This is a genomic window from Paenibacillus sp. JGP012 (genome assembly GCF_014203995.1).
In the GTDB taxonomy this organism is placed as follows: Bacteria; Bacillota; Bacilli; order Paenibacillales; family Paenibacillaceae; genus Paenibacillus; species Paenibacillus silvae.
On record NZ_JACHKG010000004.1, the window covers coordinates 255,151 to 312,821 of the forward strand.

The window sequence follows — 57,671 nt, forward strand, 5'->3', positions numbered from 1 at the left end:
TTATAAGCAGGCGAAACCACGTTTTTAAATCATTGAGGAGGCAAAACCACGTATGTTATGGCATGAACTAACAATACATACCACAGAAGAAGCTGTGGAGATGATCTCGAATTTTTTACATGAAGCGGGTGCTGGAGGAGTATCGATCGAAGAATCCGGTACTTTAAATAAAAAGCGGGATACAACGTATGGCGAGTTATATGATGTTCCGCTTAATGATATTCCCGAAGGGTTCGCGGTCATCAAAGGATACTTTTCCGAGGGTACGGATATGGATGCCTTGAAGGCCGAGGTAAACCCGAGAATAGAGGAATTATCCGATTTTGGTATTGATGCCGGAGAGATTCGTTACGAGACGCGTACAGTTGACGAAAATGACTGGGCTACAGCCTGGAAGCAGTATTTCAAGCCTGTCCGTATTTCGGACCGTCTGACGATCAAGCCGACTTGGGAGGATTATACACCCGAGAGTGCAGATGAGAAAATTATCGAGCTTGACCCGGGGATGGCCTTTGGTACGGGAACACATCCAACGACAACTCTCTGTCTGCGCACACTGGAGAACGTTATCCAAGGCGGCGAAGAGATCATTGACGTGGGCACGGGTTCCGGCATTCTCGCCATTGGTGCGGTGCATTTGGGAGCAAAACATGTGCTGGCCCTTGACCTCGATCCGGTTGCAGTTACAAGCGCCATGGAAAACGTGGAGCTGAACAACATGCAGCAGAAGATTACCGTCAAAGAAAGCGATCTGTTATCTGTTCTTGGAAGTCAGGACCCGGCTCTGGGCGTGAAGCTGCCTGTGAAAATTATCGTTGCCAACATTCTGGCCGAGATCATTCTGCTGTTTGTGGATGATGTATATAACGCGCTGGAGTCTGGCGGTATTTATATCGTCTCAGGCATATGGAAAAACAAAGAACAGGTCGTGCATGATGCACTTGTGGCTGCCGGATTTGAAGTTCGTGCCATCGAGCGTGAAGAGGACTGGCTGGCGTTTGAAGCCAGAAAGAGGTAATCTATGGAGTTCTTGGAGCGTTTTATCCGTCTTCCCCTTGATCAGCTGCCCTTCTTTCTTGTCACCATTCTAATTGCATTTACCGTTCACGAATTTGCACACGCCTACTTTGCCAACAAATTCGGTGATCCAACGGCGAAGCTGCTCGGAAGGGTTACGCTGAACCCGGTTGTGCATTTTGATCTGCTGGGTGTACTGCTGCTGGTAATTGCAGGTTTTGGATGGGCGCGTCCGGTTCCTGTGAACCGAGCCAACTTTGAGAAGCCCAGATTGATGGGAGCGATTGTATCTGTCGTAGGTCCGCTGAGCAACCTGCTGCTCGCGATTATTGGTGCGATTATCTACGGTATGCTGTTCGGATCAGGTGTATTGGGGAGCATTGAAAATGAGCGGGTGGCTACTGCGCTGATGATCTTCCTGCCGATGTTCAGTGTAACCAACTTTTTCCTGTTTATGTTTAACCTGATTCCACTTCCGCCGCTGGATGGTTATCGCATTCTTGAGGATGTGCTGCCCCCATCCATCAGTCGCAAGCTGCAGGGCGTAGAGCAATGGTCGATCTTTGTCTTTCTGTTAATCCTGGTCATTCCACCGCTGCAGGCCGTCACGATTCAGCCGCTGTATCTGTTCGCAACCGATATGTACAGAGATGTTGTCGGTCTGATTATTGAATTATACCTTAAATAAACGAGCTGTTATTTGGGCCAGAACGCTGGTCAGAAGCACATAAAAGTTGTATGATCATCTGTGGCGATTGGATTCTCGCCTGTCGTCCGGCGGGGAGAATGCCAGTCATAACAGGAAAGAATGGGTGGACAGACATATGCAGCGATATTTTGTATCTGCAGAGCAGTTCAGTGAACATGCAGTGATCATTACGGGCGATGATGCTCGTCATATCGGCAAAGTCATGCGCGGCAAGCCTGGTGACAAGCTGATTGTCAGCGACGGAAACTCCAGAGAAGCGTTAGTGGCTATAGAAAGCATTGATGCAGGTGAAGTGAAGGCTGCGATTATCGAGCCGCTTGTTATGGATCATGAAGCACGATTAAACGTAACCATTGCACAGAGTCTGCCCAAAGGCGACAAGATGGAAACGGTCATTCAGAGATGTACCGAGATCGGGGCCGTATCTTTTGTGCCTTTTTTATCGGAACGTACGATTGTGCAGTATGACGCCAAAAAAGAAGGCAAACGAATGGAGCGGTGGCGGAAGATTGCCAAGGAAGCTGCCGAGCAAAGTCATCGCAACCGTATTCCAACCGTTGAGCAGCCGCTTTCCTGGAAAGGGCTGTTATCTTCTTTTGGGGACTATGATCTGGTATGTTATTGTTATGAAAAGGAAAATGGCAAACAGCTGAGAGATGCACTCCAGCCGTTTATTGCTGATCTAGCTCCTGATGCAGAAGCAAAGGTGCTCGTAGTCGTTGGACCTGAGGGCGGCTTTTCCGAGAAGGAAACGGCTCAGGCTGATGAAGCAGGTGCGGTATCCGTTGGACTGGGCAAGCGTATTTTGCGAGCCGAGACGGCGGGTATGGCGGCATTAACTTGTATTTTATATGAATCCGGAGAAATGGGGGGAATGTAATTATGCCATCCGTGGCGTTTTACACCTTGGGCTGCAAAGTTAACTTTTATGATACAGAGGCCATCTGGCAGTTGTTCAAAAATGAAGGCTACGATCAGGTAGACTTCGATGAGCAGACAGCAGATGTCTATTTGATTAATACGTGTACCGTAACGAATACAGGTGACAAAAAGAGCCGTCAAATTATTCGTCGTGCCATCCGGCGCAATCCGGATGCGATTGTAGCGGTAACGGGATGCTATGCGCAAACGTCACCTGCGGAGATTCTGGATATTCCTGGGGTAGACCTGGTGATCGGAACGCAGGACCGGGATAAAATTTTGCCATATGTCAAAGAAATTCAGGAATCCCGTCAGCCTGTGAATGCGGTGCGTAACATTATGAAAACCCGTGTGTTTGAAGAGATGGATGTGCCGGATTTTGCGGATCGTACGCGCGCGTTTCTGAAAATTCAGGATGGCTGCAACAATTTCTGCACGTTCTGCATCATTCCGTGGTCCCGCGGTCTTTCCCGCAGCCGTGAAGCAAACAGCATCATTCAACAGGCGCATCAGCTTGTACAGGCGGGTTACAAAGAGATTGTTCTGACAGGCATTCACACAGGCGGGTACGGAGATGACATGGAAAATTATGATCTGACCGATCTGCTGTGGGATCTGGATAAAGTGGAAGGACTGGAGCGCATTCGGATCAGCTCGATTGAAGCGAGCCAGATTGATGACCGCATGCTGGATGTGATCAAACGCTCGGACAAGCTGGTTCGTCATTTCCACATTCCGCTGCAAGCGGGAGATGACACGGTATTGAAACGTATGCGCCGCAAATATACAACCGAAGAGTTCTATAACAAAATGTTGCGTATTCGTGAAGCGATGCCGGATGTAGCGATTACAACGGACGTTATTGTTGGTTTCCCGGGTGAAACGGATGAGATGTATCGGAACGGTTATGAGCTGATGCGTAAAATCGGCTTCTCCGAAATGCATGTGTTCCCTTATTCCAAACGGACAGGTACTCCAGCAGCACGCATGGAGGATCAGGTGGATGAGGATGTTAAAAATGCACGTGTGCATGAGCTGATTGAACTGTCCGAGCAAATGCAGCTGGAATATGCTCAGAAATTTGTTGGACAAGTGCTGGAGGTTATCCCTGAAGGCGAAGCGAAGGGCCGCGAAGGCAGCGGCAAGCTGCATGGTTACAGCGACAACTACATCCAGCTGGTGTTCGATGGAACGCCTGATATGGTGGGTAAAGTGTGCCGTGTGAAGCTGACCGAAGCCGGAGCGAATGAAAGCCAGGGTACACTGGTTCGTGTGCTTGAAGAAAATTTGAAGTCTGCCGCGATGTAATCACGGCGTTATGAACAAGGATTTCATTTCCTTGGGGAGAATACCCGGGGAGATGAGGTCCTTCTTTGCCAAGAACAGAAATGAAAGCGGACGGGGGAGAACAGCATGAACAAAAAAGAAATTTCAGCAGGCGGCGTTGTGTACAGAACAGGAGAAGACGGTCAGCTTCAAATTCAGCTCATCATGGATCGTTATGGCAAAATGACACTGGCCAAGGGCAAAATGGAAGCCGGAGAAACGATCGAGCAGACCGCACTTCGCGAAATTTTGGAAGAGACAGGCATGGTAGGCCGTATTGTGGAGCCGATCGATATTATCGCTTATATGTATCAGCACGCCGAGTTTGGACCGGTGGACAAGGAAGTACACTATTATCTTGTAGAGGCGGAAGGCGGCGACCTGCAGCCTCAGATTGAAGAGATCAAAGGTGTAGACTGGTATACTCCCGCAGAGGCGTGGTCCAGACAGCAGCAGGACGGATACGATAACAATGACGAAATTTTGCGTACGGGCTTGAACAAGCTGGGCATTCACGTATAAACGTTCGACTTGACGCTGCGTCACATGGAGCATACGAAGCTTCCTGTGGGTCATGGGGCAATGCTGGATGATTTAAACAACAGGTGTCTTGGTCGACGAGGTGTGGACAGGTGTTTTTTTGTGCCAGATGGGCAGGTAGCAGAACGGTAAAGCCAGCAATGAGCTGATGATGTTAAAAAGGGTCTGGGCATGCGCAATCTGTGCCCCGTTGTCCGCTGACAGCCACGCGGAAGCTGCGTGCAGCTGGCCGATCAGCGGCATAAACAGCAGCGCTCCCGCAATGTTGAGTACAACATGGGAGGCTGCTACAAATTTGCCTGCGGAAGCCCCGCCCGCGGCTGCAATAACAGCGGTGATGCAGGTCCCCACGTTGGACCCGATCACAATGGCGATGCCGATCTCCACAGGCAATACTCCTGTGGCTGCCAGCGTAATCGCCATGCTGATGACCGCGGCACTGCTGTGAATCAGCGCGGTCAGGCACGCACCGGCGAGGAAGCCCCACCACAGGCTGTCGGCCGAGCGATCCAGAAACCACTGGAATACCCCCATGCTGCGCAAAGGAACAGCTATGGATTGCATGACCTGAATGCCTGTCATAACAAGGGCAAAGCCTGCTGCTGCCAGAAAGCTGAACTGGATATTCGCCAACGTATGGCGAATACGTTCAGGAGCGAGCTGATTGCGTTCGGCAAGGATCACAAATAGGGCCCAGCCGGTAAGCGAGACAAGCAGCAACGGCAGGGCAGCCCGTCCAAGCTGGAGGCCGACAAGCTCCGTGGTCAGACACGTTCCGATGTTGGTTCCGAGGATAATGCCGAGTGTACGGCCATACGAGATTAAACGTGCGTTAGCCAGTCCAATGGTTAGCACGGTCACAGCCGTGCTGCTTTGCAGCAGCGCCGTTGCTCCGGCGCTGAAGGCCATGCCCTTCCACGGGGCAGAGGTGGCCCGATTCAACCAGCCTGCCAGCATAGGCCCGGCCATGCGCTGCAGCGCTGTCTCCATCAGCTTCATGCCGCCAAAAAAAAGAATAAGCCCATATAACAATGGCAGAATTATATCCCTGAACATGATTACATCATTCCTCCCGTCCCATGCCTTATCACTTATCCTATGAGAAAGTGGAGACAAGCATGACAGGTAGAGAGGGAACATGAAACAATCTGAGGACAATCGTGAGCACGGTGGATAAATTCGTCTCGAAAGTGGTCTTTTCAAATTACCAGCCCCTAATTCAAAAGATACGGTGATTCGGCAAACGTAGCGGAGGGGACGAAATCGAATCCAAAGAAGCGAAGCGTTCGCCTGAAAGATTTCTGAAAGAAAGCTACATCGGAAGCATAGGCTTGTCGCCGGATTTTCCCTTTGAAGAAAGGGTATCGAAAAAATCTGGAGACAACAGCGATCGGAGGATCGATTCGTTCCCGGAGCGTCTTGCCGCCCAAACCGATCTTTTCAACTAACTTACGAAAGAAGTGGATCAATCTTGCCATCGGTAACACTGGAACGCAGCCGCAAAAAACGGCTGGAACATGCACATCCCTGGGTTTTTAAAAATGAAATTGCATCCGTTGACGGCAGTCCGGAGCCGGGGGACATTGTAAATATTCTCAACCATCAAGGCCGCTACTTGGCGACGGGATACTATAACCCGACTTCCCAAATTACTGTCCGTGTCGTTTCTTATCAGCCTTTGGAATTCGAACAGATGGACACGGCTTTTTTTGCAGCTCGTTTCCGCGATTGTCTGCGTCACCGGGAACGCTTCATTCAAGATGGTGAAGCTTACCGGCTCGTTTATGGCGAAGCCGATTTTCTGCCCGGCTTGATCGTGGATCGCTTTGGCAGTATTCTCGTTGTGCAGATCCTTACACTGGGTATGGACCGTTGCCGTGAAGCCATCGTGCAAGCACTCATTGAAGTCATGCAGCCGGAAGGTATTTACGAACGCAGCGATGTATCGATTCGTGAACTTGAAGGATTAGAACAGGTCAAAGGCCCTCTCTACGGAGATTGTCCGCGCCATGTAACCGTGACTGAAAATGGGCTGCTTATCAAGGTAGACATCGTGGAAGGACAGAAAACAGGTTATTTCTTCGACCAGCGTGAGAATCGTGCGGCAATTGAACCGTTGATGAAAGGCTGGGGATACAAAAGCGGCATTACCATGCAGCAGATTGAGCACGAAGGAACCGAGCAGATGCTGCCTGTAAACAAGAGCGGCAAAGTGGTTACGTTCCCGTATTGGGATGGTGCGACTGTGCTGGAATGTTTCTCGCATACCGGCAGCTTTACGCTGAACGCCTGCAAATATGGAGCGAAGAAAGTAACCTGTCTCGATATTTCCGAGCATGCCATTGAAAGTGCACGAACCAATGTGGAGCTGAATGGTTTTACCGATCGGGTTGAGTTTGTCGTAGCGGATGCCTTCCAGTATTTGCGTGAGCAGGTCAAAGGGCTGGATGAGCGCAATGCACGGGCACGGGCCGCAGAACAAAAGGTGGACACGTCCAAGGCGTTATCCAGTGCAGGTAAAACGTTCGATGTGGTCATCCTTGATCCTCCTGCGTTTGCCAAAACAAAATCAGCAGTCAAAGGAGCATGCCGCGGCTACAAGGACATTAACCTGCAGGGCATGAAACTTGTCAACGAGGGTGGATATTTGGTAACCGCAAGTTGTTCTTACCATATGCGTCCTGACCTGTTCCTTGAAACGATTGCGGATGCGGCTGAAGATGCTGGCAAAGTGCTGCGTCTGATCGACTGGAAAGCTGCCGGCAAGGATCACCCGCAAATTCTGGGGGTAGATGAAGGACATTACCTGAAATTCGCTATTTTTGAGGTGCGCAGCAAAAAGAATTAACAGACTTCCTTTTTTAAATCAAGCTTGTAAACAACAGGGGCAATTAAAGTAACATCCAGAAGTCCACAGTGGATATCGCTGAGGGCTTTTTGCCATTCTCGGAGATGATCGCCGTTTATGGTGGATCGTGGCAAACGTATGTTCCGAACCAAGCAAGGTATGATATACTGGAAATTAAAATCTTGAACGTGCAGTTTGGAGGATGACACATGTCCGTACGTTTTGTTATTGGCCGGGCAGGCAGTGGCAAGAGCACACTGATCACCCGGGAAATTACAACACTGCTTCAACAGGAGCCGCAAGGCAAACCGCTGATTTTGCTCGTTCCGGAGCAGAGCTCATTTCGGACAGAGCAGGCGTTGGTGTCCTCAGGAGCCATTAAAGGCACGATGCGAGCTGAAGTGTTGGGCTTCCGGCGTCTTGCTTATCGCGTTATGCAGGAGGCTGGCGGCTCTGCCCGTATTCCCATTGGAGCCGAAGGCAAAAAGATGCTTTTATATAAAGTCATACAACGTCGAAAAGAAGAGCTCAGGCTGTTTGCTGCCTCGGGCAGCCAGCTCGGGTTTATTGGAGAACTGACGAATCTATATAGCGAATTCAAGCGTTACGAGGTTCGTGCATCAGCATTGGAAGAAGGGCTTACGGAGTGGGGGATTGTGTCTGCATCACCTATTCTGGAGGACAAGCTGCATGATCTGAGTCTGATCTATCATGACTACGAGAAGGAATTAACGGATTTATATATTGATGATGAGGACACATTGAATGAACTGACAGGTCGGTTGCCGGAAAGCAGCTGGCTGCAAGGAGCCGAGGTGTGGATCGATGGCTTTCATGGATTTACGCCACAGGAGCTGAGTGTGATTGGTCAGCTCATGCTTCAGGCCTCGTCTGTTACGATCTCCTTAACACTGGATCGGGCTTACGAGCATGGTGTGTTACCTGGTGAGCTGGAGCTTTTTTATCCTACGGCAAGCGCTTATGTACGCCTTAAAGGCATGGCTGAACATCTGGGTGTGGCGAGTGAAACGACCGTACTCCATGCTGAAGTATTGCCGAGGTTTAAGGATCGGCCGGGACTGGCACATCTGGAGGCCGGCTTTGACCGGCGTGTTCGCTGGCGGAGTCATGGTGAGGATGCAGGCATACGATTGATCGCTGCTGAGAATCGGCGTGCCGAGCTGGAGGGGGCGCTGCGTGAAATGCGGCGTCTGGCGCAGGAGCATGGAGCAAGGTACCGGGATATGGCGGTGCTGGTTCGCGGTCTGGAGACGTATGCCGATATTGCCGAGCCTTTATTCAGGGATTACGATGTCCCTGTCTTTCTTGACCGGAGACGAAGTGAGCTTCATCACCCTTTAGCTGAATTTATTCGTGCAGCACTGGATGTGGTTCGCCGCAACTGGCGGTACGAGGACGTTTTTCGCTGTATCAAAACCGATCTGCTGCTTCCGCTGGATGGTTCTGTTACCCGTGAAGATATGGACCAGCTCGAAAACTATGTGCTCGCCTGCGGCATCCATGGATATCGCTGGACGGACGGCAAGCCATGGAAGTACGTGCCGAGCTTGTCCCTGGAGGATAATGCTCAGGAAGCGCGAAGCCGGGGGCGTGATGCTGTATTGTCACTGATGGAGAGATGTCGGACCGTCATTATATCGTCTCTCGGCATGTTTGAGAAACGAATGAGAAAAGCCAAAACGGCTGCCGCTCAATGTGAGGCGTTATTCCAGCTGCTGGAGGATGCTGACATTGCATACAAGCTGGATCAGATGTCTGCTCAGGCCAAAGCGCAGGGGGATCCGGAGCGTTCCAGAGAGCATCGCCAGATGTGGGGGGCTGTACTGGATCTGCTGGATCAAATGGTAGATATGATGGGTGATGAACGTCTGGACGTGCATTTATTCGCGGGCATGATGGAAACCGGATTGACCGAGCTCAAGCTGGGGCTGGTTCCGCCTGCACTGGATCAAGTGTTGTTTGGTTCGATGGACCGTACACGTCTGCGGGATATCAAATACGTATTTATTCTTGGAGCAGTAGATGGCGAGCTGCCCGCGATCCCTCAGGATAGCGGGGTGTTAACGGAGCACGAGAGATTGCTGCTGACAGAAAGAGGCGTGAGTCTTGGACCTGGTGCAACGAGACTTATGCTGGATGAGCGCTTTCTGATCTATACGGCGCTGACAGCAGCCAGCAAGCAGTTATGGCTCAGCTATCCTGTAGCAGATGATGAAGGCAAATCTCTGCTGCCTTCCGAGATTGTGCGCCATGTACGCAAAATGTTTGCATTGCAGGAGCAGCCACTACTTGCCCAGCCGCCCGTTCTGGATTCAGAGGCTGTTCACCTCTCCTACGCTGTTCATTCGGAGCAAAGTCTTTCGATGCTCATCGGTCAGCTTCGCAGATGGCGCCGGGGCGAAGAAATTCCCGAGATGTGGTGGGCCGTTTACAACTGGCATGTATCGCGGGAGAAGAGCCGTCCTCAGCTGGAAAGGCTGCTGGGCTCGATCTTTTACCGCAACCGTGCATTACAGCTGCAAACCTCAACGAGCCGCAGACTGTACGGTACGGAGGTTCGGACAAGTGTTTCGCGTATGGAACGATTTGTGGCCTGTCCTTTCTCCCATTTTGCATCACATGGCCTGAAGCTTCGAGAAAGGCAACTATACCGGCTGCAAGCGCCGGATATCGGTCAGCTGTTCCATGCGGCATTGAGTCAGCTGGCGATGCGTCTGCGCGAGGAGAATCGCAGCTGGGGAAGCCTTACACCCGAACAATGCCGTCAGGAGGCCGAGCAGACAGTGGAACAGATCGCTCCGCAGCTGCAGGGCGAAATTTTGCTGAGCACGAAGCGTTACGGGTATATTTTCCGCAAATTAAAAGACATTGTCAGCCGTGCATCGGTCATTCTGGGAGAACAGTCCAGACGAGGCAGTTTTGAACCGATTGGGCTGGAGCTTGATTTTGGGCCGGGCAAACCTTTGCCGCCGCTTCGTTTCGAGCTGGAGAATGGCTGTGTGCTGGAGATCGTTGGGCGTATTGACCGTGTAGATGTGGCCGAAGGTGAGAATGGTCTGCTGCTGCGGGTAATTGACTACAAATCCAGTCAGACGGATCTCAAGCTTCATGAGGTATACTATGGCTTGTCCTTGCAAATGCTCACCTATCTGGAGGTGCTACTCAGTGCTGCCGAGGAATGGTTGGGGGAAACGGCGATGCCTGGAGGCACATTGTATTTCCATGTGCACAATCCGCTGCTGCAATCCGCAAACGGCATGACCCCGGAACAGGCAGACCAGGAGCTGCTGAAACGGTTTAAAATGAAAGGCCTGCTGCTTGCAGACCGCGATGCCGTAGCCCAGATGGACCGTACACTGGACAAAGGGCACTCCGCGATTATTCCGGTGGCACTCAAGGCAGATGGCAGCTTCTACAGCAGTGCTGCTGTAGCGACGCCGGAACAGTGGGACACCTTGCTTGCTGCCGTTCGCGGCAATATTCGCGAGATCGGGACCCGGATTACGGATGGAGATACAGCAATTGAGCCGTATCGTATACAGCAGGAGGTGGCATGCACCTTCTGTCCTTATAAACCGGTCTGTCAGTTTGATGAAAATATTGAAGGAAATGATTATAAATTGCTGTCCAAACCGGGCAAACAGCAAATCTGGGATATGCTGTCTCACAGCAGGGAAGGGGAAACGTCATGATGAATATGCCAAAACCGGAAGGCAGCTTCTGGAGCGATGATCAATGGAGCGCCATTGCTGAGCATGGGGAAGATATTCTGGTCGCCGCTGCTGCGGGATCGGGTAAAACGGCTGTTCTGGTTGAACGGATTATTCGCAAAATCGCAGACCCTTCCCAAGGATTCAGTGTGGATCGCTTGCTTGTTGCTACGTTTACGAAGGCGGCGGCCGCGGAGATGAAGCAGCGTATTCGGGAAGCGCTGGAGCGTGCACTCGAAGAGCAGCCCGAGGAAGAACATCTGCGGAGGCAGCTATCACTGCTCGGGCGGGCCTCCATTACAACCCTGCACTCCTTCTGTATGGAGGTCATTCGCAGATATTATCAGCAGATTCCGCTGAATCCGGCTTTTCGCATCCTGAATGAAAATGAGGCTGAAATGCTTCGACAGGAACTGCTGGAGGAGCTGTTTGAGGAAAAGTACGGCGAAGAGCAGGAGGGAAGCACATTCCGTGAACTGGTGGACTGGTTCAGCGGGGAACGAAACGACGATGCGATGCATCGGCTGGTGCAGCGTTTGTATGATTTCTCGCGAAGCCATTCATGGCCGGATCACTGGCTGATGCAGATGGCGGAAGCCTTTCAGGTGGAAAGTGTTGAAGCCCTGGGACAATCGGCATGGGTGCAGAGCATTCTGCGTGATGCGGCTCTTGCCTTGAGCGGAGCGGCAGGATTGCTGCGTCAAGGGATTCAGATCTCATTACAGCCTGAGGGCCCAGCGCCTTATGCAGAGACGCTCACAGCGGATCTGGCTATGGTGGAAGAGCTTTTATCCGCTGTGGAAGTTATGCCGTGGGAAAGGCTGCCCGAGGTATTCCAGCCAGCTGCATTTGGCAAGTTGAAGCCATGTAAAAAGGATCAGACAGATCCTGGGCTGCAGGAGCAGGTAAAGGAGCTGCGGGAAACGGCCAAAAAGGCAGTTACCGATCTGAAAGGTTCTCTTTTTGGCCGGAGTGCCTTCACCTTCTGGCAGGAGCTGAAGCAGGCTGCACCGCTTATGCAGGAGCTCTCCAGGCTGGTCAGCGCTTTTGGCGAGCGTTACCGTCAGGCGAAGCAGGAACGTGCGCAGGTTGATTTTAATGACCTCGAGCACTATTGCTTGCATATTTTGCGGCATGAGGATTCCACGCCTGAACATTCGATGCCTTCCGATGCAGCGATGGAGTATCGTGCACGCTTTGACGAAGTGCTGCTCGATGAGTATCAGGATACCAATACGGTTCAGGAGGACATCGTCAGACTGATCTCCAGGGAGAATCCAGGCAACCGATTTATGGTTGGTGACGTGAAGCAGAGTATTTATCGTTTTCGCTTGGCTGAACCAGGCCTTTTCATGAACAAGTATCGCAGCTACAGTGCGAATGTCTCTGGACATGCAGAGGATCAAGGAGATAGCAGTACGCGCGAGGAGACAGGAACAGGAAAACGAATTGATCTTGCCCGAAATTTCCGCAGCCGTGCTGAAGTCGTACATTCCGTCAACGTCATCTTCAGACAGCTTATGAACGAAGGGGTCGCGGAGATTAGCTACGATGAACGGGCACAGCTGGCTTACGGTGCGTCATTTCCGCCAGAGACGCTTGGAGGGGAAGCCTATACTCCCGAGCTCATGCTGATTGATCGTCAAGGTAGCGGGCCGGATCTGGCGGATAGTACAGAAGAGGGTTCAGATCTGGCGACTTCGGCAGAATTGGAAAGTGCCGAGCTCGAAACAGCCCAGCTGGAAGCGAGGGCCATTGCCAAGCGCATCCGGGAGATGGTCGGAGAAACAGACAAGCCTGCTCTCAGCGTATATGACAAGGCCTTGCAAACGATGCGTCCGGCACGCTATGGAGACATTGTTATTTTGCTGCGCTCGACGCTGATGTGGGCCCCGCTGATGATTGAGGAGTTCAGACAACAGGGCATCCCCGCTGGAGGAGAGCAGAGTAAAGGATATTTTCAAGCTACGGAAGTAGAGGTCATGTTATCCCTGCTGCAGCTTGTAGATAATCCGAGACAGGACATCCCTTTAGCCTCTGTGTTAAGATCTCCAATCGTTGGTCTGGATGAGGAAGAGCTTGCCCAGATCCGTCTGGGTGATAAAAGACAGTCGTTCTATGATGCCGTTGTATCAGCTGCTGGACAGTGGAAATCTGAAATGAAGGTGCCTGATCAGCGTTCCGTACCGGAACAAGGCTCAAAAGTGGATAGCGTGGTTCAGCTGCAGTGGCCGGAAGCTTGGTCAGAGCTGGAACAGGCACAGCGGGAATCAGCTGCTACAGCTGAAATGGAGGTCGAAGCAAAAGAGAACGTAGAAGAGTATGCTCGAATTGCTGAACAGGGTGAGGCAGTTTTCCAGGGGCACAAAGAGGTTTACTCGGCGCTGCGGCAGAAGCTCATTCGGTTCATGCGTCAGCTGGAGCAGTGGAGACTGGAGGCAAGACAGGGCAGTCTGAGTGAACTGATCTGGCGCATTTATCGGGAAACGGGCTATCTGGACTGGGTTGGTGGACTTCCTGGTGGTCAGCAGCGTCAAAGTAATCTGAAGGCTCTGTATGACCGGGCACGTCAATATGAAGAGGCCACTGCGAATCGCGGGCTGTTCCGGTTCCTGACGTATGTCTCCAGATTACGTGAAAATGGTGGAGATCTCGGGACTGCGGCAAGTGGCTCGGGTGAGCAGGATAATGTCGTACGGATTATGACGATCCACCGAAGCAAAGGCTTGGAGTTCCCGATTGTTTTTGTCGGCGGCATTTCCAAAATGTTTAATCAGCAGGACCTGCACGCACCATTTCTAATGCACAAGGAGCTAGGGTTTGGTCCGAGATTTGTGGATCGCAGCAACCGGGTCGCGTATCCGACTTTAGCCAATCTGGCCATCAGACGGCGTGCCCAATTTGAACTGCTTGCAGAAGAGATGCGTGTATTATACGTGGCATTAACCCGGCCAAAAGAAAAAATGATTCTGGTTGGTACGGTGAAGGACGCCGCTAAAAAGGCACAGGCCTGGTCTCAGGTGAAAGATAGCCCGGAGCTGGCTCTGCCAGATTATTTGCTTGCTGCTGGACGAAGCTATCTGGACTGGATTGGACCAGCATTGATCAGGCACCCTGATGCTGCTGTGCTGCGCGAGCTTGCAGGGGATCGCGACGCTTATTCAGCTTGTCTTGCGAGTGATGAATCACGCTGGAACATCTGGATTACTACTGCAGATCAGGTGTCACGTAATTTGAATACAGATCCTGTACAGAGCGAAGACAGTGAAGACGGACTAAACGAATTGCGGAGAGAGCGCAGGGCAGCTCTGGAACAGATGCAGCCAGTCAGACTAGGAGAAACAGCTCCAAACACAGGTATTCACCTGCACGTTGATGATATGAACTTGCATGATCTGGTTCCGGATGAGAAGAAGACGCATGAGCAGGGGTTGCCTGATCAATATCAGCATGCCCTGCAGCGTGAGGTTGATCGTCGGCTTTCCTGGACTTATCCGTATGAATCAGCTTCTCAAGTGGCGGCAAGCACTTCGGTAACGGAGATCAAGAGCCTGTCCTCTGTTCAGGAGTATGCTTCGTATGCTCTTATACAAGACATGCAGGAGTTTCAAATAGAAGACATGCAGGAACATCCAATAGAAGAGATACAGGAACAGCCGACAGAAGCAATAAAGAAACAACAGATGAAAGCAATACTGGAACAGCAGGATACGGCAGGTGCAATAACGCAGCATATGCCGGAGACAAACGATTCATTCAAGTTGCATCTGCGGCGTCCCAAGTTCATGGGTGAGAGACAGCTGACGGGGACTGAACGAGGAACCGTGTACCATACGCTGATGCAGCATCTTCCTGTAGACGGGGAGGTTGTGGATACAGAGGTTGTAGAACAGACGATTGCGCGTCTGGTCGCTCTTCAGATTTTGCTGCCTTATCAAGTGGAGGCGATAGACCGAAGCGAGCTGACGTCCTTTTTTGATACTGAACCAGGACAGGAACTGCTCCATGCAGCATGGGTCAGAAGAGAGATTCCATTTACGTATGGGCTTCCGGCACATCAATCTCCGCAGGAGTGGCTTCGTGAACTGCGTCAGAACGAGGAGCAGGAGCTGTCTGGTGAGAGCAACCACGTCCAGGCAGTGCTTGAGAACGAAACCGTGCTCGTCAGAGGAATTATAGACTGTCTATATGAAGTGAATGGTGAGCTTGTTTTGCTGGATTACAAAACAGATCGGGTGCTGGACCACCGCGGAGGTCTTGAGCCGCTAGTCGAAAACTATCGCTTCCAGCTGCAGCTCTACGCACGGGCGATTCAGGATATACTGGGCCGTCAGGTTGACCATATATGGCTTTATTTTTTCGATGGCGGTCATGCGGTCAAGTTGTAAAAGCTTTTGTTATAAAAGCTGCACGAAAGAGATTTGCACGATGAAACCGAGCGTTCCGATTAAGGAGATAACATGGAAAATCGCTGTTATTCCCGGGATGTTTCGGAACTCGCTTTTTCCGAATGATGGAAAATGGTAGATTAAGATGGTACAAAACGATAGATTAATGATGGTAGAAAAAGCCAGATTTATGATGGAAATGATAGAAGATGTAGGGGAAAGAGGTGGAACGGACATGCGTATCTTGCATACAGGGGACTGGCATCTGGGAAAAACGCTGGAAGGGCGGAGCAGGCTTCGTGAACAGGAGGACTTCGTTGAAGAACTTGTTAAACTGGCGGATGAACAGCAGGCAGATGCCATATTGATGGCTGGAGACGTATATGATTCGGTGAATCCGCCTGCTTCGGCGGAGCAGCTGTTTTATGAAGCAGCAGCGCGTCTGACAGAGAATGGCAGACCTCTGGTTGTTATCGCTGGTAACCATGATCAGCCGGAGCGGGTAGCTTCAGTCACTCCGCTTGTGAATAGACAGGGGATTACGCTGGTAGGTACTCCCGTATCGGAAGCTGTAACTATTCATGCCCGGCGAACCGGGGAAACTGCGCATATTGCGGCTCTGCCCTATCCGTCCGAAGCAAGGTTAAACGAGCTGTTAGCAACGGATGGCGATGAAGATGTGCTTCGCCAAGCTTACAGCCGCAGGGTAGGCATGCTGATGCAGCGTTTAGCGGCTTCGTTTCGACCGGATACGGTGAATCTGGCTATGAGCCACATCTATGTGCTTGGCGGTGTAGAAAGTGATTCGGAACGTCCGATTCAGGTTGGCGGTGCGTATACCGTGGACCCTTCCTCTCTGGCGACTGGTGCCCAATATACTGCGCTGGGACATCTGCATCGGGCACAGGCGGTCAAAGGCGAAGGTGTCATTCGATACAGTGGTTCTCCGCTCGCCTACAGCTTCTCGGAAGCGGGGCAGAGCAAGTCGATTACGATGGTGGATCTCACACCGGGCGGTGAGGCGCAGGTGGAGGAGGTGCTTCTGACCTGTGGCAATCCGCTTGTTCGCTGGAAGGCACGTGGAGGGCTGGCAGAGGTATACCGTTGGCTGGATGAGGGACGGGATTCCAAGGCTTACATTGATATGGAGGTCTGGCTGGAGGATGCGATGTCACTCAAGGAGATTCAGCAGCTGCGGAAAGCTCATGAGGGCATCATCCACATTCGTCCGGTATATCCCGAGATGGAAGCGGCAGGGCTGATGGAGCAGCGTTCACAGCTGCCTGTACACGAGCTTTTTCGCAAGTTTTATCAGCGTCAGACGGGCGGAGCACAGCCGGAGGACAGTCTGGTGCAGCTGTTCCTCGAGCTGGTGGATGAAGACGAGCCAGGTGTGCGCGAGGAGGTCGAAGGCCGGTGAAGCCGATTTTACTGAAAGTTGCAGGGCTGCAAAGCTATCGGGAGATGCAGGAGATTGATTTTACTGTACTGACGGAGACGGGGCTCTTTGGCATTTTCGGACCAACGGGCAGCGGAAAATCGTCTCTGCTTGATGCAATCACACTTGCGATGTATGGCAAGGTAGAACGGGCTGTAAACGGGACTCAGGGCATTATGAATCATGCCGAGGACTCGCTTTCGGTTTCCTTTACTTTTGAGCTTGCTTCGGCAGAGGGGGCACGAAGATTCCGGGTAGAACGGCGCTTCAAGCGGAACAACGAGGTGTCTGTCAGCAATACGGTCAGCAAGTTCATTGAGACGATTGATGGTGAAGATCAGGTGCTTGCCGACAAACTGGCGGAAGTGAACCGGTGTGTGGAAGATGTGATCGGTCTGAAAATGGACGATTTCACCAGAGCGGTTGTTTTGCCGCAAGGAAAGTTTGCTGAATTTCTTTCGCTCAAGGGCAGTGAGCGGCGGCAGATGCTGCAGCGTTTATTCCATCTGGAAAAGTATGGTGATCAGCTCGCGATCAAATTAAGTCGCAGGGTCAAGGATAATGACATGGCTCATCAGGCTATCGCTGCGGAGCAGCAGGGACTGGGCAATGCCAGCAAAGAAACGCTTGAAGAAACGAAACGGCTGCTTCAGGCGGCAGTTCAACATGCCGACACCTCTCGGAAAGCGCTGGATATGGCAGCAAAAGAGGCGGAGCAATTAGGCCGAATTCGAGAGCTGAGTCAGGAGAAGCAAGCACGAATGCAGGAACAGCAGATGCTGCAATCCAAGGCAGCGCAGGTTGAGTCGGATGAAGCCCGTCTGAAGCTTTCGGGAGCAGCCGAAGTGATGCTGCCCGCCCTTCAAACGGTACGTGATGCGGAATCGGCGCGGAAACAGCGGCAGCTGGAAGCAGAAGCAGCGCGGCAACAGGCCGAAGAGCATGAACGTTTGGCTGTGCAGGAAGCTGAACAGGCAGAGGAAGCAAGGAAGCAGTTAACCGCAGAGGAGCCAAAGCTGCTGCTGCGTCTGGACCAGCTTGAGCAGGCCAAGGAGCTGCAGCGGGAGCGCGACAGCCTGCAGGCTGATTGTTCCCGGCTTGCACAGCTGATCGAGAAAGGGCAGGCTGAACAGACCACACTTGGGCAGCAGCTGGATAAGGAGCGTGAGCTGCAGCTGCGCGGACGCAAACGGCGTGAAGAGCTGCAGGAGAGCCTGAAGCCGAACGAAGTGAAGTCCGAGGAACGCAGGCAGCTGCAAGCGGCGCTTGAGCTGAAGCATCGCATGGATACGGCGGCGGAACAGGTAAAGCAGCATAGAGCAGACATGCAGGCATATCAGCAGTCTGCACAGCAGGGGGCCGACAAGCTGGAAGCAGCGGCCGCGGAGGAAAGGCGCCTGACCGAGCAGCGGCAGCAATTGGTGGAACAGGCGTCAGCGGGGGTTGAGGCCCTGCTTGCCTGTGAGCAGGGTATCAGCCGCGAACAGAGCTTGCTAGCCCGGGCGGAGGAACAGTTGCGCGGCACGATGCGTGAGCAGGAGCTGCACCGGCTGTCCACCGCCCTGCGCGCCGAGCTGCGCGATGGCGAGCCGTGCCCGGTGTGCGGCTCCGCACACCACCCGCTCCCGGCTGCGCCGCCGGGAGAAGGTCCGCACGCAGACGATGAGGACCTGGAACTGCTGCGCAGCCTGCACGCGGAGCTGCAGGAGCTGCGCTTTGGGCTGCGCCAGCAGCTGCACGAACGCCGCAGCCTGCTGACGCAGCTTGGCGCCGCGGCCGGCGACGCCACTGCCGCAGCCGAGGCCGCGCCTGCGGCAGCGGAGCCCGAGCCCCCCGGATCGCCCGAAGATGGGCGATCTCCGGCGGGCTGGGCGGCGCGTGCCGCTGCGCTGCGCGAAGCCGCGCAGGAGCTGGCTGCCGCGGCAGCGCCACTGCAAGGCGAAGCCGCCGCGCTGCTGCAGGCGGCTGCGGGCGCGCAGCAGCGCCGCATGGAAGCGGCAGCTGCGCAAGAGGCCGGCCGTGCCGGGCTCGCCCAGGCGGAGCGCAAGCTGGCCGAGAGCGAAGCCGCTGCGGCTGCATTGCAGAGCCGCTGGGCCGCAGAGCTGCCTGACATCGCCCAAGCGGAGGCCGCAGGCCTCTATCAAGCGATGCAGGAGCGCGATGCACGCGCCGAAGACATCAAGGAACGTCTGGCCAAAAGCGTGACGTTCCTTGAAGAGAAGGAGCAGCTTGTCCAGTCATTGCAGCAGAAGCTGACAGAATTGGACAAGCAGCTGATCCAGTGGCAGACCGAATGGCAAGGCAGCAGCAAGCTGCTTGCCGAGAAAGAAGAGCGTTTGCGCCAGTGGGTCGGTGAACAACGCGTAGAAGATCTGATTCGTGCGACACAAGCGCGTTTGGACGAGCTGCGCAGGATCGCAGCAATATCTGAACAGCGCTTCAAGCAAGCAGACGCATTGAAGCAGGATTCGGTGAAGCGGGATGTTATGACTCGGCAGGCGGCTGTTTCTGCATTGGAGCAGCTTGAACTGGCGCAGGAACGCTGGCAGCGACTGCTGGAACAGTCCCCGTTTGAGACGGATGCGGCGGTTACACAGGCGGCTATGCCAGCCGAGGAAGCGGAACGGCTGAAGCAGGAAATCCAGCTTCATCGAGAACGCGAACGGGAACTTGCCTCCCACCTGCGTGAACTGGAGCAGAAGCTGGATGGCGCGGTAGTTACCGAGGAACAGTGGACATCATGCACAGAGCGTTTGAAGCAGGCCAGAATGGAGGATGAAACTGCCCTGCAGGCGAAGGCGCGTGCCGAACGTGACCTGGAGGATGTGCAGCAGCGGCATGTGCGCTGGACAGAGCTGGAGACGAGAAGGCTGGAGGTCAGCCATCAAGGGGAGCTGTTAAGCAAGCTGCAATCAGCTTTCCGGGGCAACGCATTCGTAGAGTACATTGCCGAGGAGCAGCTGATGCAGGTCAGCCATGCGGCATCCCAGCGTCTTCGCTTCCTGACCAAGCAGAGGTATTCGCTGGAGGTGGATTCCGGCGGCGGCTTTGTGATCTGTGACGATGCCAATGGTGGAGTCAAACGTCCCGTGTCCACGTTGTCTGGAGGAGAGACCTTCTTAACCTCCTTGTCTCTGGCGCTGGCGCTATCAGCACAGATTCAGCTACGCGGACAATATCCACTGCAATTTTTCTTCCTGGATGAAGGTTTCGGCACCTTGGACCCGGAGCTGCTTGATACAGTCATTACCTCATTGGAGAAGCTGCATGACGATCGGCTGGCCGTGGGCATTATCAGTCACGTTCCTGAGCTTCGTGCGCGCTTGCCGCGTAAACTGGTCGTCATTCCGGCTGGAGACGCCGGTGCGGGCTCTCGAGTGGTATTGGAAAGTTTGTAGACTGGCATTCCTGTAACTTGTCAATTTGTAAAATAGTTTCTTTTTCACTGACATGCAGCAACAAGTGAGTTACATCACAGATACAGGTTCAACCCGCTGTTATACTACAGTTAAGCCGACAAACTTGCTTTAAGCCCCCCGTCGGACATCTGTTCAGGAATGCTTCCTGTATGGATGTCCGCGCAGCCGGACTTCTACCGAAGCCCGCTCACGAGGGGCTTCTTTTTTTATGCAGTTTTTTTACGGATCGCTTTAATTAATCCTTCTTTAATTGCTTTATTTAATGCTCCCTTAATTGACTTATTTAATGCACCTTAGGGGATACTGCTTGCTTCAAATCCGGTGAGGCAGTGTCAATTCGCCCAGTTCTGAATACGATGAAGGGTGAAGAAGAGCTGAACTGGGAGGCGTTAAATGTGGATAAAGCAGAAGCAAAGAAACTGTGTAAGGATCACATCCATCGGTACGTATGCATTCAGATGAACGATGGCTCGTATTATGATGGCATTGTAGAGAATGTGGATGATGAGATGATTTATTTGGCCGTTCCGGTTGGAAACGAAGCTATGGCAGCCCATGCCAATATGGGGCCGAATATGATGCCTGCTGTTCATTATCCGGCGGCTCAAGCCCGCGGATTCTATCCTGGATATGGCTATCCTGGTCCATACCCGTATTATGGATATGGACGGAGACGTTTTAACAGGCTCGTACTGCCTTTATTTGCGCTTACGGCATTAACGCTGCTGCCTTATTATTAAGCATTACTGCATTATAACTGCATCAGCTATGGAGAAAACTTAACCAAGAAAACTTAATCAAGGTCATACCCGGTCAAGAGCATTGTTGGCCTCAGGGTGTGGCTTTTCTTTTTCCATACAACAGGGCGAGCTCATATGCAGCGGGAGCAGCCGAGTATTTTATCAATACCAGCAAAAAAGTTGAACTATTCATTTATACGTGAACGGAGAGGACAGAAAAAAACTGAAAAAGCGGAGCTAAAAGCTTTCTGCAAGAAAGCTGCATCGGAAGCATAAGCTTCGCCTTTATCACCGGATTTTCCCTTATGGAAAAGGGAATCGAAAAAATCTGGGGATAACCGCTACTCTCCAGGTTGTTCTGTCATCGGAGTGGATGGTGTAAATCTTTAGTTCAACTTATACAATTATATAGCTCAATCGTGATAAGGCAGCATTGGACGTAGCATTTTACTTTTAGTATGATATAAAGGAATACATAATTTGAACTCAAAGAAAGGAGGGATTGTACGATGGATTGCTTGTTTTGCAAAATTGTAGAGGGCACCATTCCCTCCAACAAAGTATTGGAGAATGATCATGTCATCGTTTTTCATGACATTCAGCCAGCGGCTCCAACCCATGTGCTGGTCATTCCGAAGAAGCACATCACTTCGATGAATGACGTAACTGCTGAAGATCTGCCCTTGATCGGGGAGATGCACGCAGCTGCGCAGGAGGCGGCAAACCGGCTTGGAATCAAGGAATCGGGATATCGCCTGATCAACAATTGCGGCCGCGACGGCGAGCAGACTGTGCATCATTTACACTATCATTTGCTGGGCGGTGCTCGTATGGGCGCGCTCACAAGTTTGTCTGATTCACATCGATAAGAGCCAAGAGATGCGATTTTGGCAACTTTTCTCGTTTGGGACTTGAAAAACTGCTGCGGCTCAGCTAATATTAAGGGATCACGTTAAGGTTGACACTTTTATTGCCTTTCGCCTATAATGAAAGATGATGAACCGTGTTATTGCTCTTGGACGGTCTGGTCGGAGGGAGGGAAAACTGGTGTCTGAAACTAAAGTTCGCAAAAACGAGACTATTGATGCTGCACTTCGTCGCTTTAAACGTTCCATCGCTAAAGATGGCGTATTGGCTGAGGTGAAGAAACGTAAGCATTATGAGAAGCCAAGCGTAAAGCGCAAGAAAAAGTCCGAGGCTGCTCGTAAGAGAAAGTTTTAGGAGGATTTTAACTACATGAATCTTAGCGAACGATTGAACGAAGATATGAAGCAAGCGATGAAGAGTAAGGACAAGTTCAGACTCTCCACCATTCGGTTGATTCGTTCGACGATCAAGAATCTTGAAATAGATTTGAAAAGAGATTTGGATGACAACGAAGTGCTTGATATCCTGAGTCGTGAAATCAAACAGCGCAAAGATGCCCTCCAGGAATTTGGCAAAGCAGGTCGCGAAGAACTCGCGGCAAATGCCGAAGCGGAAATTGAAATACTTATCCAGTATCTTCCTGAACAGCTTACCGAAGAAGAAATTAAAGTTATTGTACAGCAGACCATCCAGGAAACCGGTGCTTCTTCGAAAGCAGAGATGGGGAAAGTGATGGCGGCCCTTATGCCTAAAGTAAAAGGTAAAGCGGACGGCAAACTGGTTAATCAAGCAGTTCAACAATTTCTGCAATAAAGCAAATTCTATAAACACCTCCTGACTTGTCAGGGGGTGTTTTTTCATAAGTAATTATAGAAAATGGGTTTTATACATGATTATGGGCATATAATTCTTGCATTTACGTATGTATTCAAATATAATTTAAAGTTTTTGAAACGGAAGCTTGCTTTGTGCGTAATAAATACCATAAGCTGGACAGTATAACATTATTGGAAAAGGAGGGACTATTGTGAAGGGAAAGCGCCGGAAGAAGCTTACGGGGTCCATGCTGCTCTTGATGCTGCTGACGCTTTTGCTTCCTCTCTGGATTGGATTACCGTCAGCGCAAGCAGCTGAAAAAAGCGGCGCCGTATATATTATTCCGGTTGATAAACCAATCGAGCAGGGGTTAGGCAAATTTATGGAGCGCGGTTTCAAGGAAGCAGAGAAAATGAACGCTGGCTTGATCGTTCTCGATATCAATACGCCGGGAGGCCGTGTCGATACAGCTGAAAAGCTTGGAATCATGATTAAAGAAAGCCCGATTGAAACTGTGGCATTTGTTCGCGGGGATGCTGCATCAGCCGGGAGTTTTTTAGCGCTGAATGCAGATAAGATCGTCATGTCTCCCGGAAGTATGATCGGGGCTGCTGCCATGGTGGATAGCACAGGCAAACATGTAGATGATCCCAAGCTGGTAGCCTTCTGGAAAAGCAAAATGCAAGGAGCTGCCGAGAAGAGCGGTCGGGATAGCGATATTGCGGCTGGTATGACGGATGTCAACATCGTAGTCGAGATGCCGGAGATCAATAAAACGAAGCAAAAAGGTGAAATTATTGCTCTCTCCGCTGAAGAAGCGCTGAAGGTGGGATATGCAGATCATATCAGTAATACACCTGAAGAAGCGGCATCCTGGCTTGGGTATGGTCAAGGAGATGTGTTCAAGATGGAACGCACGACTGCGGAGAACCTCTCCACTTTTCTGACCAATCCGATCATAATGACGATATTGTTGTTTTTAGGTATTGCTGGTGTCATTATTGAGCTTATCGTTCCTGGCTTTGGCGTACCGGGAATCGTTGGTATTGTATGTTTTGTTCTCTATTTCTCTGGTAACTACATTGCGGGGTTTGCCGGAGCGGAAACATGGGTATTATTTACGATCGGGCTTGTCATGATGATCCTGGAGATGTTTATTCCCAGCATGGGTATTCTGGGTATTCTCGGATCGATTGCACTGGTAGCGGGTGTAGTTCGGGCAGCCTATGACACGAGTGACGCATTTGTATCTCTTGGCATTGCCTTTGGAGCGGCACTGGTCGTTGTAACCATCATTGCGATTGTGTTCAAAGACAGAGGAATATGGAACCGGTTTATATTAACGGACCGCTTGTCTGCTGATCGCGGGTATTCCTCGGCAACAGAGCGCAAGGAGCTGATTGGCATGCAGGGCATAAGTCTGACCCCGCTTCGTCCAGCAGGCACGGCGATGTTTGATGGTGAACGCATTGATGTGGTTACGGATGGCGGCTTCATTCCTGTGGATACGCCAATTATCGTAATCAAAGCGGAAGGTACCCGAATTGTTGTACAACAGGCATTGCCTGTGTGATTCTGCAAAGGCCGAAGTGAGACGATCGCTTCGGTGGTGTACATAACCACATTGCCGAGCTGCGGGCAATAGGGTGGAAGCATGATTCAGCAGCGCATGTGTACAGCGTCAGTTCTGATGCTCCTTTTTCAAAAAACTTATTGCAAACGGAGGAATTCTATTTATGGACCCAATGATTACGATTCTGCTCATCGCGGTGTTAGCTATTATCGTATTGAGCGTATTTTTCAGCTTTTTCCCGGTGATGCTGTGGATCTCGGCTATTGCATCCGGTGTACGAGTAGGTATTATTACGCTGGTCGCGATGAGATTGAGACGTGTAACTCCTAGCCGGATTGTTAACCCGTTGATCAAAGCAACCAAAGCAGGTCTTGGCCTGAACATTAATCAGCTCGAGAGTCACTTTCTGGCAGGGGGTAACGTTGACCGTGTTGTTAACGCGCTTATTGCTGCACAGCGTGCCAATATTCCGCTCGAGTTCGAACGTGCTGCAGCGATTGACCTTGCGGGCCGTGACGTACTGCAAGCCGTGCAGATGAGTGTTAACCCGCGTGTTATCGAAACACCGGTTGTATCTGCTGTCGCAAAAGACGGTATTGAAGTCAACGTAAGAGCAAGAATCACAGTTCGTGCCAATATTGATCGCCTTGTCGGTGGTGCTGGTGAAGAAACGATTATCGCCCGTGTCGGGGAGGGTATTGTAAGTACAAACGGTTCATCTAACTCTCATAAAGAGGTGCTTGAGAATCCGGATCTTATTTCACGAACTGTTTTATCAAAAGGACTGGACTCCGGAACTGCGTTTGAAATTTTGTCCATTGATATTGCGGACGTTGATGTAGGTAAAAACATTGGAGCCTTCTTGCAAACGGAGCAGGCTGAAGCGGATAAACGTATTGCACAGGCAAAAGCGGAAGAACGCCGTGCGATGGCCGTAGCCCAGGAACAAGAGATGAAAGCGCGCGTAGTTGAGATGAGAGCACGAGTAGTCGAGTCGGAATCCGAAGTACCTCTTGCAATGGCTGAAGCGCTTCGCAGTGGTAAAATTGGTGTAATGGATTATATGAATCTGAAAAACATTGAAGCAGATACTCAGATGCGTAATTCTTTGGGAAAACCTGCTGAAGGTTCGAATTCCAGCGATCAAGGTGATTCCAAAAACGGAAGATAGGCGGTGAATGCATATGAGCCTATTCGAATGGATCTTTAACAATCTGTATGTGGTAGCCGTTGCCGCCTTTGTACTCTTTTCATTCCTGGGCAAGCTAGGGAAGTCGGCTAATCCGAATCAGAAGCGTTCTGGTAACGGAATGCCTACATTTGGTGGCGGTGATGACCGCAATCGTCGTGCAGACAATGCTCCTACGCAGCAGCCATCCAGATCGGATGACCGTCGATATGAGGAACAGTATGATGAACGCTATGACGATGAGCGCTACGATCAACAATATGACGAGCGTTATGATCAGCCTTATTCCGAGCCTGCTGCATCCTCTCGCCAGGGAGATGATTTCGGTCGTGAACAGCCACTGGACAATATGCGCAGCTCGGTAGATGAACAGATGAGAAAAATGGAAGAGCAGCAGCGTGCGATACAGAAGAGGTTGAACCGGATTTCGTCTGCAAGCGCTCCTTCTGCGTTGAATTCAAGTGTAGGAGATACGGATACTTCGGATTCAGGCAGCTCGCGTCTTCGTGCCGAGGATATTCGCACAGGTGTGCTTTGGGCGGAGGTGCTTGGTGCTCCACGCTCGAAGCAGCCGTTCGGTACAAGAGGCAAGCTGTAGTTTGTGGCAAGTTGAAATGAAGCCTTTTCTGGTGAGTAATGTGCTCCCGGAGAAGGCTTTTTTCGTATGCTTGTTTTTTCTGGAAAATAAGTACCTAACCGCTCGCCGATTCTTCATAATTCCCTGAATTTGCGCATAAGTTGAACTGTAGAGGAAGGGGGAAGACCTTCGAATGACCCGGATCAGCCGCAAGCTGCGCAGATGGACCAGTGAGGTGCTCGATCTGCCGCAGGATGTGCTTTATGATATGCCACGGTTAACCCTGATCGGCAGCAAGCAGCTGTATATAGAGAATCATCGGGGTGTGATTCATTTTACACCGAATCGCATCGTGCTCGCCCTGTCACAAGGCCAATTGGAGATCAAAGGCAGTGCCTTGGTTATACGTAACATTTTGCCTGATGAAGTAGCTGTAGAAGGTACGATTCTGGATATTCATATGAATGGAGTGGAGGGGAACGAATGAAGCAGCCAAGTCTGTATAAATTGCGAGGCGCCGTGCGGATTAAGGTTACAGGCGGAGATATCGAGACGTTAATCAACATGATCACCGAACAGAGACTAAGTGTATGGGATTTACGTGCGCAGGATGGACGCCAGGCGGAGATGAGCATATTGCTTCCGCATTTTTTCAGACTGCGTCCCATCGTAAAAGGGACAGGCTGCAGAGTGAAAATCACACATCGCAGCGGTTTTCCCTTTTTTGCGGCTCGCCTCCTGCGCAGGAAGTTTTTTGTATTGGGTATGGTGTTTTTTATGGCAGCGTTATTTGCATTATCCTCTATGGTCTGGAATGTGGAGGTCAAAGGCAATGTGAGAATTCCGACAGACGAAGTGCTGGCCGCAGCTAAAAAGGAGGGTATTTATCCTTTACAATGGTCATTTCGAATGGGAAGTCAGGACAAGCTCTCAAGGCAGCTGGCCCTTGCACTCCCGGATGTAACCTGGGTTGGCGTAACCAAAGAGGGGACAAGTGTCACCATCCAGGTGGTAGAGTCGGCACAGCCCAAGCGTGAGCCTTTGCTGAGTCCCAGACATCTCATCAGTAAATCGGATGCTGTAGTCACCCAGATTTATGCGGAACAGGGACGACCTGTTGTGCAGAAGGACATGCGTGTGAAGAAAGGACAAGTGCTGATCTCGGGTATTCTCGGTGATGAGGAGAACACCAAAACGATTGTTGCCAAAGGAGAAGTTCGCGGAATGGTATGGCGGGAGTATGATATCCAGGTGCCGCTTCTTCAGAAACATCAAACGATGACGGGGGAGAGCAAAGAGCGATTTTATGTGGTGCTGGGGGATTGGGCTATACAATTATGGGGTTATGGAAATACACCCTTCAAGTCATATGATACGGAGACCTATCACAAGCCGCTGACATGGCGTTCCTTCAACCTGCCTATGGGATGGATGACGGAGAAGGATATGGAAACAAGCTTTCATCAGGAAGAACAGACGGTGACCTGGGCCAAAACGAAAGGTTTGGAGGGGGCACGAAACGATATTTTAGCCAAAAACGGCAAGGGAACGAAAATTTTAAGTGAAAAAATTTTGCATGAGAAGAAAGAGAATGGTAAAGTTTATATGAAAGTATTATTTGAAGTGGAAGAGAACATCGCGGAAGAACTTCCGTTAGTCCATAGTCAAGGAGAATGAGGATATTTGTCAGAGCAAACACGCAGCATACAAATCTCGCTCCAGAGTGCGGGAGAGGGTCAAGCACTATTCGGACCCCAAGATATTTTTCTGAAACTGATTGAGAACGAAATTCCTGCCCAGATCGCATCACGCGAAGCAGAGATTAATATCTTTGGTACTGCGCAGCATGTAGAATCACTTGAACAATTATTTGATGTTTTACTACAATTGATCCGTAACGGGTATGTGTTAACTGAACGAGATGTCCTGTATGCTATCGAGCTTGCCAAGGATTTGCGTGCAGAACAACTGCTGGATCTATTCAAGGGTGAAATTACAACGACATTCCGCGGGAAGCCAATTCGTGTAAAAACGATTGGACAGAAGCACTATGTCACAACGATCAAAAAGAGAGATATCGTATTCGGGATCGGACCTGCCGGAACGGGTAAAACCTATCTGGCTGTTGTACTGGCTGTAGCCGCGCTCAAAGAAGGAAGTGTGAAACGCATCGTGTTGACACGACCTGCGGTTGAAGCGGGTGAGAGTCTGGGCTTCCTGCCGGGGGATCTTCAGGAGAAAGTAGATCCGTACCTGAGACCGCTGTACGACGCGCTCTACGATGTGATGGGGCAGGAGCAGACGGCGAAGGCTCTGGAACGCGGATTGATTGAAATCGCTCCTCTGGCTTATATGCGCGGGCGTACACTGGATGATTCCTTTATCATTTTGGATGAAGCGCAGAACACAACGCCTGAACAAATGAAAATGTTTTTGACTCGTCTCGGCTTTGGCTCCAAAATGGTCATTACCGGAGACGTAACACAGATTGATTTACCGCGCGGCAAAAAATCAGGACTGGTGGAAGCGAGTGCAATTCTGAGTGAAGTTCAGGAAATCGGATTTGTGCATTTCGCTGAGCAGGATGTTGTTCGACATTCTCTTGTCCAGAAAATTATTGTAGCTTACAACAACGCCGCAGAAAACCAAGCATAGAAAGGGATTGTCTAAAGTGACCTCGAAAGAAATGTCAAAAGGCAAATCTTTTCAGAATAGAGCGACAGGATGGAAGTATAGCGTGTGGGCACGCTATCTTCTCTTTTTGTTTTTAGTGCTTCTCTTTTATGTGAGTCTTTCTTCAAAGCTGTTACCAGAACGATATGATATTCAGGAAGGGACACGCAGTGAAGTGGATATTGCTGCCCCAATGCAGATTCCGAATAACAAGGCTACGCTCAAGGCTCAGGAAGAAGCAGCCGAGCGAGTACAGCCTATATATCAGATCGTGCAGATGCGTAATGAAAACCTGATGACCACACTGCTTGACCGTATTGATCGTTTGAATCAGGATGATCAGATCTCGAGTCAGGACAAAATTGATATATATCGGGATGAAATTCCGCAGCGTCAAAAGGATTTTGTGTCTAATTATATTAATAATAATCGGAAAACCGGTACATACTCTGACACGCTGCTCGAAGAGATTCGAAACGTGGTGCAGGAGCAGAGTTATCGTATTCCTGAGGAGACATACATCAAAATCTCTCGTCTGACTTCGGATGATATTCAGGAGATGAAGCCTGTTGCGCGAAATATCGTCAGCAGATTAATGACCGATCAGGTTAGTGAGGCGACAACGGCGCGTGCCAAAGTGGCGGAGATGGTCAGTGCGAGCTCACTCAGCAAACGTACACAGCGGGAAGTAGTGCAGGAGCTCTCACGCCTGGTAGTTACTGCCAATCGTTTTTACGATGAAGAGGCCACCAAGGAAGCGAAGGTCCAGGCACGTGAAAATACACCAACGGTGTTTATCAAACAGGGGGATACGCTGGTAGCCAAAGGGGAACTGATTACTCCTGAAATGTATGCACTGCTTAGTGAAAATGATCTGCTGAAAAATGAAGTTAACTACTGGCCGCAGCTGGGATTGCTTCTGTTCTCATGCATGCTGTCAGCGGGGATTTTGATGTTTATTCAGCAGAGCAGCGGGACACATTTCAAATATAATAATGCGCAGCTGCTTATGCTTGTTATTATTTTTATAATCACAATTGTAGTCATGCATGTCACAGCAGTGATTCAGACGAATGAGCGACCATTTATCGGTTTTCTCGCTCCGGTGGCCGTGGGAGCCATGCTGATTGCGTTGCTGCTGGATACAACACTTGCTTTTGTATGCTCCATCCTGATCGGACTGTTGTCCAGTATCATTCTGAATACACATCAGGGGCAGCTTTTCGACTTTGAGCTTGGGTTCTTTGCCATTGTTGTTTCGTTTGTAGCGATCTTTGCTACACATCGTGCGAGTCAGCGCTCAACCATCTTGAAGGGTGCCATTATGGTCTGCCTGTTTGGGTCATTGGCGGTATTTACACTAGCTCTGATTGATACTGGTGACTGGAATCGTACAACCGCGTTATATGGTATTGGGTGCGCCTTTGCCGGCGGTGTGCTTACAGCAATTCTGGTTATCGGATTAATGCCGTTTTTTGAAACGTCATTTGGCATCTTGTCCGCACTCAAGCTCGTGGAACTCTCCAATCCCAACCATCCTTTGCTTCGCAAATTACTTACGGAGACACCAGGCACGTATCACCACAGCGTTATGGTTGGCAACTTATCCGAGGCAGCAGCAGAAGCGATAGGGGCTAATGGATTGTTATGTCGTGTCGGATCGTATTATCATGATATTGGCAAGACCAAGCGGCCTGTCTATTTTATAGAAAATCAGAACAATATGGAAAATCCGCATGACTCGATTGATCCCAAGCTGAGCAAGTCTATTATTGTTGCTCATGCAAGGGATGGTGTAGAGATGCAGAAGGACTATAAGCTGCCAAAGCCGATTCGTGACATTGCCGAACAGCATCATGGGACAACGTTTTTGCACTACTTCTACCATAAGGCATTGCGTCAGGCGGAGGAGGCCGGAATTGAACCGGACTTCACGGAAGAGGATTTCCGCTATCCTGGCCCGAAGGCACAGTCCAAGGAATCTGCTATTGTGGGTATAGCGGATAGTGTTGAAGCGGCGGTTCGTTCGCTGCGCAAGCCAACGGTGGAGCAGGTAGAGTCTATGATTGAGAAAATTATCAAGGGACGTCTCGATGATCATCAGTTCAACGATTGTGATCTTACGATGCGTGAGCTGGATATCGTCGCCAAAACGTTGAAGGAAACGGTGATGGGTATTTTCCATTCCAGAATCGAATATCCGGAAGAAATCAAGAAACCGAAGCCGACATCACCTGAAGCCGGCTGATCAATATTACGAGCAGACAGGAGTTATGAAGGAATGAGTCTTAACCTCGCATGGAATAATGAACAACAGGATAAAGAAATTACGGAGCCGATGATCGCAATGCTCGAGCAGCTGCTGGCTATTGCCGGTGAAGCAGAAGGCATCACTGAAGGAGAGGTTGCACTCACGTTTGTAAACGATGAGCAGATTCACGAGCTGAACCGTGATTACCGAGGCATCGACCGTCCGACAGATGTGCTGTCCTTTGCCATGAATGAAACCGTGGATGAAGAGCTGGATATTATCTATGAGCTTGATGAGGACGAGGAAATGGAAGAGATGCCTGATGTTCTTGGCGATATCATTATTTCCGTTCCCCGCACCATCTTGCAAAGTGAAGAGTACGGGCATTCATTTGAACGTGAGTTAGGATTTCTATTTGTACACGGTTTCCTGCACCTCCTCGGTTACGACCATCAGGATGAAGCCAGCGAAGCGGAAATGATGGGCAAACAGGAAGCTGTCCTTGCTCAAGCCGGGTTGACACGATAATGAAAAGGCGCTCCTGGGGTCTCGTATTCCTGAATGCTCTGGAAGGAATTGCATACGGCTTGCGAACGCAGCGGAATGTTAGAGTTCACACTGGAGTAGCCATTTTGATGTGTGGAGCCGGATTTTTTTTCAACATTTCGAGAACGGATTGGATGTTTGTACTGACAGCCGTATTTATGGTTATCGTTACGGAATTGATGAATACAGCGGTAGAAGCAGCCGTTGACCTGGCACAGCCGCATATCCACCCGCTCGCAAAAGCGGCAAAAGACACCGCTGCCGGGGCTGTACTGCTGGCTGCGGTGTTCGCCGTCATCATTGGATGTTTTGTTTTCCTGAAACCTGTGATGACCTGGCTGGGACTCTTATGAGGATAACAGCGATCGAAAGCTTGTTCTGTCATCGGAGTGCCCCGTGTAATCCAAACGTTCTAATCAGCTTAACGAAATGAGCTCACAGTTTATACACACCCTAAGGGAGAGAAAAACAAATGGACAATGGCTTGTTAATGCAAGAAGCAATAAAGGCACGTACGAAAGCGTACACGCCATATTCCCATTTTGGGGTAGGCGCAGCACTGCTCGATAGTGAAGGCCATGTGCACCATGGGTGCAATATTGAAAATGCCGCGTACACACCAGGAAACTGTGCGGAGCGTACCGCAATGTTCAGTGCCATTGCAGGAGGACATAAACCTCGCAGTTTTAAGGCGATGGCGATTGTCGGAGATACTGAAGGGCCGATTGCCCCTTGCGGGGTATGCCGCCAAGTCATGTATGAGCTGTGTGAGCCAGACATGAAAGTCATTTTGGGAAACTTAAAGGGTGACTTGTTAGAAACAACAGTGGCAGAGCTGCTGCCATGGGCTTTTGGGCCCTCAGATCTGAACAATGTTAAAAAATAAATTCCAGGCCTAGGCGCCTGAGGAGGACCATATGAAAAAGCAAGCATTCAAATCCGGATTTGTCGCGATCATCGGACGTCCTAATGTAGGCAAGTCTACCTTGATGAATCAGGTAATCGGGCAAAAAATCGCAATTATGTCGGACAAGCCGCAAACCACACGCAACAAAATTCATGGAGTATACACGTCCGAGGAGCAGCAGATTGTATTTCTGGACACGCCGGGCATTCACAAACGTCAATCCAAGCTTGGCGACTACATGAATGAAACGGCACTCAACACGCTTGGTGAGGTCGAGGCGGCTTTGTTCCTGATCGATGCATCAGAAGGCATGGGAGGCGGAGATCGTTACATTGCCGAGCAATTGAAAAGTGTGCGCACTCCGGTCATTCTCGTTATGAACAAGATCGATAAAATTGCACCGGAAGCTCTCCTGCCGCTGATTGAAGAATATCGCAAGCTGCATGATTTTGCAGAAATCGTGCCTGTGTCGGCGATGCTGGGCAGCAATGTGAGCACATTGCTTGAGCAGATCGGCAAGTATTTGCCTGAAGGGCCGCAATATTATCCGGACGATCAGGTAACGGATCACCCTGAGCAGTTTGTATGCGCAGAATTGATTCGTGAGAAAATTTTGCAAATGACTCGTGAGGAAGTTCCTCACTCCATCGCCGTAACGATCGAAGACATGAAAGTACAGGATAATGGGGTAGTTTATATATCGGCCGTTATCTTTGTTGAACGTGATTCACAGAAAGGCATCATCATCGGCAAGCAGGGAGCTTTGTTAAAAGAAGTGGGCAAGCGGGCGCGTCAGGATATCCAAAATCTGCTTGGCTCCAGAATATTTATGGATCTGTGGGTCAAAGTGAAAAAAGATTGGAGAAATCAGGACCGTGTGCTGCGGGATCTTGGTTTTGGACGTGAATAACTGTATGAAATCGTGAGACTACGATCGTGATTTTCGTATCCATTAATTGCAACACATAGTTTCCCTTGCAAGGCTCCATCCTATCGGGTAGAACCAGACGTCATTTCCGAAGAGAGGATGAATTTCCGATGCGGGATTTTTCATGGAAGGTATTTGCGATGACAGGGGATGTTGAATCCTATTTGTTATATACCGAGACGTGTAACTCGTCAGGTCAGGAGTCGGATACTGCAAGGGAAGTGAATGAAGACGAAGAAGCTGAAGCTTGATAGGCTGATTCAGGAATGGTTAGGTGACGAGGCATGCTATACAGAGTGGAAGGCATTGTCATCCGCAGCATGGACTACGGCGAGGGTAATAAAATTGTTACACTTTGTACCGAAAGTGGCGGAAAAGCAGGAGTTCTCGTCCGGGGTGCGAAAAAGCCAAAAAGTCGGCATGCTGCACTGGTGCAGCCGTTTACGTATGGTCAATATGTTTATTTTCGTAATACAGGTCTCGGCACACTGAATGCAGGCGAGATTATTGAATCCAATCATGAGTTGCGAGAGGATCTGGTGAAGGCGGCCTATGCTTCCTATGCATGTGAGCTGCTGGATCGGGTGCTTCAGGATGAAGAGACCGGTGCGTTCTGGTTCAAACAATTGAAAGTTTGTCTGCAGGCCTTGAAGGAAGATAAGGACCCTGCCATTATCATTAGTTTGTATGAGATGAAAATATTACAGGCAGCTGGTTACGGTCCGCAGCTGCTTGAATGTATTTCCTGCAACCATGAGCGGCCCGATGAGCAGCTATTTATTAGTCCCAGACTCGGCGGTGTTCTGTGCAGAGCATGCAAACATTTTGATCCGCCAGCAATGGCTGTCAGCTCAAAAACGTTAAAGCTGCTGCGTTTGTTTGGGCAGCTGGACCTGCAGCGTTTGGGAAATATATCGGTGAGTGAGTCAACCCGTAATGAAATTAAAAAAGTCATGCGGGCTTTTATGGATCATCAGCTTGGTCTTCACCTTAAATCCCGTTCTTTTCTGGATCAGATGGAGAAGTACGGGATATGATATGTGTAGGATACTCTAAAATTGTATTGACTTCATATTTGATTTTATATATTATAAAGTATAAATTCTCTTTTTGGAGACATGCATTGAACGAGAAAGTAGGAAGCTGGATTCAGATTGATAAGCGAGTCAGGGACGGTGGAAGCCTGATTGAATCGGTTTGTGAACAGGGCACTCGGGAGCATGAATGGACACGGAAAAGTGGGCCGGAGCAGACAATAAGTGTTGTTTGACTCAGGCCAAGTAGGGTGGAACCGCGGGAACAGCTCTCGTCCCTACGTCTGTATATCAGGCGTAGGGCGAGGGCTGTTTATTATGGACTGGACTTCTTCTACGCTTGCTAACAAACCAACCGAAAAGGAGCATGATTATGAATTTTCAGCAGATGATCTTGACGCTGCAGCAATTCTGGGCCGAGCATAACTGTATTATCGTTCAGCCATATGACACGGAAAAAGGGGCAGGCACGATGAACCCGATGACCTTTTTGCGTTCACTTGGACCAGAACCGTGGAAAGTGGCTTATGTAGAGCCTTCCCGCCGTCCATCTGACGGACGATATGGAGAAAATCCGAACCGGCTCTATCAGCATCACCAGTTCCAGGTCATTATCAAGCCTTCTCCGGACAACATTCAGGAGATTTATCTGGAAAGCTTGAACCGCCTCGGTATCGACCCGCTCAAGCATGACATTCGGTTTGTGGAAGACAACTGGGAGAACCCTTCGCTTGGCTGCGCAGGACTGGGCTGGGAAGTATGGCTGGATGGTATGGAGATAACGCAATTTACGTATTTCCAGCAGGTCGGTGGAATTGAGACGAATCCGGTAGCTGTGGAGATTACGTATGGTATGGAGCGACTCGCTTCTTACATACAGGAAAAAGAAAATGTATTTGATCTGGAGTGGGTAGAGGGCATCGCATATGGAGATGTGTTCCGTCAGCCTGAGTATGAGCATTCCAAATATACGTTTGAAGTTTCTGACGTTAAAATGCTGTTCACTCTTTTTAATATGTATGAGGAAGAAGCAAACAAAGCAATGGCACAACACCTGGTATCCCCGGCTTATGATTATGTGCTGAAATGCTCACATACCTTTAACCTGCTGGATGCACGGGGAGCGATTAGTGTAACCGAACGTACAGGATATATTACACGTGTTCGTAACCTTGCTCGCCAAGTGGCAGCGACATATGTGGAAGAGCGCGAGAAGCTGGGCTTCCCGCTGATCAAGAAAGGGGGAGCCGAGAATGTCTAAAGATCTGCTGTTTGAAATTGGTTTGGAAGAAGTGCCTGCACGTTTCATGCGCGCAGCCATCGCACAGCTTGAAGAACGCATCGTGAAATGGCTTGATGCATCCCGTATTGCGTATGGTGAAGTTAAGGCCTATGCTACACCTCGTCGTCTTGCAGTTCTGATCCAGAATGTTGCAGAGAAACAGGAGGATGTGGAGGAAGAAGTTAAAGGTCCTTCCCGCAAAATTGCGTTGGATGAGAGCGGCAGCTGGAGTAAGGCAGCGCTCGGATTCGCGCGCAGTCAAGGTGTGGAACCGGATCAGTTCACATTCAAAGAGCTGAATGGTGTCGAATACATTTATGCAACCAAAAGCAGCAAAGGTGTAGATACAGCCTCGGTGATTGGAGAAGGTTTGCTTTCCGTACTGCATGCGATGACTTTTCCGAAATTTATGCGCTGGGCGTCCTATGACTTCAAGTTTGTTCGTCCAATTCGCTGGATTGTAGCGCTGTTTGGAACCGAAGTAATCGAACTTGAAGTAACGGGGGTCAAATCAGGCAACGTTACGCGCGGGCATCGCTTCCTGGGCAGTGAAGCTGTCGTGTCCGAGCCTTCCGCTTATGTGGATGTACTGCGCACCCAGCATGTTATTGCAGATATTCAGGAACGTGAACAGATGATTGTGTCCCGGATTGAGGCACTGGCTGCCGAGAAAAGCTGGAACATCGCCATCAAGGAAGATTTGTTGGAAGAGGTGCTCTTCCTGGTTGAGACGCCAACGGTACTGTTCGGCACCTTTGATTTCTCTTTCCTGAACATTCCACAGGAAGTGCTGATTACGTCGATGCGAGAGCATCAGCGTTATTTCCCGGTACTGAATCAGGAAGGCCAGCTGCTGCCATACTTTGTTACGGTTCGTAACGGGGGCAGTGATTCACTGGATGTCATCGCAAAAGGGAACGAAAAGGTGCTGCGCGCCCGTCTGTCCGATGCGAAGTTCTTCTACGAGGAAGATCAGAAGCTGGAGATTAAGGACGCATTGTCCAAGCTCGAAAGCATCGTGTTCCAGGAAGAACTCGGTACAGTTGGGGACAAAGTACGCCGCATTCGTAAAATTGCTGATAGTCTTGCTGCAAAGCTGCAGGTATCGGCAGATACAGCTCAGGCGGTTAGCCGGTCCGCAGATATTTGCAAATTTGATCTTGTGACGCTGATGGTTGGGGAATTCCCTGAACTGCAAGGTGTAATGGGTGAAGATTATGCCCGCAAAGCTGGTGAAAAAGAAGAGGTTGCCAAGGCGGTATTTGAGCACTACCAGCCACGCTTCGCCGGAGACCAGTCTCCTGCATCTCTTGTTGGAGCCATCGTTAGTGCGGCAGATAAAATCGATACGATTGTAGGCTGCTTATCTATTAATATTATCCCTACAGGATCTCAGGACCCTTATGCACTGCGCCGTCAGGCAGCGGGCATTGTACAAATACTGCTGGATCATCAGCTTCCGCTGACCTTGTCCGATGTATTTGGAGCCGCGCTCGAAGTTCATGCTCAGATGAATCTGTTGAAACGTGCAGACGCAGAGGTTCGTAAAGACCTGCAAGACTTCTTCGCATTACGTGTAAAAAAATTGCTGTCCGAAACGGTACGTTATGACGTCGTGGATGCGGTCATTGCTTCCGGATTTGACGATATCAGTGCGATCGTTCCTAAAGGTGAGGCACTTATGAAAGCTGTGTTGTCAGGAGAAGAGTTCAAAACAACGGTGGAGTCCTTCAATCGTGTCGGAAACCTGGCGGCCAAAGCATCCAACGCTTCTGTACATCCTGAACTGTTTACAGAAGAGGGAGAGCGTCAACTGTTTGATGCCTGGAATCAAACGAATGCAGCTTATCGTGATGCACTCGCTAAGCACAATGCTGCAGAAGCATTATCTGTTGCTTCTGCTTGGAAGGCCGCGATTACGGTATTCTTCGATTCTGTCATGGTTATGGCTGAAGATGAAGCGGTTCGTGCGAATCGCCTTGCACTGCTGGCTGCCATTGATCAAGACTTGAAAGGTTTCGCAGACTTTTCCAAATTGGTAGGCTAAATTGTGCTGTAACGGCAATTCCCGTTGCAAAGTATAACAGCTATACATGAACAGTATTAAAGAAGGATACATGAGGGTATAAATATACGGAGCGGATTGTAGAATTTGCCTTAAAACAACCGCTCCGTATTTTAGACTTTGTTTTTCTCCATTGGACGCAGAAGGAATTTGAATGGCAAAGGTCGTATATTACAATTATGCAGTTATTTTATGAAACCGGGTGGTTTGGGTTTGAGTGAATTGAATATACGTCACATCGTTGTGGATGGAGATGCGTGCCCGGTCAAGACCGAGATTGTCAGCACCGCACGTCTTTTTAATATTCCTGTGCTGATGGTATCTTCCTTTGATCATTTGCTGCAAGGAGGAGAAGGCGTACGAACCGTGCAGGTGGATCGCAGTGATCAAAGTGCAGACCTGTATATTGCAAATCACATCAAGCCATACGATGTGGTCATAACCCAGGATTATGGACTTGCAGCGCTTGCACTTGGTAAACGTTGTTATGTTCTGTCGTTTAGAGGTCGTGAATTTAATGACCGGGATATTGATTTTATGCTTGATTCTCGCCATACTGCGGCCAAGGCCAGACGCCGAGGCCATTATGGGAAAGGGCCAAAGCCCTTCACAGAGCAGGACCGAGAAATTTTTCAACATAAACTGACAAAACTTTTGAAAGATTTGCAGGAGAATGTGTAAGTTTATCGAATTATATTTACGTGTTAGAAGAGATGAAGGTGGCCGAGATGAGTAACGGACAAGGCGGTATACCCGAAAGTATTATTGAATCGGTATTGCAGCAACATGATATCGTCGATACGGTAAGCCGATTTGTACATCTGACCAAGCAGGGGAAGTATATGAAAGGCCTCTGCCCTTTTCATTCCGAGAAGACGCCTTCGTTCACTGTTACACCCGAGAAACAGATTTTCTATTGCTACGGATGCGGCACGGGCGGAAACGCCATCAAATTCAGGATGGAAATCGAAGGATTGTCCTTTCCCGAGGCTGTCAAAACGATGGCAGAAGAAAGTCACATCTCCATGGGTGACTGGCAGGGGCGTGAAGCAGCTCATGTTAATCCGGAGACGGCACGTCTGCTGGAGGCTTATGAGCTGACCGCGAAGCTGTATCATTTTCTATTGAAAAATACAGAACATGGCAAGGCAGCCATGGAATATTTACGCTCACGCGGTATTGGTGACAAATTGATTGATCAGTTCCAGATTGGATATGCACCCAATCGTTGGGACACGCTGGTACAGTTTCTGGAGAAGCGAGAATATCCGCTGGAAGAGATGGAGCGGGGCGGACTTCTTTCAGAGCGAAGTGAAGGTCACGGATATGTGGACAAGTTCAGAGACCGAATCATGTTCCCCATCCATGGCAGGAGCGGTAAGCCAATTGCATTTGCGGGCCGTATATTGGGAGAAGGCCAGCCTAAATATCTGAACTCCCCGGAAACCCGGTTGTTCAATAAAGGTCGTGTTCTCTACAATCTGCACCAGGCCAAAAATGCAATACGTAAACAGAGACAAGTTATTTTGTTTGAAGGTTATGGTGATGTGATCTCTGCATGGGATCAGGACGTTCAGAATGGTGTCGCTGCTATGGGAACGGCCCTTACGGAAAATCAGGCCTTGATGATCAAAGGCATGTGTGATGAGGTCATTCTGTGTTATGATGGCGACCGAGCTGGACAGGCCGCTGCCATGAAGAACTTCCCCATCTTGGAGGAAGCCGGATTACAGGTGAAGATCGCGCTCATTCCTGAGGGACTTGATCCGGATGATTTTATTCGAAAGCACGGCGGTGAACGATTCCGTAACCAGATTGTGGACGGTGCCGTAACAACTACAAAATTTAAGCTTATAAACCTTAAAAAAAACCATATACTGCTAGAAGGCGGCGGTCAGATCGCTTATTCCAAAGAAGCAGTAAAACTGATTGCTCCTCTGTCTTCACCGACGGAGCGTGAAGTATATCTTCGTGAACTTGCGGCTGAAGTTGATGTATCCTTCGAGACATTGAAGCAAGAATGTAACGAGGAACGGGAAGCAATGAAAAATAACGAGGATTATGGGGATAATAACACGAAAAGGTGGAATAATGGTAGGCAACAAAATAGGCATGTGCCTACACCCAATCTGTTGCCGGCTTACCATTCTGCTGAGCGCAAGTTGATCGCCTGGATGCTGCAGGATGATGAAGCAGCCCAGTATGTCAATGAACATCTTGGAGAAGCCTTTAACTTGGATGATCATGCAGCTATTGCTGCTTATCTATATGCCTATTACGCGCAAGGCAAACCGCCGGATACAAGCCGTTTTATGTCTTCTCTGCATGATGATCGTCTGGAAAAGACGGTCAGCTCAATCTCGATGATGGATGGTCCAGGTGAATGGAGTGTTCAAGTGCTTGACGATTGTATCAGGGAAGTTCTGAAGTATCCGCGCAAAAAAGAGTACGATCTGAAGAAAGAAGAAATGATTGCTGCAGAGCGGGCAGGTGATTCTGTACGCGCGGCACAAATTGCACTTGAGATGATTGCCCTAGAGAGACAGTGAACATCTAGATTACTCGGATGTTTCTAGGGAGGAGGGAGTCGAGTTATGGCGAATGATCAGCATACTGAACTAGAAACAGAATTAACACTGGATCAGGTTAAAGATCAATTGATTGAATCAGGTAAGAAAAGAGCTTCACTGAACTACAAGGAAATTATTGAAAAACTCTCTCCGTTTGAGCAGGATGCAGAGCAGATGGATGAGTTCTACGAGCAACTCAGTGACCTTGGAATTGATGTGGTTAACGAAAATGATGAAGAGGTTACCCTTCGTCCAAACGATGATTCCGAAAACGGAGGAAGAGATGGGGACGATGAGTTCCATTTTGATGATGATCTGAGCCTGCCACCTGGCATCAAAATTAATGACCCTGTGCGGATGTACCTCAAGGAGATTGGACGCGTACCTTTGTTGTCTGCTGATGATGAAGTACAGCTTGCCAAACGAATTGAGAACGGGGATGAGGAAGCCAAGCGTCGTCTTGCTGAAGCTAACCTGCGTCTCGTTGTAAGTATCGCCAAGCGTTATGTCGGACGTGGCATGCTGTTCCTTGATTTGATTCAGGAAGGTAATATGGGTCTGATCAAAGCGGTAGAGAAATTTGACCATAAAAAGGGTTACAAGTTCAGTACGTATGCAACATGGTGGATTCGTCAGGCGATTACACGTGCAATTGCTGACCAGGCACGTACAATTCGTATTCCTGTACACATGGTGGAGACGATTAATAAGCTGATTCGGGTATCCCGTCAGCTACTGCAGGAACTTGGACGTGAACCGACTCCTGAAGAGATTGCTGCGGAGATGGACTTGAGTGTAGAGAAGGTTCGTGAAATTACAAAGATTGCGCAGGAACCGGTTTCCCTGGAAACACCGATTGGTGAAGAGGACGATTCTCATCTGGGTGATTTCATTGAGGACCAGGAAGCACTCGCTCCAGCCGATGCTGCTGCCTACGAACTCTTGAAAGAACAACTCGAAGATGTTCTCGACACATTGACAGAGCGTGAAGAAAATGTTCTTCGTTTGCGTTTTGGTCTGGATGATGGACGTACAAGAACTCTCGAAGAAGTGGGCAAAGTATTTGGTGTTACGCGTGAGCGTATTCGTCAGATCGAAGCCAAAGCTCTTCGTAAATTGCGCCACCCGAGTCGCAGCAAACGACTCAAGGATTTCCTCGAATAATTGAACTGTGGGAGACTTTCTGCGAGACGCTTTGGCGGCGGCGGGGTCTCCTTTCGTTTTAATTTGAATAGTTAGATTTCTTTCTTTTGGAAATTCATCCTTGAAATGTTTGATTGGATTTTATTTTATCGTTTTTCTTCACGCAATGCAAATCAATAAATTAAATGAATGGTCAGGTGCTTCATGAAACTTTCGAATCGATTACAACGGATACATGATCAAATTCCTGAAGGAAGCCGGATGGCGGATATTGGCTCAGACCATGCTTTGTTACCTGTTGCCGCAATTCGTAGTGGCAAAGCTTCAGCGGCTGTAGCAGGGGAAGTCAATCCAGGTCCATATGATGCTGCATGCAAGCAGGTCAGTGATGCCGGGTTAAAGGAAAAAATTACAGTGCGTCGTGGCGATGGTCTGGATGTTATCTCCACAGGAGAAGTGGATGTCATTACGATTGCGGGCATGGGCGGTGCATTGATTGCCTCCATTCTGGAGCGCGGCTTGTCCAAATTGGAAGGTGTACAGCTTCTGATTTTGCAGCCTAACGTAGGTGAAGATATTCTGAGACGTTGGCTTCTGGAGCATCATTGGGTTGTCGTAGCGGAGCAGCTTCTGGAGGAAGACGGAAAAATTTATGAAATTATCACTGCGATGCCGCAGGCGAGCAGTCCAATTGCGAATAAAGAGGTATACCGTGCTCGTCCCTTAAAAGACGGCGTGGAATTGACCGAGGATTTGCTGCTGCGTATGGGACCGTATCTGACGGACCGTGCTACCGAAGTGTTTTTTGCCAAATGGGAGAGTGAGATCGGCAAGCTGCAGGGTGTGTTACAGTCCATTTCCAAATCCGATCAGGAATCATCCAGGGGCAAAGCAGCCGAGGTGCAGCAGCTGATCACCAGTTTACAGGAGGTGTTGGCATGTTTGCCAAAGGTCAAACCGTAATTCAACTGATGGAGCGGCTGGCTCCTAAACATCTGGCTGTACCTGATGATCGCATCGGTCTTCAGCTGGGAAGTCTGCAAAAAGAAATTACCCATGTGCTTGTGGCACTGGACGTCACTGATGAAGTCGTGGAGGAAGCGATCCGTATTGGAGCCAATCTGATCATTGCACATCATGCTATTATGTTCCGTCCCGTAAAATCACTGAGTACAGATACACCTATGGGCAAACTGTATGAGAAACTGATCAAAAACGACATCGCGGTTTATATTGCCCACACCAATCTCGATGTAGCCGAGGGTGGCATTAATGACTGGATGGCTGAAGCACTTGGCATTGAGAGCAAGGAATCGCTGGAAGATGTGCATACAGACCAACTCTACAAGCTGGCAGTGTTCGTCCCCCTTACGCATCATGAGCAGGTGCTGCAGGCGATTCTGGAGGCAGGGGCAGGAAGTATTGGTCAATACAGCAAATGCAGCTTTAACACGGAAGGAACAGGCACATTCGTTCCAGGTGAAGGCACACAGCCGTTTATCGGAGCGCAGGGGCTGATGGAGCGTGTAGAAGAGATGCGGATTGAAACGCTTGTACCTCAAAGCTTGCGGAGCAAAGTGATTCAGGCGATGTTAAAGGCGCATCCGTATGAAGAGGTGGCGTATGATCTCTATGCAGTCGATTTAAAAGGCCGTACACTTGGCTTGGGACGTCTTGGTCCTTTGAAGGAGCCTAAAACCCTTGGTGAGCTGGTCGATGTCGTCAAAGCGCAATTTAACGTTCCTCAAGTCCGCGTGGTCGGTGATTTGAATAAAAAAATCAAAAAAGCGGCCGTGCTCGGCGGGTCAGGCAGCCGGTATGTGCTTACAGCCCGTTTCAAAGGAGCGGATGTCATTGTAACGGGAGATATTGACTATCATACGGCACATGATGCTTTGATGGCGGGCATGTGTATCATTGATCCGGGCCATAATACAGAAAAAATTATGAAGCCCAAAACAGCGGATTGGCTCCGTGCTCAGCTCGCAGATCAGCGATATGAGACGAAGGTGACTGCATCCGAGGTGAATACAGAAGTATTCCGTTTCATGTAAAAGGTTAAAAAGCAGGCTGTACGCTGATTTCCATTAATATTTAGCTTGTATGGGGAGACAAAAGCCTGTATACTATGTAATGTTGTTCGGAAAGCTTGACAGACAATCGCTGGTGGCCTTCGGTGCCACGAGAGGAAAGTCCGGGCTCCACAGGGCAGGATGCTGGATAACGTCCAGTCAGCGCGAGTTGAAGGATAGTGCCACAGAAATGGACCGCCGATGGCCGGGTATTCCCCGGTACAGGCAAGGATGGAACCGAGGTGTAAGAGACCCCGAGGAACGCTGGTGACTTCGTTCCTGGTAAACCCCATCTGGAGCAAGACCTAAAGGGACACGGTCACCTCTTCGGAGGAGACAGCCTTAGCCCGAGGTGTGTCTAGGTTGGTCGCTTGAGCTGTGCAGCAATGTACGGCCTAGATAGATGATTGTCGCTTCTGGTGGGAGGGTAGTTCCCGTTTGAACCACGAAGAGCACAGAACCCGGCTTACGGTAAGCTTTCCTAACTGCAACAACAAAATAATATATGAATTCCTGTTCAACACAACAGGTTATATAAAATAAGGCGTCAGATTCATTTTGAATCTCACGCCTTATTTTTATTCCAACGTAAGCAGCACGGCTATTGAACGAGAAAAACCGCTTAGCCCGTAAAAAAGGCTAAAGCGGTTAACTGTTATGCTATCGTAATGACAGTTTGTTACATCGTTACCACATGATCGGATTGGCTTGAAGCATGCCAGCGCTGAATGGCACGATCCATACGTTCTACCGCTTCAGGGAGAAGCTCAGGGTCGGTATGGGTAAAGTTAATCCGCATCCGGTTAAGCTCTGGTGTTCCGGCGTAGAAGGAATCTCCGGGTACGATACATACCTTCTCCTGGATGCCGTATGTGAACAGGTTGCTGGCAAGCATGCCTTCAGGAAGCGTCAGCCACAAGAACATGCCGCCTTGCGGAGAGTTCCATGTAATGCCCTCCCATGATTTACGGGCCATGAGTTCGGTCAGCGTTCTCATACGCTGTTCATAGTCCTGAGAGATGTAGCGAATATGGGCATCCAGATCAAAAGTCTCAAGTAATGCGTGCAGTGCTCGCTGATCAATGCTGCTGGAGTGCAGGTCTGCACCTTGCTTGGCACGAGCAGCAATTTTGACAACATCGGGAGCAGCGAGAATCCAGCCGGTACGAAGGCCCGGAGCTACTGTTTTGGAAAAAGTGCTGGTATAGATTACGTTGGACGGTCCTTCATATGATGCAGCATCCAGTGCTGCGAGAGCAGGTGCATCTAATTGTTCAGGGTTAAAGCGGATTTCACCATAAGGATCATCCTCCAGAATAAGTACACCATATTTCCGGCACAAATCCACGGCTTGTTGTCTTCTCTCACGGGACCACACTTTGCCTGTCGGGTTAGAGAACGTGGGGTTAATGTAGACCAGTTTAGGGCGATGCAGTTGAAGCTGCTCTTCCAGAGATTCTGGCAGCATACCGTGATCGTCACAGGCTACGCCGTGTGATATGCCCTGATAAGATTGGATGACCTGCAGAGCCGCCAGATAAGTAGGTGATTCCACAAGTACGCTGTCACCCGGGTCAAGCAGGATGCGGCAGACCAGGTCGATGGATTGCTGTGATCCAGTCGTTAACAGCATATGATCAGGTGAAGCAGGCAGTCCTTTGGCTTCCAGACGCTCAGCAATTTTGACACGAAGCGGACGATAGCCTTCCGTTTCTGCATATTGAAGAGCGGCTGAACCGCTCATAAATACTTTCTCATAAGCTGCGCGGATGGCTTCAAGCGGGAAGGAAGTTTGCGCAGGAAGACCACCTGCAAGGGAGATCATTCCGGGCGCTTGTGCGGCCTGTAACATGTCGCGAACGACAGAGGACGGGGTGTTTTGTGCCATTTTAGACCAAGGTGTACTCATGATATTCTCATCTCCTGTTATTCACTGTTATACTGATATTATAAACTATAATAGATAGAACGCACTATAACAGTAAAACGACGATCATAACAGTTGGGGGAGTGATTATGCATATTGAATTGAAACGGGGGAGCAGCACCAAGCTGTATGTGCAGATTGCTCTAACGATTGCAGACCGTATCCGTTCGGGATTAATAGAGCCGGGAACCCGGTTGCCCTCTGTGCGCAAAATGACTGTTGATCTGGGAGTAAGCCTGGTCACAGTGACCAAAGCTTATGCTGAACTCGAAGCTATACAACTTATCAGCTGTTCCCAGGGTAAAGGCTGTTATGTGACTGGTTTGGGAGCCTCCACTACAACACCTCAGCCCCAAGAGGATGGTACTGGTAATGTTCACAGGAAGGCAAGCAGTGATACAGGTGCAGCGCTGAACTGGCAAATGACATTAATCGATTATTTGCCAAGAGCGCAGTTGTGGCGGCATTTTGATGTCTCTCCTCAGGTTCGCTATGAACTGCATATGTCCGCGATTCAACCAGAAATGCTGCCTACGCGTGATATCATCGACAGCGCCTACCATCTCTCATCAGATCATACGGAGCGCATGGCCGCATATGGATCATTTCAGGGGGATTGGGAACTAAGACAGACTTTTGCTGCACATTTCAATTCTCGTGGACTTCATGCGGCACCTGAACGAATGTTAATCACGAGCGGTGCACAGCAGGGTATTGATCTGGTAGCTCGTACATTTGTTGGGCCTGGCGATGTTGTATATATGGAGGCCCCGACGTATACTGGAGCAATTGATGTATTTACGAGCAGGGGAGCCAAGATTATCACAGTTCCTATGGATGATGAAGGCATGCGTATCGATCTGCTGACCCGCCTGTGTGATACCTATGCACCGAAGCTGATTTATACTGTTCCTACATATCATAATCCAACGGGCATAACGATGAGTGCAAGAAGACGGGCCCAGCTGCTTAACATTGCGCAAAGCTATCACTGCCTTATACTTGAGGATGATCCATTTGCTGATTTGTATTTTCATGAGCCGCCGCCAGCTTCCATTAAATCGATGGATAGTGCCGGACATGTCGTTTACATCAAAAGCTTCAGCAAGGTGCTGTCCCCGGGCTGCCGTGTAGCTTGCGCGATTGCGGATGGAAGTGTACTGACCCGGCTTGTAGCCGCCAAATCTACAGCTGATCTGGGGAGTCCGCTATTAACCCAGAAGGCCCTGCAGACGTACATTCAGAATCAGTACGATGTTTATGTGCGTAAGCTTCGAGAGAAATTGTATGCGCGGCTGTGTGCTGCTTCCGAGGTGTTGAACGAGCATGCAGCGAAGGGGATGCAATGGCGTCTTCCAGATGGAGGACTTAACTTGTGGCTTGAATTACACGGGAGCTTTGATATACATGAGCTGCATCGGCAGTCTCTTGCTGCGGGGGTATCCTTTTTGCCTGGATCAGCCTGTTTTGTTGGGGAGAGTGATACGTCAAGCCTGCGAATCTGTTTCACGGTGACCAGCGAAGAAGCGCTGCGGCAGGGGCTGATTACGTTATGTGGTGTGATTGAAAGATACACATCCCAGCAGGCCGGGGCAGCGGCGGACAGGCTGCCGCTCATATAATTTTTTTGACTATGGACATCCATCCATACCACTTCGTGTGAACTGCAATAGGTTATAGTATCACTTGAAAGGGAGTTGGTTTGAAATGAACCATTGCTGTCCAGAGGTTTCTCCAATTGTATGTGATCCGATCCAGGTTGTTCAAGATTATTACATTCCACAGATCGTGCCTGTTATTCACCCGATTGAAATTGTAAAACAGCATCACTGCGTTCCGATCCCTCACCATATGTATCCGGTGGTTGTGAAGGAAGAAGGACCAGGACCGCTGTATGTGTCCAGCCATAAGAAAAAATCCGTGAAAAAATCAGGCAAAGCCCGCACAACCTCTCGCAAGCGCTAGGCGCAGCGAGTGCCTCGGGGAAATAGGTTCAAAACCAAAGAGCAGCATACGCCCCGAGGCGCAGCTGCTTTTGTTTGTTTCCATATTCAATCAGGTGAACAAAATACATTGCTGCATGATCGATTATATTTTGTTCGGCATATTATAAAATGTAAATATTTACATATTTACCGAGTATACTTGTTCAACGTATTATCTAACTGCTGTCTGACATGCTGCGGCCAAAATTGCAGCGGGGCACTGCTGCCCGAGGCGGCCTGCAGCGCTTTGTATACATCAATCTGCCCGTAGCCGTAATATTTATCGTGTCCCGGATCACCCAGATCGATAACGCTCTGCCGCATCAAATCCATAACCTCGGTATTGGTCAGGTCTGGATTCAGAGAGCGAATCAGGCCAGCCAGTGCAGCAACGTGCGGACTCGCCATGGATGTACCTGACAGAGCAGCATATTGATTGTCCGGGTACGTACTGGCGATGCTCGAACCCGGAGCGGTCACATCGACGTAGTCCCCATAGTTGGAGTAAGAAGCCTTGTTCATATCCGGGTCAGTGGCCGAGACAGCAAAAACCTCCGGATACGCGGCGGGGTAACCTGGACGCTCGGTATTATCGTTGCCAGTTGCAGCGATGAGTACGATATCCCGGTCAAAAGCATATTTGATGGCATCATGCAGAAATTGGGCATCTGCATAATTGCCCAAACTCATGTTAATGACTTTGGCGCCATGATCCGCTGCCCAGATGATTCCTTCGGCAACAGCATACGTTGTACCCGATCCTGAGTTATCAAGCACCTTGACGGGCAGCACCTTGTTATACCAGCTCATGCCAGCTACACCTTCATTATTGTTCACGATCGCTCCGATAATACCGGCAACATGTGTACCGTGCCCCACATCATCCATCGGCTTGCTGCCCGGTTTTACGACATTGTATCCTTCGAGTAATTTGCCTTTCAGATCCGGGTGATTCACATCAACCCCTGTATCCACTACGGCCACAATGACATCCTTGTTTCCTTTGGTAATGTTCCATCCGCGATTCGTCTCGATTGCAGGCAAATTCCACTGATAATCCGAGAAGAGCACGTCATTGGGGATGGTGACATCGGTTTGTTCAGCTGGTGCTTCATTGGTTAAATACATATAGTGAGGTTCCATATACAAAGGGTTCCATTTACTGCCGAAATAGTCCCGCAATTGTTTATAATTCATCGTCTCGGATCGAAAAACATACGTATACCCAAGCTTGCGCGCAGATTGTGTTTTCAAGTCCGAATGAATGATCCGCATATCGCGTTCACTAGGGTCTTGCCGGAAGCGAATGACGATTTCATTTTCGTAAAAATGGCTTGCATTCGCGTTGTCATGTCCGGTCTTGACTGTAATTTCGTTCAAGGTATCGGGGTGCACCGACTCGATTTTGAATTTCCCTTCACGCGGGTATGGGATCATCCGCAAATTTTTGCGCTGGTGTTTTTCCACGGCATTAAGTACACTTTGACTGAACAAAGCGATGACTGCCCGTTTGCCATCCTTGGAGGGCTGCCCCATCACAAAATATTTCTCTTTCCCCAGCGGAAACGAAGAGGATTCAAAGCTCTGGCGTTTGTTGACTGCCTTTCTTGCCAGATTCAGCGTATGATTTAATTTCTGCTGCTCGAGCTTGTTTCCGGGTTTGACTGTACGATCAAATCGTTTGCTGGATGTGCCATCCGTGTTCATAAGCTGGATCGAACGAATGTGTCCGTGTGAATCCTGAAGATGCTTCATGTATCGGTTGAGCTGGGCCTCGTTCATTGAAGCCGTTTTGTTCAGCATAATACCGAGATGCTGTTTGGCATCTACACGGGTAAGCTGATCGGTGGCTTTGATATCCTGAACCTTCAGGCGCTGCTTGCTTGCATGTTCCTTCTGTGGATTTTCTTGCAGTGCACTTGGTCTCGGAACGGTGCGGTTGGATGTGGGAAGCAGTAAAGTGAGCGCGAGTGCGCCAGCGCCTGCGGCAAGAGCCCAGTTCATCCATCGTGGTCTGGACATGGAACAGAACCTCCTTCGTTCATTTTGCACAAGCTCATTGGATGTGTTTGTACGCATCTGGGCTTGTTATGGATTGTAGTTAGCGTTAGGAGAAGGGCATATTTTTATGCAAAGAGTTTCAGTTTCTATGCTGGGTATCCACCAGGTTCCGTGACATGAATGGAAAGCAAGATTAAGGGATACCGCTCGTCAACTTTTTATGGTAGGATTATATCTGAGTATTCAAAAGGTCAGGAACAAATGTTGTTTGGCCAAACTATATGTAAATATGTAAGGACTTATTTAAGGGGGAGCTACCTTTATGTCAGCAGCCAATGTACAGAAAACATGTGAGTCAACTAGGGAAAAGTTAAAACCGGCGATCGATCGGATCGAAAAGTTTTTAAATGAAAATGCTTTGCCTGAACTGGATCAGAATCAGACGGAGGAATCAACAGCCTTCTACAAAGGATTCCTTTCAGATCTCCGTCATTTGCTCGTTTTTTCTGAAGTTTCTTACGAAAAACTTGGCGTTGTGCTGCGTCGTGCCAACTTTGATGTCGAATTTGCCGAAAAGGCTCTTTATAATACGTATCACCAAAGTGTAAACAGCTTTTTCTATCCGAAAAACGAGTGCTACTCCGAAGATGGAAGATACGCTTACACTGGTCAGGATGCGATTCGCTTCCGTGATAAGCCCGTTCGTGCCGTACGCGACGTTATTCTTGAGATTTCCAAAACGTATGAGGAACTACGCGATGATCTGGCCTATTATGAAAGTGATTATCTGACCCAGCGCCGTATGCAAAATCAACGTAACCACGCATAATTTTGCTACAGTTGCGAACTTAATTTAATGGACGACAATACGTTTCTAATGGAAAAACCGCCCTTGTGGCGGTTTTTTGTGTTGGACGGATGGAAGAAATGGCTGACGATCAGCGGTTTGCTCCCGACATGTTATCATCTGGCATTTAGGCGGAGAATATCGGATTTCACGCGGGGCAACAATACATGTCGAGGTGATAAAAAATGAGCCATGACAAACCAATCGTCAAATGCAGCGTATCTAACTGTCATTTCTGGGGAGAAAACAACTTCTGTCAGGCCGATGCCATTATGATTGACATCGACCAGCATGCTACCCGTCGTTTGCATGAGGAATTTGCCGGGGAGACCTTCGACTCCGACCATCATGATCATGCGCGTACTTCGTCAGCTACCTGCTGCCACACATTCAAACCTAAGTAAGCAGTCATCCTATTGAATAACGGAGGTGCTTTCACGTGAAGAATGATGATACTAATGATAATCGCCTGGAACGTTATAACACGGATGGACAAGGTGAACATCAACGTCAGCGAGTGGACTACCCTAGAAAAGCATTCCGTGAGGAATACGGGGCAGAGGTGGCACCGCCAGCAGCTGTAAGGAAAGAACGTACAGATCGTACAGATGAAGTGCCAGCAGATGCAGTGCCTGTGAAGCATGAAGCAGACCGGGTGATGGAGTCTACTAGCCGTGCAGCGGGCTATTTGGGTCTTGCTTTTGGTATCGCATCTTTGTTTATGTGGTCCATCGTGCTTGGTCCGGCGGCAGCTGTGCTTGGGTATTATGCGTATGTGAATGGTCGCAAAACAGCAGGAGCCTGGTCGATCGGGCTAGGTATTGTTGCTACGTTAAGTTACTTTTTTATGATTCCTTTTGCACGTTAAAAAAGAATCACAGGATAGGGGCAGCTGCTATCCTTGTCTGAGAAGAAAATGGTAACCTTCTGTCCTCACTTGTTTATGGTGAAAGACGGAAGGTTTTTTTCGTATTAACGCATATGTGAACGTGGAATCGATTATTTTTTATGAAAATGATGGAACCTGTATGTAAAACAATGTAGAATAAAGTCAGCAAGGTTAAATGAAACGGGAGTGAATATACCACATGCAGATTGATCCACGCAGTTCACGGCAGCTACTGGAGCTGCAATTGTCCAATATGAACAACCAAACGAGCGGGTCGGCTGCGGCTGATTCAACGAATGATTTTTCCGATGTGATCAGTGGTTTGTTAAATACAAATACTAGCGGTGCAAGTGATGCGGAGAATCAGGCTATCCTTTCCAAAAGGTCGAATGATGGCCTGCTGTGGCTGCAGCTTGGTGGTACATATAGCCCGGATATGCATACAGAAAATACAACCGATACGGATGCTTTGAGCGCTCTGCTTACATCCTCTGACGCAGGAGCAGTGGATTCCGGTAAATCGGTACCTACCGATTATGAATCGCTAATCGCACAGGCAAGCATCAAGTACGGTGTACCCGAATCTTTAATCAAGGCTGTCATTGATACCGAATCGGGCTTTAATCCGAATGTGGTCTCTTCTGCAGGGGCGAAGGGTCTAATGCAATTGATGGATGGCACAGCTGCTGGCCTTGGCGTAAGTGATTCATTTGATCCGGCTCAAAATATTGATGCGGGAACCAAATATTTATCACTTCAGCTCCAGCGTTTTGGAGGTCAGGAAAAGATGGCTTTGGCTGCTTATAATGCCGGACCCGGAAGGTTATCGAGACTTGGGATTACGAATGATAGCGAGCTGATGAGTATGCTTCATCTTCTGCCTGTCGAAACCCAGAATTATATTTCCAAGGTAGAGCGGGCACGCTCTAAATATATGCTTTAATTCAAAATGTTAAACACAGCAACCGGCACATCATGCTATCCAAGAAGATCCAACACAAAAGGCGGGCTTACATCCAGCCTGCTCCTGGTTGGTCTTTTTGTGTTGTGTGGAGATCGTGGTACAATGCTCACTGTAGGCTGATGAACGAACTGATAAGGAGGGTACACCTCGTTTTGAAATATTTTGATTATGCTGCAACGACACCCCCGCATCCTGACGTGATTCGCACGATATCGGAAATTATGGAAACCCAGTTCGGGAATGCCTCTTCCATCCATGGATATGGTGAACGTGCAGATCAACTGCTGCGCCGGGCGCGTGCGGGTTGTGCTGCTGCCATCGGTGTAAAAGCAGATGAGATTATATTTACATCCGGGGCTACGGAGAGCAACAATCTTGCGATTAAAGGAGCAGCGCTTCGGTATGCTTCAAGAGGGAAACATATCATCACTACTGCTGCGGAGCATGCCTCTGTGTATGAGAGTGTGCTGCAGCTGCAGCAGTGGGGATGGGATGTAACCTTTTTACCTGTGGACTCGGGAGGTATGGTTACTGCGGATCAGGTGACAGGCGCTGTGCGTTCAGATACAGTGCTTGTCAGTTTAATGCATGTGAACAATGAAACGGGTGCAGTTCATCCGGTGCAGGAGATTGGCAGGCAGCTGAAGCAAAAGGCACCGCGGGTTCTTTTTCATGTAGATGGCGTCCAGGGTTTCGGAAAATTACCTGTGGCGCCAGCCCGGTGGCAAGCAGACCTGTACAGCCTGTCTGCCCATAAAGTTCGGGGCCCGAAAGGCACGGGATTGCTTTATGTACGAGATGGTGTGGAGCTTACACCTCTCCTGTCAGGAGGTTCGCAGGAACATGGTCTCAGGGCAGGTACAGAGAACGTAGCCATGATCGTGGGTATGGCTAAAGCGATGCGGATTGCGGCGGAGGCACAGCCTGATTTTGCAAGGCGTATACAAGTTCTTCGTGATCGAATGATCGATACAATTGCTGTTATTCCTGGACTAGAGCTGAACAGCACCAAAGAAGGGGCGCCGCATATCGTGAACTTCTCTTATCCCGGCATGAAGGCTGAGGTGGCACTTCATACGCTGGAGCAGCTGGGGTGTACGGTGTCTACCCAATCTGCTTGCTCCTCGCGTTCGGCTGAACCGAGCCGTGTGCTGCTTGCAATGGGTAGAGATGCTGCCTGCGCCGCAGGGGGATTACGAATCAGTTTTGGCGATGAACATACAGAAGAGGATGCAGCGATGCTGGAACAGGCACTGCATCAGATGGTGGCACAGCTGCGGCCACTCGAAAGGCGGATGTAACTTAAATGTTGAATTATGATATGCTGCTTCTCCGTTTTGGAGAGTTTATGTTAAAAGGAAAAAATCGTTCACGTTTCGAAAAAACGATAATTACTCAAGTCAAAGCGCTGCTCAAACCTTACCCTGGAGCCTCGCTTCGTAAAGAATACGGACGGGTCTACGTGGACCTCGGCGGGGAATCCCATACACAGCTCATCCCGGTACTGAAGCGAGTGTTTGGTGTAATGTCGATTAGCCCTGTTAAAGTGACACCGTCTGAGATTGACGCCATTGTGCAGACGGCCGTTGCATTTATGGATGAACGTGCAGAGGAATTCGGAGAAGGTACAACCTTTAAAGTAAATGCGCGGCGGGTATGGAAGGCGTTCCCGCATTCCTCGCATGAAACCAATCATTTGGTCGGCTCGCCGATTCTGCGCAAATTTCAGCAGCTGAAGGTGGATGTTCGTGAACCTGATATCGAACTGCGTGTGGAAATCCGTGAACAAGGCACGTACATTTTCAGCGAAGTGATTCCAGCGGCAGGCGGATTCCCGCTTGGAACCAATGGGAAGGCGATGGTGCTGTTATCTGGTGGCATCGACAGTCCTGTGGCTGCCTGGTCTTCCATGCGCCGTGGACTCGAAGTGGAATGTGTGCATTTCTACAGTTATCCTTTTACAAGCCAGCGCGCCAAGGAAAAGGTCATTGATCTGGCCCGTGCGCTTGCCGATCATGCGGGATCGATCAAGCTGCATCTCGTTCCGTTCACGGAAATCCAGACCGCATTCACCCAGTTGGGGCAGGATAATCTGATTATTACATTGATGCGCCGTTCGATGCTGCGTATTGCTACGAAGCTGGCTGAGCGCGAGCGTGCTCTTGCCCTGATTACCGGGGACAGCCTGGGACAGGTCGCGAGCCAAACGCTTCCAAGCATGAATGTGATCGGACGCGCTACAGACTTGCCGCTGCTGAGACCGCTGGTCATGATGGACAAACAGGAGATCGTTACACTTTCCAAACAGATTGGCACCTATGATATTTCCATTCTGCCCTATGAGGACTGCTGTACACTGTTTGTTCCGAAATCACCGTCTACCAATCCAAATCTACGTATCGTGGACAAAATTGAAGCGACGATAAGCCAGCTGCCGGAATGGCTGGATCAGGCGGTTGAACAGACTGAAACGATTACCTTGCATGCAGGCGAAGCTTCTGTGCTCACAGGGCAGCCTGTGGACAGCGTAATGAAGGATGATTGGTTTTAAATTGCGGACACAGAAGCCAGGAATGGGTAGACATAACAAATGAAATGTTAATAGACAAAAAACAGGACTGGCCGACATAAACGGACAGTCCTGTTTCTTTTGTTTTGAAAATATCCATATAGCAGCTAATACGTATACTTGATAGCAGCTAATAAGTATACTTGATAGCAGCAAATTCGTGTACTTGCTGTTCGCTATGAATAGGAACGCTGGCGTTCGCCTTGGGCTTTGCTGCTTGCACTGCGTTTGCGATAACCTGCTAGAACGATGCCGACAATCACCGCAACGATAAACAGAATGCGCAGCGCCGGGTGTTCGGTGAAAAAAGGCATGAGCCGCTTCTCTTCGGTAATCATGTTAGAGGCGGTGTAACCCAGTACAATCGCGCCAACATAAATAATCCATGGAAACCGGTTAATCAATTTGATAAACAAGGTGCTGCCCCAAACAATAATAGGCACACTGATCAGCAGTCCGAGGATGACAAGCACCAGATGCTGCTGCGCAGCTCCCGCTACGGCAATCACATTATCAAGTCCCATGGCCGCATCCGCGATAATAATTGTGCGCACGGCGGCCCAGAGTGAGGTTCCTGCCTGAATGTCGGTGTGCTCATCTCCTTGATCAGCCAGCAGCTTGTAAGCAATCCATATGAGCAGCAAGCCTCCTACGAGCAGCAGCCAAGGTACTTTGAGCAGCCATAGTACAACGACGGTAGCCACGATTCGAATGAGAAGCGCGCCGCCAGTGCCGTACAGAATAGCCTTTTTTTGTACAGAAGGGTGTAGATTTCTGGCAGCAAGTCCAATAACGATGGCATTATCGCCAGCCAGAATCAGATCAATAAAGACAACGTTCAACAAAGCCAGCCAGAATGCGGGACTAAACAGCTCCATGGCAATATGTCACTCCCTGTATATTCTTCAATCACTAAGAATAGCATGTACAACTTCGACATACAAGTTAGAGTGGGGGGATGAGGACATGGATACACTGTGGCTGTTAACTCAAATTTTAATGATCAATCTGGTGCTGAGTGGAGATAATGCGGTAGTCATTGCACTGGCAAGTAAAGATTTACCTCCAGCTCAGCGTAAAAAGGCGGTATGGTGGGGGGCGTTCGGAGCAGTGCTTCTGCGCTGCGTGCTTACGTTTGCTGCGGTATTGCTGCTGGGCATTCCATTTATTCAGGCGGCTGGCGGACTGTTATTATTCTGGATTGCCTTTAAACTGCTGCTTCAAAACGATGACGAAGTACATATTCGCAACGCGTCCACAACCTGGAAGGCGATTCAAACCATTCTGGTCGCTGATTTTGTGATGAGTCTGGATAATGTATTGGCCATTGCCGCTTTGGCGGATGGAGATCTGGCTTTGATTGTTATCGGAATTGCAATCAGTATCCCTATCGTTGTCTGGGGCAGTGGAATTATTGTAGGTTTGCTGAAGCGTTTCCCCATTCTCGTATATGCCGGATCAGGCATACTCGCATTTACGGCTGGGGAGATGTTAATGAAGGACCCGAAGCTTGGAGAGTGGCTGGGAGGTATGGCGGGGGAAGCACACGCGATGCTTCCTGCAGCCATGGCTTGTCTGGTCATTGCGGCAGGAGGTGCACACAGATTCGTTCGCCGCAACGCATAAATGATTCTGAAATAAAACGATTGCTCATATTAGGCGGGGTGTCTCAGGTGGACACCCTCTTTTGAATGTGTAAAAAATAAATCAATGTATGCGAGTGACTAAATTTATAATTGTTCCTGCTCAGGGGAATACAGAATCATATTGGACTCTGATTTCATACGCCCGTGAATAAGGGAATCAGTTTAGTACAGTGACCTTTGATGTGTTTGTTCTAGCATTGTCGGATGAGTGTATTTTCGACATCAAGTATAGTTTTTTGCAGAAACATCAGATACACTAGAGACAGTGAGACAGCTTGTTTTTGCGAATAGAAATGTGTTCGGTGCTAAAAGTTGGCACAGCTTGAAAATTACATAGCTAATGAAAACAAGAGGTGAATAAGATGAAAAATGAAAAAGCGATCGGACTGTTTATAGTGGTTGCCGGGCTGTTGATTTTGCTTGGTAAGCTAGGGGTGTTTGCATTTATCGGCCGAAACTTCTGGCCTCTTCTGCTTTTGCTGCCGGGTATTGCGCTGTATGTATTATTTTATGCTCGTATGACACCTGCCTGGTCGTTATTACCAGCCGGAGTGCTGAGCGTGTATGGTGTACTGTTCAGCATAACGAACATATGGGGAGCCGGACTGATGAGAAATTTGTGGCCTGTTCTGCTGCTGGGCGTTGCTGTCGGTTTGCTTGGATATGGCATGGTTGAGCGGCGAAGACCCGAATTTGTATATCCTGCGGCACTGATCATCGGGGCGGTATCTGTTGTTTTGCTGGCGTTTACACTGCTGCAAACCGGTATCATTTATGTGTTTGCGGTCCTGCTTATTCTGGGAGGTATATGGTTGCTTGTTGGACGAGGACGTACAGGCCGCGGCAGGGGATGGTAAACATCTCCGCTCCCGAACTGCGCAGTTTCGAGCGAAATATCTTGATTTTTACCTATGATAAACTATAATATAAGGGATATAGACATGCGTCGGGTTATCACCGACGCTTATTTTGTGAGTAACCTGCGATTTTTGCGGGAAGTTTAGTAGATAAGAATTGAAATTGGAAAGGATATGGATACAAACCATGCATTCAAGAGAACACATTCGCAATATTGCGATTATTGCCCACGTCGACCACGGGAAAACAACACTCGTCGACAAGTTGCTCCAGCAATCCGGTACATTCCGTGATCACGAGACGGTACAGGAGCGCGCAATGGACTCCAACGATTTGGAGCGTGAACGCGGTATTACGATTTTGGCCAAAAACACGGCTATAACGTATAAAGATTACCTGATCAACATTGTGGACA

The 57,671-nt window shown here is 49.4% G+C and carries 50 protein-coding genes and 1 other RNA gene (1 of these 51 running past the window's edge); 47 read left to right on the forward strand and 4 right to left on the reverse strand.

All coding sequences use genetic code 11. The features are described from left to right. Positions 1-52 precede the first annotated feature (52 nt). The 5 genes from prmA (at position 53) to HNR77_RS07685 (ending at position 4,495) form a co-directional block, all read left to right on the forward strand. Complete coding sequence (gene prmA / locus HNR77_RS07665; RefSeq protein ID WP_184182252.1) at positions 53-1,018, forward strand: 50S ribosomal protein L11 methyltransferase; 966 nt, start codon at positions 53-55, stop codon at positions 1,016-1,018. A 3-nt stretch (positions 1,019-1,021) separates the two neighbouring features. Continuing rightward, the gene (locus HNR77_RS07670) at positions 1,022-1,705 is read left to right on the forward strand and encodes a site-2 protease family protein (RefSeq protein ID WP_184182254.1); all 684 of its coding nucleotides are present in this window, start codon (positions 1,022-1,024) and stop codon (positions 1,703-1,705) included. A 136-nt stretch (positions 1,706-1,841) separates the two neighbouring features. Beyond that, positions 1,842-2,606: an RsmE family RNA methyltransferase gene (locus tag HNR77_RS07675; protein WP_184182425.1), complete on the forward strand. Its 765-nt coding sequence runs from the start codon at positions 1,842-1,844 to the stop codon at positions 2,604-2,606. Between the two features lie 2 nt (positions 2,607-2,608). Next, the gene (gene mtaB, locus HNR77_RS07680) at positions 2,609-3,955 is read left to right on the forward strand and encodes a tRNA (N(6)-L-threonylcarbamoyladenosine(37)-C(2))-methylthiotransferase MtaB (protein ID WP_184182256.1); all 1,347 of its coding nucleotides are present in this window, start codon (positions 2,609-2,611) and stop codon (positions 3,953-3,955) included. Between the two features lie 105 nt (positions 3,956-4,060). Then, positions 4,061-4,495: an NUDIX hydrolase gene (locus tag HNR77_RS07685; protein WP_184182258.1), complete on the forward strand. Its 435-nt coding sequence runs from the start codon at positions 4,061-4,063 to the stop codon at positions 4,493-4,495. A 72-nt stretch (positions 4,496-4,567) separates the two neighbouring features. Here the strand turns inward: HNR77_RS07685 and HNR77_RS07690 are convergent, their stop codons facing one another. Next, positions 4,568-5,569 (reverse strand): Na/Pi cotransporter family protein, encoded by a 1,002-nt coding sequence (locus HNR77_RS07690; protein WP_184182260.1) that lies wholly within the window; start codon positions 5,567-5,569, stop codon positions 4,568-4,570. A gap of 415 nt (positions 5,570-5,984) precedes the next feature. Between HNR77_RS07690 and HNR77_RS07695 the strand changes: the two genes are divergently transcribed. The 31 genes from HNR77_RS07695 to rnpB all read left to right on the forward strand — a co-directional run bounded on the left by HNR77_RS07695 (position 5,985) and on the right by rnpB (position 44,054). After that, a complete protein-coding gene (locus HNR77_RS07695) occupies positions 5,985-7,361 on the forward strand; it encodes a class I SAM-dependent rRNA methyltransferase (protein WP_184182262.1) in 1,377 nt (458 codons plus the stop codon). A gap of 209 nt (positions 7,362-7,570) precedes the next feature. Further along, positions 7,571-11,074: a helicase-exonuclease AddAB subunit AddB gene (addB, locus tag HNR77_RS07700; protein WP_184182264.1), complete on the forward strand. Its 3,504-nt coding sequence runs from the start codon at positions 7,571-7,573 to the stop codon at positions 11,072-11,074. Beyond that, positions 11,071-15,480, forward strand: coding sequence for a helicase-exonuclease AddAB subunit AddA (gene addA, locus HNR77_RS07705; RefSeq protein ID WP_184182266.1), 4,410 nt, complete (start codon positions 11,071-11,073; stop codon positions 15,478-15,480). Before addB ends, addA begins: the two co-directional genes overlap by 4 nt. 235 nt (positions 15,481-15,715) lie before the next feature. Beyond that, positions 15,716-16,900, forward strand: coding sequence for an exonuclease SbcCD subunit D (locus tag HNR77_RS07710; RefSeq protein WP_184182268.1), 1,185 nt, complete (start codon positions 15,716-15,718; stop codon positions 16,898-16,900). Continuing rightward, complete coding sequence (locus HNR77_RS07715) at positions 16,897-20,316, forward strand: AAA family ATPase (RefSeq protein ID WP_184182270.1); 3,420 nt, start codon at positions 16,897-16,899, stop codon at positions 20,314-20,316. The genes HNR77_RS07710 and HNR77_RS07715 overlap by 4 nt, the downstream gene beginning before the upstream one ends. A gap of 377 nt (positions 20,317-20,693) precedes the next feature. After that, positions 20,694-21,077 carry a hypothetical protein gene (locus HNR77_RS07720; RefSeq protein WP_184182426.1) on the forward strand — a complete coding sequence of 128 codons (384 nt, stop codon included), beginning with the start codon at positions 20,694-20,696 and terminating at the stop codon, positions 21,075-21,077. Between the two features lie 509 nt (positions 21,078-21,586). Next, entirely contained in the window at positions 21,587-21,946 is a 360-nt protein-coding gene (locus tag HNR77_RS07725; RefSeq protein WP_111271869.1) for a histidine triad nucleotide-binding protein, read from the forward strand. Positions 21,947-22,124: 178 nt separating this feature from the next. Beyond that, a complete protein-coding gene (rpsU, locus tag HNR77_RS07730) occupies positions 22,125-22,298 on the forward strand; it encodes a 30S ribosomal protein S21 (protein ID WP_005547957.1) in 174 nt (57 codons plus the stop codon). 15 nt (positions 22,299-22,313) lie between these two features. Next, on the forward strand, positions 22,314-22,757 hold the full coding sequence (locus HNR77_RS07735) for a GatB/YqeY domain-containing protein (RefSeq protein ID WP_111271870.1): 444 nt from the start codon (positions 22,314-22,316) through the stop codon (positions 22,755-22,757). A gap of 250 nt (positions 22,758-23,007) precedes the next feature. Continuing rightward, positions 23,008-24,333 carry an NfeD family protein gene (locus HNR77_RS07740; RefSeq protein ID WP_184182428.1) on the forward strand — a complete coding sequence of 442 codons (1,326 nt, stop codon included), beginning with the start codon at positions 23,008-23,010 and terminating at the stop codon, positions 24,331-24,333. Between the two features lie 163 nt (positions 24,334-24,496). Then, the gene (floA, locus tag HNR77_RS07745; protein WP_184182272.1) at positions 24,497-25,504 is read left to right on the forward strand and encodes a flotillin-like protein FloA; all 1,008 of its coding nucleotides are present in this window, start codon (positions 24,497-24,499) and stop codon (positions 25,502-25,504) included. Between the two features lie 13 nt (positions 25,505-25,517). After that, on the forward strand, positions 25,518-26,120 hold the full coding sequence (locus tag HNR77_RS07750; RefSeq protein ID WP_184182274.1) for a hypothetical protein: 603 nt from the start codon (positions 25,518-25,520) through the stop codon (positions 26,118-26,120). Positions 26,121-26,292: 172 nt separating this feature from the next. Beyond that, positions 26,293-26,586, forward strand: a complete 294-nt coding sequence (yqfC, locus tag HNR77_RS07755; RefSeq protein WP_145404117.1) for a sporulation protein YqfC — start codon at positions 26,293-26,295, stop codon at positions 26,584-26,586. Further along, on the forward strand, positions 26,583-27,776 hold the full coding sequence (gene yqfD / locus HNR77_RS07760) for a sporulation protein YqfD (protein WP_184182276.1): 1,194 nt from the start codon (positions 26,583-26,585) through the stop codon (positions 27,774-27,776). Before yqfC ends, yqfD begins: the two co-directional genes overlap by 4 nt. Positions 27,777-27,782: 6 nt before the next feature. Next, positions 27,783-28,754, forward strand: a complete 972-nt coding sequence (locus HNR77_RS07765; protein WP_184182278.1) for a PhoH family protein — start codon at positions 27,783-27,785, stop codon at positions 28,752-28,754. Positions 28,755-28,770: 16 nt separating this feature from the next. Beyond that, positions 28,771-31,020, forward strand: a complete 2,250-nt coding sequence (locus HNR77_RS07770; RefSeq protein ID WP_184182430.1) for an HD family phosphohydrolase — start codon at positions 28,771-28,773, stop codon at positions 31,018-31,020. 33 nt (positions 31,021-31,053) lie between these two features. Then, positions 31,054-31,551, forward strand: coding sequence for an rRNA maturation RNase YbeY (ybeY, locus tag HNR77_RS07775; RefSeq protein ID WP_184182280.1), 498 nt, complete (start codon positions 31,054-31,056; stop codon positions 31,549-31,551). Beyond that, positions 31,551-31,922 (forward strand): diacylglycerol kinase family protein, encoded by a 372-nt coding sequence (locus HNR77_RS07780; protein ID WP_145404112.1) that lies wholly within the window; start codon positions 31,551-31,553, stop codon positions 31,920-31,922. The genes ybeY and HNR77_RS07780 overlap by 1 nt, the downstream gene beginning before the upstream one ends. Positions 31,923-32,041: 119 nt before the next feature. Continuing rightward, complete coding sequence (locus tag HNR77_RS07785) at positions 32,042-32,455, forward strand: cytidine deaminase (protein WP_111271878.1); 414 nt, start codon at positions 32,042-32,044, stop codon at positions 32,453-32,455. Positions 32,456-32,486: 31 nt separating this feature from the next. Continuing rightward, positions 32,487-33,386, forward strand: coding sequence for a GTPase Era (gene era / locus HNR77_RS07790; protein WP_111271879.1), 900 nt, complete (start codon positions 32,487-32,489; stop codon positions 33,384-33,386). A gap of 128 nt (positions 33,387-33,514) precedes the next feature. Beyond that, positions 33,515-33,655, forward strand: a complete 141-nt coding sequence (locus HNR77_RS07795) for a YqzL family protein (RefSeq protein ID WP_110897984.1) — start codon at positions 33,515-33,517, stop codon at positions 33,653-33,655. 33 nt (positions 33,656-33,688) lie between these two features. Further along, a complete protein-coding gene (recO, locus tag HNR77_RS07800) occupies positions 33,689-34,441 on the forward strand; it encodes a DNA repair protein RecO (protein WP_184182282.1) in 753 nt (250 codons plus the stop codon). Between the two features lie 86 nt (positions 34,442-34,527). Next, entirely contained in the window at positions 34,528-34,674 is a 147-nt protein-coding gene (locus HNR77_RS07805; protein ID WP_184182284.1) for a hypothetical protein, read from the forward strand. 137 nt (positions 34,675-34,811) lie between these two features. After that, a complete protein-coding gene (gene glyQ / locus HNR77_RS07810; protein WP_184182286.1) occupies positions 34,812-35,699 on the forward strand; it encodes a glycine--tRNA ligase subunit alpha in 888 nt (295 codons plus the stop codon). Continuing rightward, positions 35,692-37,767, forward strand: coding sequence for a glycine--tRNA ligase subunit beta (gene glyS, locus HNR77_RS07815; protein WP_184182288.1), 2,076 nt, complete (start codon positions 35,692-35,694; stop codon positions 37,765-37,767). Before glyQ ends, glyS begins: the two co-directional genes overlap by 8 nt. Before the next feature lie 210 nt (positions 37,768-37,977). Further along, entirely contained in the window at positions 37,978-38,466 is a 489-nt protein-coding gene (locus tag HNR77_RS07820) for a YaiI/YqxD family protein (protein WP_184182432.1), read from the forward strand. A 47-nt stretch (positions 38,467-38,513) separates the two neighbouring features. Further along, positions 38,514-40,334 (forward strand): DNA primase, encoded by a 1,821-nt coding sequence (dnaG, locus tag HNR77_RS07825; protein ID WP_111271935.1) that lies wholly within the window; start codon positions 38,514-38,516, stop codon positions 40,332-40,334. A gap of 45 nt (positions 40,335-40,379) precedes the next feature. Beyond that, a complete protein-coding gene (gene rpoD, locus HNR77_RS07830; protein WP_110897979.1) occupies positions 40,380-41,519 on the forward strand; it encodes an RNA polymerase sigma factor RpoD in 1,140 nt (379 codons plus the stop codon). A gap of 183 nt (positions 41,520-41,702) precedes the next feature. Beyond that, positions 41,703-42,461 (forward strand): tRNA (adenine(22)-N(1))-methyltransferase, encoded by a 759-nt coding sequence (locus HNR77_RS07835; RefSeq protein ID WP_184182290.1) that lies wholly within the window; start codon positions 41,703-41,705, stop codon positions 42,459-42,461. Then, on the forward strand, positions 42,437-43,552 hold the full coding sequence (locus tag HNR77_RS07840) for a Nif3-like dinuclear metal center hexameric protein (protein ID WP_184182292.1): 1,116 nt from the start codon (positions 42,437-42,439) through the stop codon (positions 43,550-43,552). The genes HNR77_RS07835 and HNR77_RS07840 overlap by 25 nt, the downstream gene beginning before the upstream one ends. A 90-nt stretch (positions 43,553-43,642) precedes the next feature. Beyond that, positions 43,643-44,054, forward strand: an RNA gene (gene rnpB / locus HNR77_RS07845) — RNase P RNA component class A. Between the two features lie 195 nt (positions 44,055-44,249). On the opposite strand, the gene HNR77_RS07850 is transcribed toward rnpB, so the two are convergent. Continuing rightward, the gene (locus tag HNR77_RS07850; protein ID WP_184182294.1) at positions 44,250-45,479 is read right to left on the reverse strand and encodes an aminotransferase-like domain-containing protein; all 1,230 of its coding nucleotides are present in this window, start codon (positions 45,477-45,479) and stop codon (positions 44,250-44,252) included. Positions 45,480-45,586: 107 nt separating this feature from the next. Between HNR77_RS07850 and pdxR the strand changes: the two genes are divergently transcribed. Further along, positions 45,587-47,119, forward strand: a complete 1,533-nt coding sequence (gene pdxR / locus HNR77_RS07855; protein WP_184182296.1) for a MocR-like pyridoxine biosynthesis transcription factor PdxR — start codon at positions 45,587-45,589, stop codon at positions 47,117-47,119. A gap of 85 nt (positions 47,120-47,204) precedes the next feature. Next, positions 47,205-47,462: a hypothetical protein gene (locus HNR77_RS07860; RefSeq protein ID WP_184182298.1), complete on the forward strand. Its 258-nt coding sequence runs from the start codon at positions 47,205-47,207 to the stop codon at positions 47,460-47,462. 167 nt (positions 47,463-47,629) lie between these two features. Here the strand turns inward: HNR77_RS07860 and HNR77_RS07865 are convergent, their stop codons facing one another. Further along, the gene (locus HNR77_RS07865) at positions 47,630-49,504 is read right to left on the reverse strand and encodes a S8 family peptidase (RefSeq protein WP_184182300.1); all 1,875 of its coding nucleotides are present in this window, start codon (positions 49,502-49,504) and stop codon (positions 47,630-47,632) included. Positions 49,505-49,805: 301 nt separating this feature from the next. Here HNR77_RS07865 and HNR77_RS07870 point away from each other — a divergent pair, with 301 nt between their 5' ends. The 6 genes from HNR77_RS07870 (at position 49,806) to thiI (ending at position 54,734) form a co-directional block, all read left to right on the forward strand. Further along, entirely contained in the window at positions 49,806-50,312 is a 507-nt protein-coding gene (locus HNR77_RS07870; protein WP_111271888.1) for a YpuI family protein, read from the forward strand. Between the two features lie 203 nt (positions 50,313-50,515). After that, on the forward strand, positions 50,516-50,734 hold the full coding sequence (locus tag HNR77_RS07875) for a DUF1540 domain-containing protein (protein WP_110897971.1): 219 nt from the start codon (positions 50,516-50,518) through the stop codon (positions 50,732-50,734). Between the two features lie 35 nt (positions 50,735-50,769). Next, entirely contained in the window at positions 50,770-51,198 is a 429-nt protein-coding gene (locus HNR77_RS07880; protein WP_397366341.1) for a hypothetical protein, read from the forward strand. 220 nt (positions 51,199-51,418) lie between these two features. After that, complete coding sequence (locus HNR77_RS07885; RefSeq protein ID WP_184182302.1) at positions 51,419-52,162, forward strand: lytic transglycosylase domain-containing protein; 744 nt, start codon at positions 51,419-51,421, stop codon at positions 52,160-52,162. A 173-nt stretch (positions 52,163-52,335) separates the two neighbouring features. Continuing rightward, complete coding sequence (locus HNR77_RS07890; RefSeq protein ID WP_184182304.1) at positions 52,336-53,484, forward strand: cysteine desulfurase family protein; 1,149 nt, start codon at positions 52,336-52,338, stop codon at positions 53,482-53,484. Between the two features lie 8 nt (positions 53,485-53,492). Next, a complete protein-coding gene (thiI, locus tag HNR77_RS07895) occupies positions 53,493-54,734 on the forward strand; it encodes a tRNA uracil 4-sulfurtransferase ThiI (RefSeq protein ID WP_184182436.1) in 1,242 nt (413 codons plus the stop codon). A 194-nt stretch (positions 54,735-54,928) separates the two neighbouring features. On the opposite strand, the gene HNR77_RS07900 is transcribed toward thiI, so the two are convergent. Beyond that, complete coding sequence (locus HNR77_RS07900; protein ID WP_184182307.1) at positions 54,929-55,630, reverse strand: TerC family protein; 702 nt, start codon at positions 55,628-55,630, stop codon at positions 54,929-54,931. Between the two features lie 88 nt (positions 55,631-55,718). Between HNR77_RS07900 and HNR77_RS07905 the strand changes: the two genes are divergently transcribed. From HNR77_RS07905 to typA, 3 genes are all read left to right on the forward strand, one after another. Next, a complete protein-coding gene (locus HNR77_RS07905; protein ID WP_184182309.1) occupies positions 55,719-56,378 on the forward strand; it encodes a TerC family protein in 660 nt (219 codons plus the stop codon). 382 nt (positions 56,379-56,760) lie between these two features. Further along, positions 56,761-57,255 carry a hypothetical protein gene (locus tag HNR77_RS07910; protein WP_184182311.1) on the forward strand — a complete coding sequence of 165 codons (495 nt, stop codon included), beginning with the start codon at positions 56,761-56,763 and terminating at the stop codon, positions 57,253-57,255. A 187-nt stretch (positions 57,256-57,442) separates the two neighbouring features. Then, positions 57,443-57,671 carry the 5' portion of a translational GTPase TypA gene (gene typA / locus HNR77_RS07915; protein ID WP_111271895.1) on the forward strand. Its footprint extends 1,619 nt past the window's final position, so 229 of the gene's 1,848 nt are visible here — the first part of the coding sequence; its start codon is at positions 57,443-57,445; its stop codon lies off the right edge, out of view.

Excerpts from the sequence above, each read along its gene's own strand:
- floA (WP_184182272.1), top strand. The coding sequence starts at position 24,497 with ATGGACCCAATGATTACGATTCTGCTCATCGCGGTGTTAGCTATTATC.
- yqfC (WP_145404117.1), top strand. The coding sequence starts at position 26,293 with ATGACCCGGATCAGCCGCAAGCTGCGCAGATGGACCAGTGAGGTGCTC.
- HNR77_RS07820 (WP_184182432.1), top strand. The coding sequence starts at position 37,978 with ATGAAACCGGGTGGTTTGGGTTTGAGTGAATTGAATATACGTCACATC.
- ybeY (WP_184182280.1), top strand. The coding sequence starts at position 31,054 with ATGAGTCTTAACCTCGCATGGAATAATGAACAACAGGATAAAGAAATT.
- HNR77_RS07740 (WP_184182428.1), top strand. The coding sequence starts at position 23,008 with ATGCTGCTCTTGATGCTGCTGACGCTTTTGCTTCCTCTCTGGATTGGA.
- addB (WP_184182264.1), top strand. The coding sequence starts at position 7,571 with ATGTCCGTACGTTTTGTTATTGGCCGGGCAGGCAGTGGCAAGAGCACA.
- era (WP_111271879.1), top strand. The coding sequence starts at position 32,487 with ATGAAAAAGCAAGCATTCAAATCCGGATTTGTCGCGATCATCGGACGT.
- HNR77_RS07670 (WP_184182254.1), top strand. The coding sequence starts at position 1,022 with ATGGAGTTCTTGGAGCGTTTTATCCGTCTTCCCCTTGATCAGCTGCCC.
- mtaB (WP_184182256.1), top strand. The coding sequence starts at position 2,609 with ATGCCATCCGTGGCGTTTTACACCTTGGGCTGCAAAGTTAACTTTTAT.
- HNR77_RS07710 (WP_184182268.1), top strand. The coding sequence starts at position 15,716 with ATGCGTATCTTGCATACAGGGGACTGGCATCTGGGAAAAACGCTGGAA.
- rpoD (WP_110897979.1), top strand. The coding sequence starts at position 40,380 with ATGGCGAATGATCAGCATACTGAACTAGAAACAGAATTAACACTGGAT.
- HNR77_RS07685 (WP_184182258.1), top strand. The coding sequence starts at position 4,061 with ATGAACAAAAAAGAAATTTCAGCAGGCGGCGTTGTGTACAGAACAGGA.
- HNR77_RS07725 (WP_111271869.1), top strand. The coding sequence starts at position 21,587 with ATGGATTGCTTGTTTTGCAAAATTGTAGAGGGCACCATTCCCTCCAAC.
- HNR77_RS07875 (WP_110897971.1), top strand. The coding sequence starts at position 50,516 with ATGAGCCATGACAAACCAATCGTCAAATGCAGCGTATCTAACTGTCAT.
- HNR77_RS07905 (WP_184182309.1), top strand. The coding sequence starts at position 55,719 with ATGGATACACTGTGGCTGTTAACTCAAATTTTAATGATCAATCTGGTG.
- HNR77_RS07865 (WP_184182300.1), bottom strand. The coding sequence starts at position 49,504 with ATGTCCAGACCACGATGGATGAACTGGGCTCTTGCCGCAGGCGCTGGC.
- glyS (WP_184182288.1), top strand. The coding sequence starts at position 35,692 with ATGTCTAAAGATCTGCTGTTTGAAATTGGTTTGGAAGAAGTGCCTGCA.
- HNR77_RS07835 (WP_184182290.1), top strand. The coding sequence starts at position 41,703 with ATGAAACTTTCGAATCGATTACAACGGATACATGATCAAATTCCTGAA.
- glyQ (WP_184182286.1), top strand. The coding sequence starts at position 34,812 with ATGAATTTTCAGCAGATGATCTTGACGCTGCAGCAATTCTGGGCCGAG.
- HNR77_RS07910 (WP_184182311.1), top strand. The coding sequence starts at position 56,761 with ATGAAAAATGAAAAAGCGATCGGACTGTTTATAGTGGTTGCCGGGCTG.
- pdxR (WP_184182296.1), top strand. The coding sequence starts at position 45,587 with ATGCATATTGAATTGAAACGGGGGAGCAGCACCAAGCTGTATGTGCAG.
- HNR77_RS07720 (WP_184182426.1), top strand. The coding sequence starts at position 20,694 with ATGAAGGGTGAAGAAGAGCTGAACTGGGAGGCGTTAAATGTGGATAAA.
- HNR77_RS07690 (WP_184182260.1), bottom strand. The coding sequence starts at position 5,569 with ATGTTCAGGGATATAATTCTGCCATTGTTATATGGGCTTATTCTTTTT.
- addA (WP_184182266.1), top strand. The coding sequence starts at position 11,071 with ATGATGAATATGCCAAAACCGGAAGGCAGCTTCTGGAGCGATGATCAA.
- dnaG (WP_111271935.1), top strand. The coding sequence starts at position 38,514 with ATGAGTAACGGACAAGGCGGTATACCCGAAAGTATTATTGAATCGGTA.
- HNR77_RS07785 (WP_111271878.1), top strand. The coding sequence starts at position 32,042 with ATGGACAATGGCTTGTTAATGCAAGAAGCAATAAAGGCACGTACGAAA.
- yqfD (WP_184182276.1), top strand. The coding sequence starts at position 26,583 with ATGAAGCAGCCAAGTCTGTATAAATTGCGAGGCGCCGTGCGGATTAAG.
- HNR77_RS07780 (WP_145404112.1), top strand. The coding sequence starts at position 31,551 with ATGAAAAGGCGCTCCTGGGGTCTCGTATTCCTGAATGCTCTGGAAGGA.
- HNR77_RS07870 (WP_111271888.1), top strand. The coding sequence starts at position 49,806 with ATGTCAGCAGCCAATGTACAGAAAACATGTGAGTCAACTAGGGAAAAG.
- HNR77_RS07795 (WP_110897984.1), top strand. The coding sequence starts at position 33,515 with ATGCGGGATTTTTCATGGAAGGTATTTGCGATGACAGGGGATGTTGAA.
- recO (WP_184182282.1), top strand. The coding sequence starts at position 33,689 with ATGCTATACAGAGTGGAAGGCATTGTCATCCGCAGCATGGACTACGGC.
- HNR77_RS07840 (WP_184182292.1), top strand. The coding sequence starts at position 42,437 with ATGTTTGCCAAAGGTCAAACCGTAATTCAACTGATGGAGCGGCTGGCT.
- HNR77_RS07750 (WP_184182274.1), top strand. The coding sequence starts at position 25,518 with ATGAGCCTATTCGAATGGATCTTTAACAATCTGTATGTGGTAGCCGTT.
- prmA (WP_184182252.1), top strand. The coding sequence starts at position 53 with ATGTTATGGCATGAACTAACAATACATACCACAGAAGAAGCTGTGGAG.
- HNR77_RS07900 (WP_184182307.1), bottom strand. The coding sequence starts at position 55,630 with ATGGAGCTGTTTAGTCCCGCATTCTGGCTGGCTTTGTTGAACGTTGTC.
- HNR77_RS07675 (WP_184182425.1), top strand. The coding sequence starts at position 1,842 with ATGCAGCGATATTTTGTATCTGCAGAGCAGTTCAGTGAACATGCAGTG.
- HNR77_RS07735 (WP_111271870.1), top strand. The coding sequence starts at position 22,314 with ATGAATCTTAGCGAACGATTGAACGAAGATATGAAGCAAGCGATGAAG.
- HNR77_RS07860 (WP_184182298.1), top strand. The coding sequence starts at position 47,205 with ATGAACCATTGCTGTCCAGAGGTTTCTCCAATTGTATGTGATCCGATC.
- HNR77_RS07850 (WP_184182294.1), bottom strand. The coding sequence starts at position 45,479 with ATGAGTACACCTTGGTCTAAAATGGCACAAAACACCCCGTCCTCTGTC.
- HNR77_RS07885 (WP_184182302.1), top strand. The coding sequence starts at position 51,419 with ATGCAGATTGATCCACGCAGTTCACGGCAGCTACTGGAGCTGCAATTG.